A 57,671-nucleotide genomic window follows, 5' to 3' on the forward strand; every position below is an offset into this window, starting at 1 on the left:
AATCAATCAATGAAAATTATTTCGATTAATCAATCAGTAAAAATCCACACAAGTTGTTCTTCAATTCTCTTAATGATCTTCTTCCTGGTTCGTCACCAGCAAGCTAGGTCGGCTATATTACTCTTAATCTCTTAAAAGTCAACAGGTAATTTCGATATTTTTAAAACTTATTCTCAAAACCAACTTACCATCAAATTTATCACCTAAAGCAACCAACTTAATCACAAGTAACTGTTTTTCAACAAGTTTCTATCTGCATCACCGCCGATGGATGTGCATTATAGACCATTACATTCCCTTTGCAACCCCTTTTTTAATTTAATATTATCACTTGTCTACTTTTTAAGCTTTTTAGCATTTTATCTATATTATTTGATCAATTTTACATTGATAATAGGTTATCAGTTTTGTATTAAAGCATATCTCCACCCAACTGCACATTTAAGTATTAGCCTGGCTGGCGGTTAAGGAATTATATGAATTATTCTAATTTAATTTTACTCAGCGTATTATCTGTAGGTGTGTGTACCTCTATATATGCTCAAGAAAATACTATAAGTGAATCTTCTGATGCTAACTCACTAGAAGAAACAGCACCTGCTCATCCGCGCTCACAAATTATTAAAGATTTAAAAAATATTAAAGTTAAAGATTTAAAAATTAATGCGAATGCAGCACAACCAGATCCTGTAAAAGATCCCTTACAATCACTAAATCGTCCAATTTATTCATTTAACGATATGTTGGATCGAAATTTTTTACGTCCAGTTGCTGTTCAATATAGAGAAAAAACTCCAGAAGATGTTCGTGGTTCTTATCGCCAATTCCGTAAAAATCTTGGAGAACCTTGGAATGCAGTCAACCAGCTTATTCAAGGCCGTCCTGGTCGTGCAGCAAAAACTTTAGGAAGATTTACAATTAACACTTTAACGACTCTTGGTTTAGCTGACCCTGCCAGCCGTTTAGGTTTACCAACTGAAGAAGAGAATTTTGGAGTAACCCTCGGTTACTATGGCGTTCCTTCTGGCCCATTTCTTATGTTGCCTTTTTTCGGTCCAAGTACCTTACGTGATGGTTTCGGCTTAGCAGTAGATGCTCAAGCTCGTCCACAGAAATATATTATGGAAGATCAAGATGGCCTTTATTGGTCGAGCAATATGTTACAAGCCGTTGATACGCGTGCCCAATATCTAGATTTAGATCAAACCTTACAGGGCGATCAATATGCCATGATTCGAGATTTATATCTCCAACGTAAAGCATTCCAAATTGCAGAGAAGAAAGGCGACTCAGCTGATGTATCTTTCATTGACGATGATTCAGAAGATACACCAGATGAGAATCAAAACCCTTAAAAGATGAAATCAAGGTATTGCTTGGATTAAGAGTTCGGCAATACCTTGATTTTGATCATACATACTCTATGATGAATAAAGTGATCATATAAAAGGACTACCATCTCTTCTATGTATTTTATTAAACCGACACGCTCTATCCCTTATTTAGAGCAAGCTTTGGATAAACTGCCAGGCTTACAAGTCATTAACATAGATGATTTAGATTTATATGATCCAACCATCATTGCAATAGCAGATGTACAAGATTTTCTGACTTATAAATGGAATTTACCAACGATTGTCATTGCTTTTGAACATGAAGGGAGCGCTTTAGCTCAAGCATGGGAAGCAGGTGCTCTTGCAGGCTGGGTGTGGAATCAGTTACCTAACGATTTAAATAAAGCCCTATCAAGAATTGATGCTCAATATAAGCGTAACCAAGATAGTCGTGACTTACCTTCGGCTGCTGAACTGCAAAAACGATTACTGCCTAATCCAATTGATTTATTAAATTACCAAGTCGAAACTTTCTTCCAACCCTCAGCTTATCTCTCCGGTGATTGGTATGACTACTGGAAATTAAATGATAAGGAAGTTTTATTTTATCTTGCTGATGTTTCAGGACATGGTGTAACTAGTAGTTTATTAACATCATGGATGGCAGCTTTCCATGGCCGTTCTAAAACCCCAAGACAATTAATAAAAAAATTAAATGGCATGTTGGTTCAAGAGAATATTGAAAAGCACATTACGATTGTGGTCGGTATTTTAAATCTAGAAACACATACGCTTCGCTGGTCAAGTGCAGGTCACTACCCTCCTCCTATCATTTTTGAACCGAATCAAGCTCCAAAAATTCTAACAACAAGTAGCTTCCCATTAGGCTTGACTGATGAACTTGAAGTTGAAGAGCACGTTTGTACATTAAATCACCAATCCCGCTTCATTGTTTGCTCGGATGGAGCGCTTGAACCTTTTGACGGTGGTTTAAATGATCAGTTCCAACAATTGGTTCATCATTTGCAAAATCAATCATTTCAAGCACCCGATCATGTAGCTGATGACATTGCCATCTTTAGTCTTTGTCGAATGAATTAATTTACGAATCAATTAATTACATAATATACGACTTAAGGACTCTTGAGTCTGAGATGGCACTATGTGATAATTTTTCTATCCTTCTCTGAAAATGGCATTTATATGTCAACAGGTCATGTTGAATATGCAAGTTTAAATGGAACGCATATTTTCAAACTTATTGGTGAAGTGCGAGCCCATTCTTGTATAAGTCTAGACAAACTTTTAAACAGAATTGAACAGCAAGAGAATGTTGTTGGTGCAATCGTTGATTTAACCCAAACAATATTTATTGATAGTACAGTATTAGGCATCCTGGCTAAGCTAGGTTTAAAGCTTAAACAAACTCATCATATTCAAGCTGTGATGCTATCTACCAATCCAGATATCACAACCTTAGCCAACAGTATGGGGCTAGGGCAAGTTTTTGTCATTTTGAATTATTGTGGCGATCCTAACGTTTGCACATTAACGTTAACTGATGAACAGATCACTCATAATGCAATGCTAAGAACGGTTCTGGATGCACATAAGACATTGATGAAACTCAATGCAAACAATCAGAACATGTTTGAACCACTTGTGAAGCAGTTACAGAAAGAACAAGATACGCTTGAACAGGTATCTGACAAGCAAAATGCCTGATTTCCTCTATTAAGCCGGACTAGAATATGACCCTTGTTTCTGTTGCTCAAATGAACTCTCAAGATGATATTGAAAATAATTTTCAAGTCATTGTGTCTTTGATTCAACAAAGTAAGGCGCAAAATGCCAGCTTAATTGTTTTCCCTGAAAACTTTGTATGTTTTGCTGCTGGGAAACAGCGTGAAACAGCTGAGCAGTTTGAGTCTATTCAGCAAAGGCTTGAGAAACTAGCACATCAATATCAAATCTGGATTATAGCCGGTACTTTACCATGCCCTTTTCGTCCAGATGGATCCACCATTCAAGATGGTCGAGTCCGAACGGTTAGTCTTTGTATTAGCCCAGAGCGTACAGAAGCACGTTATGACAAGATCCATTTATTTGATGTACAAGTGGGTGATGCTGTCGGTGGTTATCAGGAGTCTCGTTTCTTTGAACCTGGGACAGACGTAGTAGTCACATCTACTCCTTTTGGCAATATCGGCTTAATGGTATGTTATGACTTACGTTTTCCAGAGCTTGCTCTCACCCTGAGACAACAAGGCGCTCATATTCTTACTGCTCCTGCTGCGTTTACCTATACAACTGGACAAATGCACTGGCAGCTTTTGCTACAGGCTCGGGCAATGGATAGCCAATGTTATGTTTTAGGCGCAGCACAACAGGGCTGGCATGGTGAAAAACGACAAACTTGGGGACACTCTGGGGCAACAGATAGTCGTGGCCAAATTTTAAGTATGGTTGGATATGAAGGGAATGGTTTAATCACTGTACCCTTTGATTTAACAGCACAAGAACTCGTCCGCTCTTCAATGCCTCTAATGACACACCGTAAATTGATTCACTATTAAAAGTTTAATTATTCATGTGGAAATACTTATTTAGCTTTTTTTGCTTGGGGGCAAATATTCATTGTTATGCAGAGTTTGGGACAACGAACCATTTCGTTTCACCCACTGCACAACTCAGTTCAGATATTCTTCCAGCAACACCTAAAAATATTCCTTTACCTGCATTCGGCCAAAGAATAATTGGCTGGGGTACAGGTGCAGAAGGTGCAAGACAACGTTTAGAAAATATTCAGCCTGCAGATGTGTCTGTGATTAAAAAACAAGGAACCACTCTTGAAATGATTACTGCATGGCAAGACTTTTATGAACAAGAGCAACAACGTAATGCAAATAATCCTACCGCTAAATATCGTGCTCGATTAATGAAAAAGATTGCAGATTTGTGGTAAATACAATGATCTAAAATATTTTTATCTTATGGAATAATTGATCTAATTATTCCATTTTTTATGTGCGCTCATTTGTTTTATTCATAAACTATTCTGATGAACATTTAAGAAACTGAATAGAAAGCGATATACTACAAAAGTATTATCATCTTCTTTGAGGAATATATGGACCAAGACTGCCAAAATTTAAAGCTTGAGAATCAATTATGTTTCCTCATTTATTCAACAAATTTAGCGCTTAATCAGCTCTATAGAAAACTTCTAGCACCTTTGGGTATTACCTATCCTCAATATTTAGTGATGTTAGTGTTGTGGGAGCAAGATGAAGTCACTGTTTCAGAAATTGGAGCAAAACTTTTTTTAGAATCATCTACCCTCACCCCTATCTTGAAAAAGTTAGAAGCCCAACATTTACTTCATCGTACCCGTTCAACTCAAGACGAGAGACAAGTGATTATTACGCTGAGTGATGAAGGAAAAAAATTAAAAGATCAAGCAATGGATATCCCGGCAGGTGTACTAGAAGCAAGTTCATGTGATATGACAACGCTATTGGGCCTCAAAGATCAACTTACTAAACTCCGTACAAATATAGCTAAATAATCACCAATTTTTTTACAAAATTGACTTGTTAAAATAATTAAGTCGTGTACGATATATTTTTATTCAATTTATTTTAGGAATAAAAACGATGTCATTAGAAAAAGTTGTTTATCGTGCAAAAGCTAAAGCAACTGGTGGTCGTGATGGCCGTGCGACTTCATCAGACGGTGTATTAGATGTACAACTTGGCGTACCTAAAGAAATGGGTGGCGCTGGTGGTGCTGTAACAAATCCAGAGCAATTATTTGCAGCTGGTTATTCAGCATGCTTTTTAGGTGCTTTAAAATTTGTTGCAAACCGCGATAAATTTAATATTAGTAAAGACGCTTATGTAGAGGGTGAAGTAGGTATTGGTCCAATTCCTACAGGTTTTAGTATTGAAGTGACTTTAAATGTTTATTTAGTCGGCATGGACCGTGAAGAAGCTGAAAAGTTAGTTGCAGCAGCCCATATTGTTTGCCCATATTCAAATGCGACTCGCAACAATATTGATGTGACGTTTAATATTGTGACTGAATAAGTTTTGATATTTAAAAATGCCCGAATCAAATCGGGCATTTTTTACAACTTAAATACTATGCTTCACTTGCCTCATTGGTTACACGAAGCACTTCTTCGAGTGTAGTTTTACCTGCAAGTACTTTGCACAAACCATCATCACGAATAGATCCTGAATACTCACGAGCATGATTTTCTAATTCATATTCAGCTGCATTACCATGAATCAGACGGCGCATGGGTTCATCAACTGGTACGATTTCATAAATCGCTGTACGTCCATTAAAACCTAAATGTGAGCAATGATCGCACCCTTTGGCTTCAGGTAACTGCAACAACGGTTCATTATGAATATGCTGAAAAACCTGTTTCTCAAAAGTATCGGCTTCACGCCATGTCATACAATGTGGACATAAAGTACGAACCAAACGTTGAGCAATCACCCCAATTAAAGAGCTTGATAACAAGAAGGGTTCAATCCCCATATCTTTAAGACGAGTAACTGCACCAATAGCTGTATTGGTATGTAGTGTTGATAAAACCAAATGGCCTGTTAAAGATGCTTGAACCGCAATTTCAGCAGTTTCCAGATCACGGATCTCCCCCACCATTACAACATCAGGATCTTGACGTAACATTGCTTTTAAAGCACGAGCAAATGTCATATCCACTTTGGTATTTACTTGAGTTTGACCAATGCCTTCGAGTTGATATTCGATTGGATCTTCAGCAGTTAAGATATTACGAGTATTGTCATTTAAATCAGACAAGGCTGCATATAGGGTGGTCGTTTTCCCCGAACCGGTAGGCCCTGTGACCAAAATAATACCATGGGGACGATGCACTAACTGAGTTAAACGCTCATAGTCATTAGCCATTAAACCCAAGTGAGTCATGTTGAGTCGGCCTGCTTGTTTATCAAGCAAACGCATAACGACCCTTTCCCCATGTGACGATGGCAAAGTTGAAACACGCACATCCACTTCACGGCCAGCAAGACGTAAAGAAATACGTCCATCTTGTGGTACACGTTTTTCAGCAATATCAAGCTTCGCCATAACTTTAATACGCGAAACAAGTAAAGGCGCCAACTCACGGCGTGGTTGTACAATCTCACGTAATTGTCCATCTACACGTAATCGTACAGATAGTTTCTTTTCAAAAGCTTCAATATGAATATCAGAAGCCCCTACTCGAATTGCTTCAGAGAGAAGTGCATTAATCAGACGAACAATAGGTGCGTCATCTTCTTGGTCCATCAAATCTTCTGTTTCGGGAACCTGGTCGGCCAAACTCAATAAGTCCGGATGATCTTCTAAACCAGCTGCAACTTGTTGTGACTCCCCTGTATCACCTGCATAACTCGTACTTAAGAGCGTATTAAATTCTTGTTCAGTACATAATTGATAATGAGCTGGCTTACCCAAGATGCGTCTTGCTTCCTGTAATGCAATTTTTTCAGTGTTTTGGCGTCTAATAATAAATACCTGATCACCGTCATAACGAAATAAAACACCATGACGCTTGGCAAAACTATATGGAACTTGTATTTGTTTCAATATTTGCATCACAATTTATAATGATGAGTAAGATGATTTTGAGTGTACTCTAAGCAGATTACAGCGTGAAGTCTGTTTAACAACTCGGTAGAGGAATTTTGCGTCTTGTTTGAAAATAATGAATATCAGCCTCACCCCCAGAATTCTTTAAAATGGTGGGGTGAACAGCACTTTGAAATTAACCAGTCCAAAGCATGGCAATTCGGTTCAATGCTCTTTCGTTTAACACGTGGCATAAAAGAATGGCGCATCGAATATTATCGTCCATCTCTCCAAGATGATAATGAACAAGATTGGCACCCAATTGCCGATCCACATTTTGCCTTTCCGCATACGGTTCAAGTAGAACGTTACATGTTTCGAAAGACCAATCCAGAATTTTTACTGATGCCACGTCTGGCAGATCGTTCTGTGGTCATTAAACCTGTTGATCCTATTTACATTCCAGCAGGTCAACGTGGGACTCTATATATAAGCACACCATTATGGATTGCAGGCTTAGTTGAAAGTCAGCATGAACCTTTGTTTGAGATTCCCGTGATTCAGCCTAAAGATACGTGGTTTGGTCCTAATGCACAGCAAGGTGAAATCTGTTATGCCACTTCCGTGGATGGCCGTACTGATTTGAATCTATTAACACCACGCGCTTTCCGTGCTGTTACTCCAATCGACTTTCACAACACAAGTAATCATCAATTACGCTTTGATCGTATGAATGTGCCAGTTACCGCCCTTCCTCTTTTTTATAGTGAAAGTACAGGTCGTTTATGGACTTCTCAAATCAAAGTTTACTATGAAGGCTCTGACCGCCCCGCACGCATTCGTATTGAAAATCGTACGCCACCTCTTGCTGGTGAAGTAACCTATGTTCACCCACCACGTTCACCTGGTGGAGCATTATTTAATATGTTTGATTCATTCTTTTAAGAGGTTTATATGGCTGATTCAAATATTCCAAAAGATATCGCTGATAGCCTCAAAAGTATATTTACCAATATCAATACCGAACGTATTAGTGAAATTTTAGTCGCTGTTGTACTGTGTTTCATTGGCTTCGTTCTTGCTCGTATTATTTCGAATACGTTTATTAGAACTATTGGCTCACGTTTCAATGCTCACCAACGCCTTGTATGGCGCCGTGGTATTTTCTATTTCATTTTCTTACTCTTCATTATGACGAGTTTAAAAGAAGCTGGGTTCAAACTTAGTGTATTCCTCGGTGCAGCAGGGATTCTAACCGTAGCACTCGGTTTCGCATCGCAAACCTCTGCCAGTAACTTAATTAGTGGTTTATTCTTGATTGGCGAAGGTTCATTTGAAGTCGGTGATACCATTCAGATCACCCTCATCCGTGGCAATACAATTGAAGGTGAAGTCATCTCAATTGATTTGCTTTCTGTAAAGTTACTTACACTCGACAATGTCTATATTCGTTTGCCAAATGAACAACTTATTCGTGCACCCGTACATAACTTATCTAAATACCCAATACGGCGCATTCCCATTACACTCGCGATTAATTTTCACGAAGATATTATTAAAGTCCGCGAGGTTCTGCTTGATGTGGCAGCCCATTATCCGCTTGTGTTGGATGACCCAAAACCTGCAGTTACGGTTACCGCATTCAGGGAATCATCGATTGAACTTTTATTTGCAATGTGGTGTAGACAAGAAAACTCTTTAAAAGTTCGGGATGAAATGCAAGAACGAATTCGAAATGGATTTTTAGATAACCAGATTGAAATTCCTGTTCCTAAAATGGGACTAATTGACCGACCATCTACTGTTTTCGCTGAAGATGATATCGATCAATACAGTAATCAAAAAGAGTTAAAACAAGAGCCTAAAGCTTAGGCTCTTGTTTTCTTTGTATAGAAGACGGTGGTAATGGCGCAAGATAAGCAATAATCAACATTACCCCACCTGCTCCAATAAATGAAATCACCCGAGTTAATGTCGCACTTTGCGATAAATCAAGCAAAATCAACTTTAATACGATTATTCCTAAAAGTGCAGCGCCGACAAACCACAATTGACGAATCATTTTGCGACTTGAGAAGGTAGTTAAAATGAATGCCAAGATTACCCAGAGCAATGTCAAACTTAACTGCACTACGCCATTTGTCCAAATTGCAGCACTCCAGAGTGGCGTTGCCCAGTAATGGTGCAAACCTCTGACCACCACACTACTGAATACCAATAACCCAGCTAAAATTGTTGTAATTTTAAAAGTCCACTCCAGTGATTTATCTTGATCAAAAGCATGTTGATAAATAATAAAAAGTAGACCTGCAAATACCACAATTGAAAGAAGGTCATTTAAGTTAAATAAAGGAATAAAATAAAGATACTGGGCAGAATGCATATCAACACTTACTACAAGCAACCAGACCAAGCTTAGGCACCACACCGGAATTTGATGTAATAATGCGGTTTTATGAGTTTTATACGCCCAAAGCGAATAAACCACAGGTACAAAAGCCAAAGCAACAATTGGCATTTGTGGAAAGATCGCCAGACCAGTCACGGCTAATGCTAACCAACTTAAACCAGCCCAGACATTTAAGTACCCAGAATCATCTGACTGCGGTTGAGCCATAATAAATAAAGCACTTAGAATAATGGTAGCGACTAGAAAAGCACCCTGCTGTAATATACTCGGCCATTTAAAGATGATGAATACTTGACTGGTAAAGGCTTCACCCAAAACTAACAACAGTAACAGGCTAATTAAAATTAACTGTAAACTTTGCCATTGCACACGAAGTTTATAGTGAACGATTGCGCTAAATATTGCTATTAGAACTACGGCGAACATCAAATATGGACTCAAAGCATGATGATGCCATGCTATTATTTCTACGCCAGCTACAGCACCCGCATACATCCCTAAACACAAGAAAATGCCACTAATCATGCTGGCACTAAAATAGCGTTGCTCTTTACTGTTGTATTGCAATAAATAAAAGGCAGAAATAAATTGAGCAATTGCATAAATACTAGTGCTTAGCGTTGGGAACTCTTCATTGGCCCAAACCTGATAAAACAGCGCAATAGAGCTGAGTAAAACTAAAACTACACCAATATATCGGCTTAAACGGTAGCGCTCAGTTACTCCCCACACAATTAAAGCTGTACCTTGAGCTACCCAACCAATCGCAGTCCAATGTGCCCCTTTCGCGAGTGGAAAGATTAAGGCAAAAAATGCAACGGCGAGGATGAAAAAGCTTTTGGCAAGAACTGAAAGCTGAGGATGAGTTTTTTTAATCCAAAAAGTTAATAGCGCATATGTACCAGCCAAAACAGCAGCCCCAATCGTCAATGCTTGTGTAGACTCATGTACTAAGTAAGCATGTAGCGTAAAGCCCAGTACAGGCACACTAAAAATAAGACCAACATCTAACAGCGGAGGTAAACGAATGCCTTCTTGTTTTTCATGTGCTGAAACCCGAGATATATTTTGGCTATAACGAACACTGAGCCAGATAAACAGTGCAATATGGAGCCATAAAATCCAGTCCAATGTGTCAAATTTTGCAGGTTCAGCATACAAACCTATCGCACTCCCGCCAATAAACATTGTGGCAAAGAAAGCAATCTGATTTAAGATTTTCCAAGGCTGAATAAAATTAACTGCAGCAACTGCTAAGTTAATAACAAGATAGTAACTAAATAGGAAAGTTACATCAGGGCGATATTGTGGAATAACTAAAGGGGCTGCGTAAGCCATCCCAAGTGCTAATATTGCCAAATAAATAGCTTGTTGTTTTAAACTCAGGAATACCGTAATAGCTAATAAAATAGCAAATAAAATACTCGCTGTAGTTAGGTTGGCAATTACACCAAAATGATGTGAGAACACAAGCGTTAGAAATACAACAGCCAGCCCGACACCTTGCAATGCCACAGCAAAAAGCTGATTTTTCTTTTGCAATGTATACCCAAATGCCGTTAACACACCTCCAGCAATCGCAATGAATCCAAGTTTCACACCTAAACTAAGTTGCCAATGCTCGCTTGCAAAACGTAATAGCAACACTACCCCAACCATAAGCACAGCAACAGCAACTCTTAAAATTGGATTGCCATGAATCATCCAATCCACGGCTGGTTGCCACCATGCGGTTTGTACATGAGCTGGTTGTTCTGTTTGATTGAAAGTTGCCGTTCCCGCTGGGACTAACGTATCGGTATTGTTGGAACTAACTTGGTCTATTACAGGATTTATAACTTCTGTTTGTATTGTCTCATTTGCATGAATAGTTTGTTTTGCAGACTCGAGGTACAACAGTCGAGTATGAAAAGCACTAATGGTTTGAATTAAACATAATAATAAAACCAGTAAAGCCCCACCAGCAATCCACATCCAATGATTGATATAAGCAACTAATGCAACCAAGGCGGCTGCATAAATCACTGTTCTTTGCATATGAATAGAATAAAGTGGGGTTTTCTGCTGAGAAAACTGCTGTTCTAAATGAGTTAAGCGCTCATGCAGATTTGACAGCAATTGAACCAGAATAACAATAAGTGCAATAGATAAAGCAACAACCGCACTCTGAAATTTAAAACCAATTGAAATGGCTAAAAACAAAGTCAAAGCGATCAAAACAATGATCATTCCCTGTTTGTCTTTTTTATACATGGGCTTAGCAATATGACACCTTCATTACAGGTCATCTTACTTCAAGCCAATACAAGCGTATATTTATACATACAAAATACTGCAAAAATCATAAACCTGCATTCATAGCCGTTTTCACGTAAAATACCCGTAATTCAAATTAAGGAATTGTTCAATGCCACCATTTGTCTTGGTTGATGGGTCCTATTTTTTATTTCGTGCATATCATGCATTACCACCATTGACGACCTCTACAGGGTTACATACCAATGCAATACGTGGGGCAATTTCTGCCATTCAAAAATTAATGCGCCGTATGCAGCCAACACATATGGCCGTCATTTTTGATACGCCTGAGCCAACTTTCCGCCACAAGCTGTCACCTATTTATAAAGGTGATCGCCCAACCATGCCGGAAGAGTTATCTCAACAGATTCCATATTTGCATGCATTGATTAAAGCTCAGGGGATTCCTTTATATAGTCTTCCGGGTGCAGAGGCAGATGACATTATCGGTACACTCGCTAAACGTGCCGTACTCGAAGGCCATCATGTACTTATCTCAACTGGAGATAAAGACATGGCTCAGCTCGTCAATGATCATGTAAAACTCGAAGACAGCTTTAAAGATCGTGTACTCGACACTGACGGTGTATTTGAAAAATTTGGGGTTTGGCCAAATCAAATTATCGATTACTTAACTCTTATGGGCGATGCATCTGACGGTATCATGGGTGTGCCTGGCGTAGGTGCAAAAACAGCAGCGAAGTTACTGACTGAATATGGCACTTTAGACAATATCATTGCCAATGCGGACCAACTTAAAGGCAAGATTAGCCAAAATATTAAAGATAATTTAGACAATATTAAGCTTGATCACCAGTTAGCTAGCATTGTTTGTGATCTTCCTTTAGAACTCGACTGGCATGAGTTGAAGCTTACTGATCCAAACGTAGAAGCTCTACGTAATTTGTATACTGAGCTTGAATTTAGAAATCAGTTACAGTCACTTGATCATCCAAACAATCCAAACAGTTCTACTTATAAACAACAAGCTTCGCAGGCTATTGTTCAAAATGAAGTTAAACCTGCTGAATCTATAGAAACTGAAGATCAAGCAAGCTTAACTAGTCAAGATGACCAGCTTGGAACAGCAAATTATCACACTGTTTTAACCCAAGAAGCATGGGATCAACTCTGGCAACGCATGCAAAATGCCGATCATTTTGCTATTGATACAGAAACCACTAGTCTGGACTACCGTATTGCCGAGATGGTCGGTTTTTCAATCGCCTTTGATGCGAAAGATGCTTACTATGTTCCATTAGCGCATAATTATGAAAATGCGCCACAACAACTGGATCGTGATCAAATTCTGGCTCAAATTAAGCCTGTGCTAGAAAATGAAGCAATTAAAAAAATCGGACATCATCTTAAATATGATGCTCATATCTTTGCCAATCATGGCATAGAACTTAAAGGCTGGTATTTCGATAGCATGCTGGCATCTTATGTTTTAAATGCAGCAGCGACTCGTCACGGCATGGATGATGTAGCGCGTGTCTACTTGAGTCACTTAACCACTACCTTTGAACAAATTGCTGGTAAGGGCGCCAAACAAAAGACTTTCAATCAAATTGAGATTGAAGTTGCTGCTCACTATGCAGCAGAAGATGCGCATGTGACTTATCGTTTGTATGAAGTGCTTTCAAACAAACTTAAGCCATTTCCTGAGCTAGAAAACATTTTATATAACATCGAAATGCCAGTTGCCCGTATTTTATCGGGTATGGAAGAAGATGGTATTCGTCTAGATCATGCCTTCTTAGATAAATTAAGCGTTGAATTTGCAAAAACAATGGAAGGGCTTGAAAATCAAGCAATGGAAATTGCAGATGAAACTTTTAATATTGCATCTCCTAAACAAGTAGGCGAAATACTATTTGATAAATTAGGAATCAAAGGCGGTAAAAAAACTGCAACTGGACAATACAGCACCAGTGAAAGTGTTTTAGAAAAAATTGAACATCCTTTAGCGGAAATTATTCTAGAGCATCGTGGTTTAGCAAAGCTAAAAAGTACCTATACAGATCGTTTAGTTGAGCAATCTCATAACGACACGCATCGCGTACATACGAGCTATCACCAAGCACTGACAGCGACAGGCCGTCTCTCCTCGTCTGATCCTAACTTACAAAATATTCCGATTCGTAGACAAATTGGCCGTCAAATTCGTAAAGCCTTTATTGCACCAGAAGGCCGAGTACTATTGGCTGCCGATTACTCGCAAATTGAATTACGTTTAATGGCTCATTTTTCTCAAGATGAGGCATTAGTGCATGCATTCCAGCATGGACAAGACGTTCACCGCCGTACTGCTGCCGAAGTATTGGGTATTGATATCGAAGATGTGACCAATGACCAACGCCGTCAAGCGAAAGCCGTTAACTTTGGCCTACTTTATGGTATGTCTGAGTTTGGTTTGATTCGTCAATTAGGCTTTACACGTCAAGAATCGCAAAACTATATTAAGCAATATTTCCAACGCTATCCTGGCATCTATGAATATATGCAACGCACACGTCAAGTTGCATCAGAGCAAGGTTTTGTTGAAACCATTTTAGGTCGTCGTCTTTATACGCCTGATATTGATGCGCGAAATGTAATGGTACGTAAGGCTGCTGAACGTGCTGCGATCAACGCCCCTTTACAAGGTAGTGCAGCTGATATTATTAAACTTGCAATGATTGAAGTTGATAAAATATTGCCAAAAGATCAGGCGAAGTTACTTCTTCAAGTACACGATGAATTAGTATTTGAAGCAGATCAAAATATTGCCGAAGAACTCTCCAAGCAAATCGCAAGTGTCATGGAATCTGTTGTAGAAATTTCTGTGCCTTTACTTGTTGAAGTTGGACAAGGGCTAAATTGGGATGATGCTCACTAATTAGCAAAAATAAAAAAGGGCTGTGAAATACAGCCCTTTTTTATGGCGTAAACTTAAAGTCCTGTTAAAAGAACTTTAGCCACTTCATTCATTAGGATCTCGGCAATATAAAGCGCCAAAAACGCTAAAATTGGAGATAAGTCAATCATTCCCATATTAGGTAATATACGGCGGAATGGAGCAAGTAATGGTTCAGCCAAATCTTGAATCACTTCAATATAAGGTGAACGCGATTGAGTGAACATAACCACCCAACTCAAAATGATTGTTGCAAAAATTAAATAACGGCAGAAACGAATTAAGTCCTGAATCATCGTCACAAAAGTCAGAATCACTAAATGAACCGGACTATTGGGCATAGAACCAGAAAGATACATCACACCGAAAATTTTCAGTAAATATAAAATAATTAAAAGAACCAACGCAGCCAAATTAAATCGGCCTTTTGCGACCGTCGGAAAAATTCGGCCAAAAATATCAACAATTTTAGTCGCCTTTACGGTCGATAAAACCACAGGATTATAAGGACTTACTGCCGCCAATTGCATTAAAAAACGGAAAAAGACCAATAAAATCGCGACATTAATTAAAATTCCAAAAATTAGCGCAGAATTTGCACCCATAGTTGTCTTATCCTATTTAAGCTATTTCGCACTGTCACTCAATTCTTGAGCCAATTCTTGACTACGCTTCTGTGCAGCAGCCAATGCAGATTGAATATTTTGGGAGATTTGTGCACGGTCAAAAACTTCAAGTGCAGCTTGAGTTGTACCATTTGGTGACGTCACGTTCTTACGTAGTTCAGAAGGAGTATTTGAACTGGTAATTGCCATTTGAGCTGCACCTAATGCCGTTTGTAGAGTCAACGCAGTTGCAACTTTTTCATCAAGTCCTAAGTTTTTACCTGCACGGATCATACTCTCCATGAGATAAAAGAAATATGCCGGACCTGAGCCAGAAACCGCTGTTACTGCATCAATTTGAGCTTCGGAGTTTACCCAAATTGTTAAACCTGTGGCTGCTAAAATCTGACTTGTTAATTCACGATCCGAAGTACCAACTACATCATTTGCATAGATACCATGCGCACCAGTTTGAACTAGAGCTGGCGTATTTGGCATAACCCGAACAATTCGATTGCTATCAATTAAGTTTGATATCGTTTGGATTTCAGCACCAGCAATAATTGAAATAACCAATTTATCTGATAACAGACCTTTTAAAGGACGTAAAACTGTCGCCAAAACTTGTGGTTTTACTGCCAGTACAACAACATCAGCATTTTGAATTGCCGCCACATTATCTTGTGTCACATGGACTTCTTTTTCTTGCAATAGTTGGCGGATTTGCTCAACAGGATCTGAAACGGTAATACGTGTTGGCGGTAAACCTCTTGAAATGAGCCCACCAATCAAAGCTTGGGCCATATTACCACCACCAATAAAACAGATATTACTATTTACTGCACTTGTCATAACCATCTTCGCCATTTACCAGATTACAAGAATAAGAAATTAAATCTGGTTGCCATCCTCCTTGCTCACAATACGGAGACTGAGCCAACCAAAATCCTTTCGGTGTAAAAACCCCAAGCATAACATTATCTATGACTAATATTTGAATTGTATGACGAAGCCAAGGCAAAATATGTGCTTCTTGAATTGCTTTTTTTAATGGCCATTGCCCAACACGACCATATAAATGGACCTTTTCACCACCTTGGCGTCGAATAATTTTTAATTTTTTCTTTAATAAAGATGAAGATAAACCGATATTTTTTTGTGTAATTTGAAAATATCCTGAAGCACATTGCACTATTTCCCCCATTTGGAAATAATGCTCTGTCTCGGTTTCAACTGGATTTAATTTTTCAGCAAGAAAAACTTGCTTACTCAACCTATAAAGATGATGTTGATAACGAACATAATAAAACTGGTTCCAGTGTAATGCCGCTTGTGCATCAGACTTTGAATCAATTACTTCATTTTTTAAACGTTCAACCATTTCAAATGCAGGTCGATATTGCTCATCTCCTTTCATCCAAACCGAAAGCAATTGACGCTGACGGGCAGAAGATAGTTTTAATAGCTGAGTTAAATCCAAATATTCATCTGTACCACAATTTTGCAAATCAACTTTTAAAACTTCTTCTAGAATTTCAGAAGCATCTTGCATCAAATAGCTGGTACGACTAAGTGCTTGCTGCATTTTTGGAAATCGTTTTTGTAAGAAGGGCCAAAGTTCTTCACGCGACCATGCTCGATCATAATGGATATCGTAATTTGTAGGATCATCTACATACTCAATTTCAAGTTGAGTAGTCCACTCGGCAATCTGCTCACGGGTTAAATCCAAAAAAGGACGCCAAATTGTCATATCAATACGATGATCAATAGACTGCATAGCAGCAAGCCCATCAACACCTGCACCCGACAATAAACGCAATATTACCGTTTCAGCCTGATCTTGCTGATGATGAGCGAGCACTAAAATTTCATTGGCTTGCAAATGTTGTAGATAAGCGTGATAACGTGCCTGACGTGCTTGAGCTTCCAAATTACCGTCAGTAACTTGAACTTTTTGAATGGCATAAGGAATATTTAAATGAGTCGCTTGTGTAGCGACGAGTTCGCCCCACTCTGCACTTTTTGATTGCAGTTGATGATCTATGTAAATTACTCGGATCTTTTGAGGGAAAATTTGAGACATCAAATGTAGTAGCAGCATTGAATCCATGCCACCACTACATCCAATAAGAAAAGTACTATTTTCTGAAAACTCTTGAGCCTGTTTTAAGACGCGATGCCTAAATTTTCGCTGCCAAACTTCATTAAACGTTGATAACGTGCTTCGCATCGTTCATTTGCATCCATTGGTAGCAACTCATCCAAAGCTTGCTTCAAAACTACTTTTAGGTTTTGCATGACTTGCTCAGGGTCTAAATGAGCCCCCTCGCCTTCATCTACTACATATTCAACAATACCTAGAGATTGTAATTTATCTGCAGTCAAACCTAAAGCTTCACTTGCTTGAGCCGCTTTTTCAGCAGTTTTCCACAAAATAGATGCACAGCCTTCTGGCGAAATCACAGAATAAATACTATGTGACAACATAATTACTCGGTCAGCAACACCAATACCTAGAGCACCACCAGAACCGCCTTCACCGAGTACTGTTGCAACAACAGGAACTTTCAAACTTGAAAGTTGAGCAAGGCTAGTTGCAATTGCTTCTGCCTGTCCACGCTCTTCAGCACCAACACCCGGGTAAGCACCCATAGTATCAATAAATGTGAAGACTGGAAGGTTAAAGCGCTCTGCCATATCTAATAGGCGTTGAGATTTACGGTAACCCTCTGGGTTAGCCATACCGAAGTTGTGCTTTAATTTTTCACGGGTACTACGACCACGGTGTTGGCCAATAACCATCACAGGCTGACCATCAAAACGAGCAAGACCACCTACCATCGCACCATCGTCACCAAACAAACGATCACCATGCAAGGCATCAAACTCTGTAAAGATTTCACCGACATAATCTAGAAACTGCGGACGATCAGGATGACGTGCAATTTGAACCGTTGTCCACGCTTTGGACTGAGTAGCTTTTTTCATAGGTCGAATATTATCCCTTTAATCGATAAATTTTTCCGACTGAATATTCAATTCAATGTCCCAATGCTTAAACTGCTCTTGCTCATCATGCAAGTCGGCAACTAACAATGGCCATTGTTTGGCATCACCAGAAACACTAAGTTGCCATTGTTGATCATTTATGATGGTCAGTTCAATGGCAGGAAGCATCTGATCACTTCGACTATGGTTGAGTAAAACTGCTAGGCGAAGTAATAAACATAAATAAAGTAATTTATGACCACCAGCCTTCAAAATTTCATTTTTTACATCATTTCGCAATTTACGACGGTGGTGAGCGACCAAATGTGAAAGGTGATTTTGATCAATTTGTGAGAAGCCCGGAATATCAGAATGCTGCAATAAATAAGCACCATGACGGTGATACCCACCATGACTAATCGCTAAACCAATTTCATGCAAATAGGCAGCTCGACGCAGTAAGTCACTGTCTTCACTCGTTAAATTGAGAGGTTCTGCAACACCATCAAATAATTGTTGTGCTGTATTTACAACTCTTTCTGCTTGTTTTGGATCAGCGTTATAACGCCCCATTAAGGCCTGTACACTACGATCACGAATATCTTCATGTTTAAAACGACCTAATAGGTCATACATGACTCCTTCACGTAATGCACCATCAGAATATGCCAAACGATCAATTTCTAAAACTTCAAAAACTGCGTACAAAATTGCCAATCCGGCTGGCAAAACTGCTCGTCGGTCTTCTCTTAACCCTTCAAAATCAATTTCAGAAATATTTTTAAACTTAAGTAATTTATCTTTGAGTTTATATAAGCCTTCTCGAGTAACGTTTTCTTGTTCATCACTTAAGCCCATATTTACCATAATTTGGCGGCAAGCTTTAATCGTTCCACTAGAACCAACGACAGTATCCCAACCTTCCATTTTATACGTTGTGGCAATAGCTGAAAGTTCTTTACGGGCAGCAACTACTGCTTTATCAAAGGCTTTTTGAGTGATTTCGCCATCGGCAAAGTAAGCTTTTGTATAAGCCACGCATCCCATTTGCAATGACTCTGTATAAATAGGTTCAAACTCTTCACCAATAATGAACTCGGTAGAACCACCACCAATATCTACAACTAAACGTCGACCACCATTTGCCATGGTATGTGATACACCAAGATAAATCAGGCGTGCTTCTTCTCGTCCAGCAATAATTTCGATAGGTTTAGGTAAAATTTCTGCCGCTTTTTGAATAAATTCATGACCATTTTTTGCCTGACGCAAGGCATTGGTCGCCACAATTCTTAAACGATTTGGTTGAACAGAACTTAATCTTCCAACAAAACGAGCCAAACACGCTAGGCCTCGTTGCTGAGCGGCTTCTGTTAAGTTTTTATTCTCGTCTAAACCAGCTGCAAGCTGTACTTTTTCTGACATCGAAGCAACTTTTTTAACTTCACCATGATCTACCCGTGCAATTGCAAGGTGAAAACTGTTCGACCCCATATCTATGGCGGCAAGTAATTCTTCATCAATCAGAAAGTCAGACATTATTGAACTAAACCCATAACAATTCACGCCTAGAGTAATTCACAAGAATGCAATTGAAAAGCCATTTTCATCAACAATTAGCTGTGATTTAAATTTCTCTATTTATAAGTTGATTGTACAAGTCGATGATGAATATCGTGAGCATCCATTAGACAAATTTAGATAAGCCTTGAATAATAGCATCAAACCCTTACATTGAACTAAGTAGCTATGTAATACTGATAGAGATAATTTTCTCCTGTAATAGCACTTTTTTCTAAAAATTGGAGCCGTACCATGTCTGCGACTATTGTAAATACAACTGATGATAACTTCCAAGCAGATGTTTTAGATTCTGAAACACCTGTACTTGTTGACTTCTGGGCAGGATGGTGTGCACCTTGTAAAGCGATCGCGCCTGTTCTTGAAGACCTATCAAGTGAATATGCTGGTAAAGTAAAAATTGTTAAAGTTGATGTGACTTCTTGCGAAGATACAGCAGTGAAATACAACATCCGTAACATTCCTGCTTTACTACTTTTCAAAAATGGTGAAGTTGTAGCTCAACAAATTGGTGCTGTACCTCGCTCTAAACTTGTTAGCTTTATTGATGAAAATGTTTAAGTCAAAATGCTAAAAAAGAAAATACGCTATACCTTTTTATAGCGTATTTTTTTCGCCTATAAATTGACAAATTTGCTAGGCTGGCTTATATTGCATGCTCAAGAGGCACTGAAGGGAATCATCTTCGTCCGGCTTCTTACAAGACACAAACATAAAGATCGCCACTCGGCAACAGAAATTGTTTTTTCACATTTCTCTTCGAAACAATTAATCAGACTTCTGAATTGTTATTGTGTAAATACAATTGCGATAATCTTTTTTGTATGCGAGCGATTTTTCTTCTTTTTAAACCACACTCTACTCTTTCCTAATTCTGACCCTTATGAATTTAACTGAACTCAAGAAAAAACCAATCGGCGAACTAATTAAAATTGCTGAATTTATGGGCCTGGAAGGTATGGCTCGTAACAGAAAGCAAGATATTATCTTTGCCATTTTGAAACGCCATGCGATGAATGGCGAAGAAATTTTTGGTGATGGCGTTCTCGAAATTCTCTCTGATGGTTTTGGTTTTTTGCGTTCTGCCGCAGGTTCGTATTTAGCAGGTCCGGATGATATTTATGTGAGTCCTTCACAAATCCGACGCTTTAACTTGCGTACAGGTGATACCATCACAGGTACTATTCGCCCTCCAAAAGAAGGTGAGCGTTATTTTGCGTTGCTCAAAGTTAACCAGATTAACTACGACACGCCAGAAAATTCTCGAAATAAAATTTTATTTGAAAACTTAACTCCTCTTTTCCCAACCGAACAATTGGTTATGGAATTAGGTAATGGTACGACAGAAGACTTAACTGCTCGTGTCGTTGATTTAGTTGCGCCAATTGGTAAAGGCCAACGCTCGATTATTGTTGCACCGCCAAAAGCGGGTAAAACAATGTTACTTCAAAATATTGCTCAATCGATTGTTAGAAACAATCCAGAAGTATTCTTGATCGTTCTATTAATTGACGAACGTCCAGAAGAAGTAACCGAAATGGAGCGTACTGTTCGCGGTGAAGTTATTGCCTCAACATTTGATGAAGCTCCAGCTCGCCATGTACAAGTTGCAGAAATGGTTATTGAAAAAGCTAAACGTCTTGTTGAACATAAAAAAGATGTTGTGATTCTTCTTGACTCTATTACCCGTCTTGCACGTGCTTACAACACTGTTATCCCGTCATCAGGTAAAGTGTTAACGGGTGGTGTGGATGCTCATGCATTAGAACGTCCTAAGCGCTTCTTCGGTGCTGCACGTAATATCGAAGAAGGAGGCTCACTTACGATCATCTCAACTGCTTTGATTGAAACAGGTAGTAAAATGGATGACGTAATTTATGAAGAATTCAAAGGTACAGGTAACCAAGAGATTACGCTTGATCGCCGTATTGCTGAAAAACGTGTCTTCCCTGCCATGAATATCAAAAAATCTGGTACCCGTCGTGAAGAGCGTTTAATGGATGAAGATAAATTACGTAAAGTATGGATCCTTCGTAAGCTACTTCACCCTATGGATGAATTGGCAGCAATGGAATTCTTACTTGACCGCATGAAAGAAACCAAAACAAATGATGATTTCTTTGATCAGATGAAACGTAAAGCTTCAACTTAATTGATCAAATCTTAATAAAAAGCCACTCTTTTGAGTGGTTTTTTATTTGGTTGACAAACTTTACACAAAAATACATTTCGTCGATTTTTATGTAAAATTATTTATAAGTTTTTGATAATAAATATTTTTATATAAAAAAGTTGATTCTTTTTAGTAACTTATCTCTACCTTTTCCAATATATACCAGTCAGTTAATTGTTTTTTTCTGTTAAAAAACAGTCTGTTTTTCTCTTTTTCATACGTTTTTTTGACAAGCGACAGTAGTATTTCCACATTTGCAGTGATAGCATAGCGGCAGACCAGTTAGACTGCTCCATGCGTTGTTACCTAGCTACGTTTTAGGAATAATAAAAGCAAAACAGTCCAACTTAGGTTTTTTTAATCTCAAATCTTTTTTGTGAGAGTGATGCCATGTTATTCAAAAAATTCGCTGTTGCTGCTGCTGTTGCTGCTACTTTAGCTTTCGTTGGTTGTTCTAAGAAAGAAGAAGCTCCTGCTGCTAACGCTGCATCTGAAGCTACTGCTGCTGCTTCTGAAGCTACTGTTGCTGCATCTGAAGCTGCTACTGCTGCTTCTCAAGCTGTTGATGCTGCTGCATCTGAAGCTGCTGCTGCTGCTGCCGCTTCTGCACCTGCTGCTTCTGCTGCACACTAATCTATATTCTAGATTAGATAAAAAAGAGGACATTTTGTCCTCTTTTTTTATGTCTAAATTTTGATTTTCTAATATTAAATTAGCCTATATTGCTGCCAAATAAAATTATATAAAGCTTCTTAAAATATAAATATAAAAAAAGCAGATCAATCGATCTGCTCATTTCCAACGCGTTGTCTAAACTTCTGACCCGCTCTGAAGGTAACTACACGGCGCGCAGAAATTGGAATTTCCTCGCCTGTTTTAGGATTACGTCCAGGACGTTCGCGTTTATCTCTTAATTCGAAATTACCAAAACCAGAAAGCTTAACTTGCTCTCCTGCAATAAGCGCTTGGCTAATTTCGTCGAAGAACAACTCGACCATTTGTTTTGCTTCACGGCGATTTAAGCTGGTTAACTCACTTAAATGATCAGCCATGTCTGCTTTAGTTAATGCTGTCATGAGGCCCTCAATGTCGCTTGATAAGTGTTTTCCAACACTTGGATTATATTGTCCATACCAGATTTAATTTCAGCATCTTCAAGCGTACGTGAAGGATGTTGCCATAATAACGCAAACGCTAATGAGCGTTTACCTTCTTCGACACCCTGCCCCGTATACACATCGAATAACCATGTAGAGTCTAAAAGCTCTCCACCAGTTTTTTCGATTAACTGCTGAATATCTCTAACATTTATATTATCAGAGATTAAAAGCGCAATATCACGTCTGATCGAAGGAAAACGTGATAATTCTGTAAAATTAGATACATAAGATTGCAAAACGGCAGTTTGATCAAGTTCAGCAACCCAAGTTGTGCTTAAATCTAACTCATTTTCTAAAGATGGATGCAGACGGCCTAAGTAACCAATTGATTGTCCATCAACTAAAATTTCAGCAGACTGTCCTGGATGCAACCATGCACGCTCTGAACGTACATATTCAACTTTGACACGTCCAGCAGTTAAAATCTCTTCAAGCTCTCCTTTGAAGTCGAAGAAATCCATTGGCTGAGGCTTAACATGCCAAGATTCAGGTTGTTGTGAACCTACTGCAACCAAAGCTAAAGTTGGAATCTGTTTTAGATCTTCAATACTTTTAGCATTTTGGTAATCAAAACGTAGCCCTAATTCAAAGAAGCGAACACGGCTTTGCTGACGGTTAAGATTATATTGTACACAAGGAATTAAACTTGAAAGCAAAGTACTACGCATCGCAGCCAAATCACTTGAAATTGGATTTGCTAGCATTAACGGGTTTACTTGCGGGTTCAATTGCTTTTCAAGTTTTGCATCAGCAAAGCTAAAACTAATTGCTTCTTGATAACCTAAAGTCACGATAGTTTGGCGTAACTCTGCAATTTCAAATCGGTCTTGATATTTAGCTAATTGAACATCCATGCTTGGTAAGCTAATTTGGATATTATCATAACCATCAATACGCGCTACTTCTTCAATTAGGTCTTGATAAATAGCCATATCATAGCGATGTGATGGAGGGATTACACTCCACTCACCTTCAGCTTTAACAGTTACTTCACACCCTAGTCGAGTTAAAGCATCTGCAATGAAATCAGCCGTCAATTGATATCCCAACAATTGGTCTACCTGAGCTTGTTTTAGTTCAATTGCTTCACGCTTTGGTAAAATTTCAGTTTTTTCAGCCACAGTAATTGGACCAAATTCACCACCTGCCAACTCTTGAATAAGCTGCGAAGCACGGTTCATGGCAATTAACGGCAACTCAAAATCTACACCACGTTCATAACGCTGTGAAGAATCTGTGTGTAAACCAAAACGGCGAGCACGTCCAGCAATCGCAAGTGGAGCAAAGAATGCACTTTCTAAGAAAATGTCAGTTGTATCATCGGTTACACTAGATGCTAGACCACCCATAATTCCGGCAATTGCCAAAGCTTTCTGGTCATCAGCAATCACCATAATATCTTCTTGCAATTCAACTTCTTGATCATTTAAAAGTTGTAATTTTTCTTGTGGCTGAGCTTGACGCACATGTACAGTCCCTTCAATTTTAGCTAAATCGAAAGCATGCATTGGCTGACCCAATTCCATAAGGACGTAATTCGTTACATCAACCAAAATACTATGAGTACGAATCCCTGAACGTGCTAAAGCCTGTTCCATCCACTCAGGAGTAGCAGCTTTTACATTAACGTTTTTAACTACACGTCCTAAGTAGCGTGGAGCACCTTCAGTGCTGATTACTACTTTTTTCTCATCAGTGATTGTCGCATCAACCGATTTAATTTCAGGCTCATTCATTTGCAGTTGATTAATTACTGCAATCTCACGAGCGATACCACGGATACTGAAACAGTCACCACGGTTTGGTGTAATACTGATATCAATGACGTTATCATCAAGTTTTAGATATTCACGGATGTTTACCCCTACTGGAGCATCGGCAGGTAACTCAAGCAAACCATCGATTTTATCTTCAAGATCAATTTCAGAAGCACCACAAAGCATGCCTTGTGACTCAACTCCACGAAGTTTACCTTTTTTGATTTTAAAATCGCCAGGTAATACAGCACCAATCGTTGCAACTGGAGCTTTCATGCCAGCACGAACATTTGGGGCACCACATACAATTTGTAAAGGCTCACCTGAACCAATATTAACTGTTGTTACACGCAAACGATCTGCATCTGGATGCTGCTCAACTGTTAAAACTTCACCAACCACGACACCAGTAAATGGCTTTGCAACAGGTGCAAGTTCATCAACTTCAAGACCAAGCATAGTCAACTGATCAGACAATGTCTCACTATCAATTGCTGGGTTAACCCATGTGCGTAGCCAATTTTCGCTAATCTTCATCTTTATAAACCTTTTTTAATCCTGAAAAATTGTTAGGCAAATTGGCGTAAGAAACGCACATCATTTTGATAGAACATACGCAAATCATTAATGCCATAACGCAACATTGCAAAACGCTCTACCCCTAAACCAAAAGCAAAGCCTTTGTATTTATCAGGATCAATACCCGCAGCACGCAATACATTTGGATGCACCATGCCACAGCCTAATACTTCTAACCAACGTCCACGCTCATCCATGATATCTACTTCTGCACTAGGCTCTGTAAATGGGAAATATGAAGGGCGGAAACGTACTTTTAAATCTTTCTCAAAAAATTCATTCAGTAGGTTAATCAATAAACCTTTTAATTCAGCAAAGCTTGTGTTCTCAGCAACGTATAAGCCTTCGATCTGATGGAACATTGGCGAATGTGTTTGATCCGAATCACAACGGTAAACACGGCCAGGGCATACGATACGAATTGGCGGCTCACTCGTCTCCATTGTACGAATCTGTACCCCAGAGGTATGCGTACGTAGCAAGTGAGTGGCATCAAAGTAGAAAGTATCGTGCATAGCACGTGCTGGATGGTGACCAGGAATATTTAATGCTTCGAAATTGTGATAGTCATCTTCAACTTCTGGACCGGTTGCAACTGTAAAACCAGCTTTAGTGAAGAACTGACAAATTCGCTCTTGTACCTGAGTAACAGGATGGACTGTACCAACGCGTTGACCGCGGCCCGGCAAAGTAATATCAATCGTTTCACTTGCTAGTTTTTGCTCAAGTGCTGCCTGTTGTAATGCCGCTTGACGTTCTGTTAAAGCAGTATTAATTGTTTCTCGAACAGCATGAATCGCAGCACCTTGTACTTTGCGTTCTTCAGGGTCCATTTTCCCTAATGCTTTCGATTGTTCTGCAAGCTGGCTTTTTTTCCCTGTAAATTGCACACGCACCTGATCAAGTGCAACAAGGTCTTGAGCTGCTGCAATGGCAGCAAGCGCTTCTGTGGTCAGGGCTTCCAGTGACATATTAACTCTCAAAGCAACAAATTAAAAAAATATAATAAAACACTGCATTCTAACAGTTTTTCATCGAATTGATGAAGTTTATCCATCATGAAAAATGTATTAGGCAACAAAAAGATAAAACGTATAAGATAATAGCATCGTCAATGAGATCAACTATTATGGCGCTTAATCAGATTTGGAAACAACAACTTACGCTTGTGACATATGGTAATGAATACCTCCGTCAGAATTTAAGCTTTAACCAATGGCGACAACATCATATTTTCGACCATCATAGTTTTCAGTTTCGTGACTTAACTTCACAGCATTTATTGGCTCAACACTTCCAAGTTTGGCTAGAAGCATTAAAAAAACAAGGCACCACTCAGCTCAGTTTACATTTATCAAGCCTTCTCAATGAAGAGCAAAATCCAAACAGTAACGTCGAGCTTTTGCCTTATACTCATTTTATTGTGAGTCATCAAAATGATAAGAAGTTTGCATGGATTTTTGGCCATGAGCTTGCCGAATGGTATAACAATGATAACGAGTTCGAAGCTCCTTCTTCACAAACCTGTGAATTACGTCTAGAGACATTCTGGCGTTTTGAATTAAATGAAAAATTATCAAAAAAAATTGAAGCTGATCTAAAAAATCCACCATGGCAAGAAATAGCCGACTTTATGGAGAGTGAATTATTCCGTAGTAAGTATGCGACAGGCTTTGAGGAACCAGAACTTCAAAATACTCTTTTTGATGGTACAAATATTAAAAGCTTAGAACCAAAACTTGCCCTAATTCCTGAGAGTTATCCCGCAGATTATGCCCATCAACTTTTATCTCGTACTCAAGCATTAGCCGATTATTTAGAACAAAAGAAACGTATTGCAAATGATCCTTTAGGAGAAGAACTAGATCAAGAGCAACTCATCAATTTAAGAAACTTTACACAAAAAACTGATGATTTGTTTGCCAAGCTTATTGTGAAAGTTGCCAACCATTATCAGACAGCTCAGATGATGCCTGTAGTTAAAGCTTCTCCATTTGAGCAATCAAATGAAAATCCACAACATTTGAAATCTCACCATCATAAAGGCACTGGTTCAGGTGTTATTAAACTCATTATTTTAACCATTATTATTTGTGCTCTGGCTTATTATTTTGGGCTTTAAATAAATAATAAAAAAGACCGCTAAAAAGCGGTCTTTCTTTGAATCTCTAAGCTTATGCAGCTAATGCGCCTTTAGCTTTTTCAGCTAAAGCAGCAAATGCTACTGCATCATGCATAGCGATGTCAGCTAATACGCGACGGTCGATGATCACTTGAGCTTTTTTCAAGCCATCGATCATACGGCTGTAAGACAAACCGTTTTGACGAGCACCAGCATTGATACGCGCAATCCATAGAGCACGGAATTGACGTTTCTTTTGACGGCGGTCACGGTAAGCGTATTGACCAGCTTTGATTACCGCTTGGAACGCTACGCGGTAAACGCGTGAACGAGCACCATAGTAACCTTTAGCGCGAGCAAGAATTTTTTTGTGACGACGATGAGCCACTACACCACGTTTTACACGAGCCATTTATAATCTCCTTAGATGTATGGGCACATACGACGAACTGAATTCATGTCAGAAACATGAACCATTACACAGCCGCGTAATTGACGGATACGTTTAGCAGATTTTTTGGTCAAGATGTGGCGCTTGAACGCTTGTTTACGCTTAAAACCGTTTGCAGTCGCTTTGAAGCGTTTAGCTGCACCACGGCGAGTTTTTAACTTAGCCATAGTAACCTCTTTTAGGCACCTGTTCGGCGCGATTGCACCATTGCAAAATCGACCTGCAGGTAAGGAAGCGCGTATTTTATAGCATGCTGACTAAAATTAAAACTATTAGTTACTGTTTTTATGAGTGCAAAGAAAGACTTTCTCGATTTCAACTTGTGGCAGCTATATCAATAATAAATAAAGCACCTATACTTTTTTCCATTTATAATACGATCAAATTATCAACATACGATATTCCCAATGCAGAAACATGATGCATTTGCCGCCTTACGCTATAGAGATTTCTCAATTGTTACCATTAATCAATTTTGCTTAACGTTAGCAATTCTAATTCAAGAAATTATTGTTGCCTATTCACTCTATCAAATCACTAAAGACCCTCTGACTCTAGGTTTAATTGGACTTGCAGAAGCTATTCCTTTTATTGCTCTTTCTCTTTGGGGTGGCTATTTTGCAGATAGATTTAATAAACAGATTATTATGAAAATCTGTTTGTTTTTCTCGGTTCCTCTTCCTTTAGTTCTTTGGTCGTTGTTCCATCTGCATGGTTTAGGTCATATCAGTGTAAATTTTCTTTCTTGGGGTATTTATGCTGTTATTTTTGGCTTAGGTACTATACGTGGGTTTTATAATCCCTCTGCAACGTCTTTAAAACCATTTTTGATTCCTCGTGAACTGTACGCAAATGGTGCAACATGGACGACAATCGGTTGGCAAAGTGGTGTAATTATCGGGCCAATGCTTGGTGGTTTCATGCTTGCCTATTTAGGCCGAGAAACAAGTCTATTTAGTGTTGCGGTTTTACTTGGTATTTGTTTTATCTTAATTAACCTATTGCATAAGCGTAGTTTTCCTAAAATTGAAACTGCTAATGTTTTAGAAAGTTTAGGAGATGGTTTCCGCTTTATCTGGAAAACTAAAATTGTTCTTTGGGCAATTTCTCTTGATTTAGCTTCTGTTTTATTTGGTGGAGTCATCGCATTATTACCAATTTTCGCAGAAGATATCTTGAAAGTCGGTCCAGAAGGACTGGGATATTTGCGTGCAGCACCATCTATTGGAGCGCTCGTCACTATGATTGCTTTGACTCGCTTCCCACCAACTCAGCACGCATGGCGTAACATGCTACTTGCTGTTGCAGGATTTGGTGTTTTCACGATTCTTTTCGCGTTCTCAAATAACATGTGGTTATCACTATTTGCATTGGCTATGACAGGCGCTTGTGACAGTATTTCAGTTGTGGTTAGACAAACCATTTTGCAAATTTTTCCACCAGAAAATATGCGTGGTCGCGTTGCTGCTGTAAACGGAATGTTCGTTTCATCAAGTAATGAGCTTGGTGCATTTGAGTCAGGTTTAGCAGCTAAATATTTAGGAACGATTGCAGCGACTATTTTTGGTGGTTGTATGACACTTGCAGTGGTCACCTTCTGTTGGCTAAAAACCAATGACCTATTTAAAGTCGATATTACCAAAAGCTCAGAAGACTAGTTAAACCATTTTAATAAAAGCATCTTCGGATGCTTTTATTTTAAATAAAACCTGTAATTACCCAATAAATAAAAATATAGCGTCCTGCTTTAGCAATCAAAACGATAATTAAAAAGCGCCAAAAATTTTCTTTAAATAAACCCGCAACTAAAGTAATTGGGTCACCAATCACAGGTGTCCAACTTAGCAGCAGCGAATAAAACCCATATTTATGATAAAAACGCTGAGCTTGTTCTAAACGTTTTTCAGAAACTGGGAACCACTTTTTGTGTTTAAACTGCTCTATTTTTAAACCAAGCCACCAGTTCACACACGAGCCCAGTACATTTCCGAAAGTAGCGATAGAAATTAGAAGGAAAGCAGAATATTCTTTTTTTAATAATAAGGTGGCGAGCACAGCCTCTGATTGTAATGGTAATAATGTAGCCGCCCCAAGCGCGCTCAAAAAAAGTAAAAAGTAACTTAGCATATTAAATTAGACCAAATCACCTTTCACTTTATTCATTAGGTTACCAATAAGAATTAGATGACTTTGATTGATAATGCTTTTTGTACCGCAGGACGTGCCGTTAAACGTACAACATATTCTTGTACATAAGGATAATCTTCTAATTGAATACCCTGCCATTCATAGCGCAAGATCCAGGGTAAAATTGCCATATCAGCAATCGAGTATTCACCTGCAACAAACTTCTGACCAATAAGCTGTTTGTTTAATACACCGTATAAACGTTTAGTCTCATTTACATACCGGTCGATCGCATATGGGATTTTTTCTGGTGCAAAGCGGTTAAAATGATGATTCTGCCCAAGCATAGGCCCTAGCCCACCCATTTGCCACATGAGCCATTGTTCAACTTCAACTCGCTCTTGCTCATCAGTTGGATAAAATAATCCAGTTTTTCGACCTAGATATTGCAAGATAGCGCCTGATTCAAATATTGAAATTGGCTCACCACGAGGTCCATCTTGGTCAACAATTGCCGGAATTTTATTATTTGGAGAAATTCTCAGAAAATCTGGTTGAAATTGATCATTTTCTAAAATATTGATTGGGTAAAGAGTGTAGTCCAGTCCCATTTCTTCTAAGGCAATTGTGATTTTATGTCCATTGGGAGTTCCCCAATAATATAGATCAATCATTCTATTTTCCTATTCATCGTTATCATGACTGCGTCTTGCGTTATAGCATGTTTTAAGAAGGACGATGAGATTTCCAACACTAAAAAATACATAAAATTCAAGAATTGAATTTCTCTTAAAAGATATAGCAATTGTCTTAAATAGAACTGAACAGAGAAAATTAAATCATCTTTTTTTATTATGATAAAGATATAAAAAAGCACTGCTTTTGCAGTGCTTTTTTTGAGTATTACTTTTTCTTTTTCGGTCCAAGTAACATACCCATTTGACGGCCTTCCATTTTAGGTGCTTGTTCCACAACCCCAAACTCAGCAACATCAGCTTCAATCTTTTGTAATTGAGCTAAGCCAAGTTGTTGGTGAGCCATTTCACGACCACGGAAACGTAAAGTGATTTTCACCTTGTTTCCTTCTTCAAGGAATTTCAAAATAGCACGAAGCTTAACTTGATAATCACCAACATCAGTTGCAGGGCGCAGTTTGATTTCCTTCACTTGCACTTGATGCTGTTTTTTCTTCGCATCTTTTTGCTTCTGCTTAAGGTCAAACAAGTGCTTGTTGTAATCCATAATTTTACAAACAGGCGGCTCGGCGTTTGCAACGATCTCAACTAGGTCAAGATCTGCCTCTTCAGCAGCGCGCAGTGCTTCATTTAATGAAACAATTCCTTTTTGCTCACCATCAGCACCAACGAGGCGTACTTCTTTTGCACGGATCTCGTCGTTAATTGCTGGACGGTTGCTTTTTGCACCTTGTTGTTGGTTACGGTCAGGCTGTTTAATCTTTCTTACTCCACAATATACCGGCCACGTTCGGCGACGGCAGACTTCACTAAGTCAATGAATGCATCTACTGACATAGTACCTAAATTTTTTCCTGAGCGGGTACGCACATTCACTGTACCTTCTTCAACTTCTCGATCACCAAGAACTAATAGGTAAGGAATACGCTCTAGAGTACGCTCACGAATCTTAAATCCGATTTTTTCATTTCTCAAGTCAGAAATAGCACGAAGGCCATTTTCTTTGAGTTTTGCTACGACTTTCTCACAAGCTTCAGCTTGAGAGTCCGTAATATTCATGACACATGCTTGTAACGGCGACAACCAAGGTGGCATGAAACCAGCGTAGTGTTCAATTAGTATACCAATAAAACGCTCAAAACTGCCAAGAATTGCACGATGCAACATTACAGGCTGATCACGATCATTGTCTTCAGTCACATAAGACGCATCTAAACGTTCTGGTAAGTTAAAGTCACACTGAATAGTACCACACTGCCATACACGTCCGAGACAGTCTTTCAATGAGAATTCAATTTTCGGACCGTAGAACGCGCCTTCACCAGGTTGTAATTCCCATTCGAGACCCGCTGCATCTAAAGCATCTGCTAAAGATTTTTCAGCCATATCCCAAAGCGCATCATCACCTACACGTTTTTCTGGACGTGTAGAAAGTTTCATTTGCACTTCTTCAAAGCCAAAATCTTTATAAACTTCTAAAGTCAGCTTAATAAAGTCTGCGACTTCCTGGCCGATCTGTTCTTTAGTACAGAAAATATGTGCGTCATCTTGTGTAAAGCCACGTACACGCATAATGCCGTGTAAAGAACCTGATGGTTCGTTACGATGACAAGAACCGAACTCTGCCAAACGAATTGGTAAATCACGGTAAGACTTCAAACCTTGGTTGAACACTTGCACATGACATGGGCAGTTCATTGGCTTAACCGCATAGTTACGATTTTCAGAATGCGTCGTAAACATATTGTCTGCGTAGTTGGCCGCATGACCTGACTTTTCCCACAATGTAAAATCTACGATTTGTGGTGTCTTAATCTCAAGGTAACCATTGTCTTGCTGAACTTTACGCATGTATTGTTCAAGTACTTGGTAAATAGTCCAGCCATTTGGATGCCAGAATACCATACCCGGTGCTTCTTCTTGCATATGGAACAAGTCTAAAGCTTTACCAATTTTACGATGGTCACGCTTTTCAGCTTCTTCGATACGTTTGATGTATGCAGCGAGCTGTTTTTTGTCTGCCCAAGCTGTACCATAAATACGTTGAAGCTGTTCGTTCTTCGCATCACCACGCCAGTATGCACCAGAGATTTTAGTGAGCTTGAACGATTTTAAGAATTTAGTATTCGGTACGTGTGGACCACGACACATATCCAAATAATCTTGATGGTAGTACAAGCCCATTTGTGTTTCTTCAGGCATGTCTGCAATCAAGCGTAATTTGTATTCTTCGCCACGCGCAGTGAATTCAGCAATAACTTCATCACGTGGTGTCATTTTTTTAACGACATCGTAATCTTGATCGATAAGCTTTTTCATACGCTCTTCGATAGCTGCCATATCATCTAATGTAAAAGGACGTGGCATCCAGATGTCGTAGTAAAAACCTTCTTCAATGACTGGACCAATCACCATCTTGGCTTCCGGGAAAAGCTGTTTAACAGCATGCCCTACAAGGTGTGCACAAGAATGGCGAATAATTTCAAGACCTTCCTCATCTTTTGGAGTGATAATTTGTAAGGTCGAATCTTCGGTAATTAAGTCACATGCATCAACTAAGCGATCATTTACACGGCCAGCAACAGTATTTTTTGCTAGACCAGGCCCGATACTTTGGGCAACTTCCATAACAGATACAGCGTGATCAAAACTCTTTTGATCGCCATTTGGCAATGTGATAATTGGCATAAAAAAATCCTTAAGGAGTGATGCCCTATACGAAGGAGCATTTCACCGCGAGATTATGATCGAGGCGAACCTCAAAATATAAAAACGGTGTAAATCAAAGTTAAAAAACCTGAAAGATTTTACACTTGTTCAAGCAATGTGAAAACCTTTGAGTCCATAAAATCATAAATACATTTTGCTTATCGCGTAAACAGCAATAAATGACTTAAAAAATATATTGAGATGATTTTTAAACATGTTTAACACAAGTGGTTTAAGATGAAGAAAATAGCATTTCTGCTCATTTTTTGACTGGAGGGTATCGTTCTTTAAGACTAAAGCATAGATGCTTTGATTAATATTAAATCATATGTTCAAAGAATGAATTAAAAATAGAACACGGAGTTGTTTCACATGGTTAGTGCTTATGATGAGTTACCACGTACACCCGCAAACTTTGTTGCGTTATCACCTCTACGCTACTTAGAGCGTGCGGCTTATATTTACCCAGATCAAGCTTCAATTATTCATGGTAAGCGCCAAATTTCATGGAAAGAGACTTACCAACGTTGTTGCCAATTTGCATCTCAGCTCAAGCAACTGGGAATTGAGAAAAATGATACGGTATCTGTCTTATTGCCAAATATTCCAGCCATGATTGAAGCACATTTTGCGGTTCCTATGGCTGGTGCGGTACTTAATACTCTCAATACACGTTTAGATGCAAAAACAATCGCTTTCATGTTGGAGCATGCAGAAAGTAAAGTGCTGTTGGTTGACCCTGAATTTGTGAATTTAGCAAGAGAAGCCCTCTCACTTATTCCGAATCAACACATTATTGTGATTGATGTAGCTGATACGGAATACGAAGGTGAAAATCAGTTTTTAGGTTCTTTTGAATATGAAGAATGGATCGCTCAAGGCGACACTAACTTCTCTTGGCATTTACCAGAAGATGAATGGGATGCGATTAGCTTAAATTACACATCTGGAACTACAGGTAATCCTAAAGGTGTGGTCTATCATCATCGCGGGGCTTATCTTAATGCTGCAAGCAATATCTTGGCTTGTGGAATGAAACCGCGTGCTGTGTATTTATGGACACTACCCCTCTTTCATTGTAATGGCTGGTGTTTTGCGTGGAGCATAGCAGCAAGTGGTGGAACCAATATTTGTTTACGCAAAGTCGATCCAGAATTAGTCATGCAATTGATTGCAGCCCATAAAGTTGATTATTTCTGTGGTGCGCCTATTGTTCTTTCAATGATTCTTAACTTACCTAAAGAAAAACAAACCAGCTTTGATCATCATGTTGAAGTCATGGTTGCTGGGGCAGCTCCACCTGTTGCCATTATTGAAGGGATGCGAAACATGGGGATTAACGTAAACCATGTATATGGCTTAACAGAAACTTATGGGCCTTCTGCCCTATGTGCTTCTCAATCTGGATGGAATGAACTATCAATTGCTGAACAAGCCCAACTCCATTCCCGTCAAGGCGTACCTTACCCGTTACAAGACAGTATGCGTGTGTTAGATCCCGAGACTATGGAACCTGTGCCTAATGATGGTCAAACCATGGGAGAAATCATGTTCCGTGGCAATATTGTCATGAAAGGCTATTTAAAGAACCCTAAAGCGACTCAAGAAGCATTTGCAGGTGGATGGTTTCATACAGGAGACCTAGCCGTTTGCCACCCAGATGGTTATGCAAAAATTACTGATCGTTCGAAAGACATCATTATTTCAGGTGGAGAAAACATTTCATCTTTAGAAGTAGAAGATGTTTTGTATAAACATCCTGCTGTATTAACCGCTGCGGTAGTCGCTAAACCCGATGCACGTTGGCAAGAAGTACCATGCGCGTTTATTGAGTTAAAAATGGGTGCTACGGCAACACCTGAAGAAATTATTGCACATTGCCAAAAAGAGTTAGCGCGCTTTAAAGTACCTAAAGATGTGGTTATTACTGAAATTCCAAAGACATCGACAGGTAAATTACAGAAATTCATTTTGCGCGAATGGGCAAAAGAACGAGCTGAAAATATATAAATAAAAAAAGCGACGCCTTGAGCGTCGCTTTTTACTATTGAAGAGCAATTAGCCTTGATCAGACAATAAGGCAATTTGCTGTACATAGTTTACAAATTTACCTTTTGATGCCTCAAGCTCTGATTCACTCACTTCTTGAGTCTTATCACGCTTGATTCTCAACACATGCTGACGCAATGTGTGACGTTCCGATGCATTATAAATTTTGCTAAATTCATTAATTGCAGGGTCGCCTTGTTCGATCATACGATCAACCCAACGCATCAATTGAGCCTGCTTTTTTGCGCCTTGCTGCGGAGTTAGATAAGACAAAATAACGGTCTCATCTTCATTGCGCAATAATTTACCAATACGTTGAAACTGACGACGACGAGCTTCAAAAGAACTAATGTTCTGTACTTCCATTAACGCATCAATTAAACGTTCATCTACTGGGAGTTTTTGAATCTGTTTAATAGAAAGTTGTGCTAACTGCTCGCCTAAAGCAGCCATACGTTGAACTGCTTTTTTCTGTTCTGTCTTACTTGCACGTCCTTCTAAAGAGCCAAAATCTTCTTCAGTATAACGTTGGGGACGACGTGCCACGATTAATCTGCCTCATAAAATTTTGCGGCGAATAACGCCTGTACTTCATTTAATGCCTGCTCTTCGTCGGTACCATCAATGACCAATCGTAAAGTGGTCCCTTTACCTGCACCTAACATCAGCAAAGACATAATATTTTTTGCATCTACTAAATGATCGCCTTTTCCAATTTGGATCGACGAACGAAATTTTGTAGTGACCTCTATCAGTTTTCCTGATGCACGAGCATGTAAACCGAGTTTATTAATTACATCAACAGTTGTGTCTATCATGACCAGTGCTTCATTTCTCTGTGTAAGACCTGAACAGACCATTCTGCCTCAAGTGCTTGTTTTAGTCTATCTACGATATAAACGGAACGATGTTGACCACCAGTACAACCAATAGAAATCGTCATATAGTGACGATGTCCTTCAGCAAATGCTGGAAGCCATTTTTTTAAGAAGTGAAGAATATCGTCAAACATTTCGTTTGCTTGCGGACTTGCTTCTAAAAATTGTCTTACTGGCTCATCCAAACCAGAAAAACGTCTCAATTCTAAATCCCAATGCGGATTTGGTAAATGCCGTACATCAAAAACATAATCAGCATCTAAAGGAATGCCATGCTTATATCCAAATGACTGCAATATCACGATGAGCTTATCTGACTGCCCCAATTTAGACAGTAAAATATGCTTTAGATCATGAACGCTTTTATCCGTTGTATCAATATGAACTGTAGCACGGAACTGAATTGGGAGCAGCAATTGCTTTTCTTCATGAATACATTGCAACAGACTTTTAAAACGATTGGCCAATGGATGCGGACGACGCGATGCACTAAAACGTGCAATCAAATCCTGATCTTGCGTAGTCAGATAAATCACATCAACTGTGCCATGTTTTTGTAGTTGTTCAAAAACATGGTCGAACTCTTGCATATCTGCACGAGTGCTTCGAACATCCACACCTAATGCCAATTGCTCTAGGTTATTTTCATGATCTAGCTTTGCCACAATTTCGGGCAGCAATGCCAAAGGCAAATTATCAATACAGTAATAGCCCAAATCTTCTAACACTTGGAGAGCCGAAGATTTTCCTGAACCAGACTGTCCTGTCACGATAAGTATACGCTTCATGGCATGGCTGTCCTTTGATCTGTTTATTAGGGTATAAAGGCAACTTCTAAATTATCAATCAAACGTGTTGCACCCAATTTTGCCGCGACAAACAACACAATATCACGATCAAACTGAGTAGCAGGTAACAGATTTGATTGACGAGCTTCGACATAATCCACAACAAAGCCATTATCTGTCAACTGAGTTTTAATATCTTCTAAAACTTGTTGTAGATCTTTACCTTGATGTAACTGCTGTTCAGCTTGCTTTAAACTTTGATAAATAACCGGAGCGACCTGACGTTGCTCTGGACTTAAATAACCATTTCTTGAACTAAGAGCCAAACCATCTGCCGCACGAACAATAGGCACGCCAATGACTTCTAAAGGGATATTTAAGTCTTGTACAAACTGACGAATCACTGCTAACTGTTGGTAATCTTTTTGACCAAAGAAAGCGTAATTAGGCTGCACAATATTAAAGAGTTTGGTGACCACCAACGCTACGCCATCAAAATGCCCAGGACGTGAACTACCACATAAAGCATCAGTAATTTGGCTGACACTTATGTTGGTTAAACGAGGCTGAGTACCGTACATTTGCTCAACCGATGGCGCAAAAATAATGTCACAGCCGACATCGGCTAATAGACGGCTATCTTGCTCTAAAGTACGAGGATAGTTATCAAAATCCTCACCCGGCCCAAATTGAGTTGGATTTACGAAGATGCTAACAACTACAACATCACATAACTTTTTCGCTTCACGAACAAGTGTGAGATGTCCTTCATGTAGATTTCCCATAGTTGGGACAAAACCAATAATTTTACGCGCAGCTCTAGCAGGATTTAAAGAAGCTGCAAGACCTTGTATGGTGGTTTCTGTTTTCATGAATTACAGCTCAACGTGGAAAGTATGTTCTTTAGCTGGAAATGACTGATCTTGCACAGCAGCATGGAAAGCTTTAAAAGCGTCTAAAATGGCAGTTTCACCAGATTGTTCTTTCATAAAGTTACGAACAAAACGCGCAACTCGACCAAAAGTTAAACCTAACATGTCCTGTACTACGAGTACCTGACCATCAGTCGCATTACCTGCACCAATACCAATCACAGGCGTATTTGGGAATAGTTCAGCAATTTCTTGTCCCAACTGAGCAGGTACACATTCAAGCAATAGAACTGCTGCGCCAGCCTCAACCACAGCTGTACAGTCGGCAATAAGCTGATCAGCTGCTTCACGTGTTTTAGCTTGTAATTTATATCCACCAAATACGTGTACAGATTGAGGGGTTAAGCCTAAATGTACACAAACAGGTACACCATTACGTGTTAACACTTGTACAGTTTCACTTAACCATGCACCGCCTTCAATTTTGATCATTTGAGCGCCAGCTTGCATGACTGTTCTTGCGTTTTGCAAAGCATCATTTAAAGTTGCATAACTCATAAATGGCAAGTCAGTCATAATCAAGGCATGTTGGTTACCACGACGAACTGCTGCCGTATGATAAGCCATGTCTTCAACAGTTACAGGTAAAGTTGAGTCACGACCTTGAATTGCCATTCCAAGAGAATCACCAATTAAGATAGTATCAATTTCAGCAAGTTCCATTGCTTTTGCCATACTCGCATCGTAACAAGTTAGGCAAGAGAACTTACGTCCTTCGGCTTTAAATTTTCTTAAGTCACTTAGACTAATCATGATGGTATCCTCTACAGGAGTTTGCAGAACGTAATAAGTCAGGTTTTAAGCCCAAGACTCATCAGCAAGTACAGTCAGCGTTGGCTGCTGTATGAGTTCTAAATTTTTAAGTGGCTGATCATCAATATGTAAATCAGCATCTAAATCTAATAAAGGAATTACAACGAAATCTCGTTCTAGAATTCCAATGTGCGGCACTGTTAAGCGCTCATTTTGAATTTTTTCATTGCCATATATCAGCAAATCCAGATCTAAAGTACGCTCGCCCCAACGACGAAGACGTACACGACCAGCTTCTTGCTCAAATCGCTGCAACTGATTTAATAAATCTAAAGGCGTGAGATCTGTATTTAACTCGGCTACAGCATTTAAATAATTTGGTTGATCTTGAGGCCCCATAGGTGGGCTTTGATAAAGTCTAGAAACTCTCACCGCACCTAAATTTTTAAGCTTAACAATAGCTTCAGATAAAATTTGGCGCGAATCGCCCAAATTACTACCTAAACCAATATACGTCTTTGTTGTCATTGCGTTGGCCCAAAAATCACTTGGCTTAAATCGCGTTGTACTCGCTTACGCTTCAAAATCGGATGATCATTCATCGTCCCGCCTGCGTCCAAAGCAGTGGCTTTTTCAATAAAACGTCCCATCGATTGGTCTTGTCGAGTACGTTCTTTTTTCCCGCGACGACTACGTGGTTCGGGAACATCAACCAAAGGCTCGATTTCCGTTTCAACTTTATTGTTTTCAACAGGTTCAGCAGCAGCTTTACGACGACTTTTGGCTTTCTGACGATTGTACTGGCTAATCGCAGCTTCTTTTTCGTCATTCGACATTTCTTGGTAGGCTTCCCACCAGCTTCCCATTCCTTGTGTTGTATCATCACCAGACTTTTCACGAAGTAACAAGAAGTCAAAACCAGCACGGAAACGTGCATGTCCTGCCAATGCTTCTATTTGCTGTGGTTTTGGATTAAGCAAACGAGTCTGCATTTCCCAAACTTCACGGATAAAAGTTTCTGCAAAGCGAGGAATCACTGTGCGTGTTGCCTGACGCTTTAAGACATCCAAACCTGCCTGTGCACGTGCTTCAGCGGGTACAACGCCTTTAGATAAATAAAATTCACAACGCTCTAAAAATGGTTGCCACAATAAAACCGCATAGAAAAATGCCGGATTAATTGTTTTTCCAACTTGAATACGTTGATCTGTATTCTTTGCTGCTCTTAAAATAAATGGTGTGAGGTTCGGCTGAATATCTGCAAAGAGTTGTTTCCAGACCCCAAACTCAATCAACATTGGCAAAACGCGTGCCAAATGCCCCATTGTAAAAAGCTTCTGCGATTCATCATATAAACGATGCGGAGAAACATCACGCAGCAACTGCGTCATCTCTGCATCAAATATATCGAGGATATTTGAATCAATTTTGAAATTTAACTTGGCTGCAAAACGTAAAGTTCGCAGCATACGCACTGGGTCTTCTTCAAAACGCTGTGCTGGATCACCTAATAAACGTAGAGTTTTATTCTTTACATCGTCAATAGCTTTGCAGAAATCGAGCACAATACTCTTACGCGGTTGGTAATATAGCGTATTGATAGAAAAGTCACGGCGAGCAAAGTCTTGTTCGATGGTTCCCCAATTATTATCACGTAAAATCATGCCCGAGGCACTGGTGACTGCTTTTTTAGGAGGAGCACGGAAAGTTGCAACTTCAATAAGCTCACGCCCTGAATAGACATGTGCTAATTCAAATCGACGGCCAATGATTCGACAACGTCGACCAAAAACTTCTTTAATTTGGGAAGGTGTTGCATTAGTGACTGCATCGAAATCTTTAGGATTAAGCCCTAGCATTAAATCACGGACACCACCCCCAACAATATAAGCTTCATAGCCAGCTTTAGTCAGGCTATCGATCACATCTAAAATCGAAGAAGGAAGTTGGGCTGTGGACAAACCACATTTTGACGCTCGCAAGGTTTGCAAAAGACGCTGTCTCCTACGTCAGGACGTAAATAACAAGTTGTCGCTAATCATAGCTCTAACGCACACAAAGGGCAATTTGATTCTCTGTAGTTTGCGCATGAAATGACAATTGACAGACAGATAATTTATAAAGTCAAACGTGCTTTATTCTTTTCAAAAATGGCTGGACCAATGCCTTTTACGTTTTTAAATTCATCAATATTTTTAAAGCCACCATTCTTTTGACGGTATTCTACAATCGCTTGTGCCTTTTTCTCACCAATACCTTTTAGTTTTTGAAGCTCATCAATATTGGCTTGATTCAAGCGAATTTGTCCTGACGAATCAGTCATAGCTGAGCTTTTTGAAACATTAGAATGAGAGGCATATTGCTTGCTCAACTTCTGATCATACATCTGTTGCATAGCCTTCCACTCCTTAAAATTTTGATCAAAAGATTGAGCCTGAACTAGCGTTGATGAGATCAGGCTCCAAAATAAAACAATGAAAATATTGTGCTTATTTTTCCAAAGACTCATGCTGAGCTGCATGTGTTTTTTCCCCTAACTTTAACTGCCGCTTTGCCTGATTCCACAATTCATCCATTTCAGACAAAGTCATGTCTTCTAATGTTCTTTGCTGTTTTTGCGCTTGATCTTCAATAAAAGCAAAACGACTTCTAAATTTATGTATTGTTGATAAAAGTGATGTTTCACTTGAAATCGCAAGTTTACGTCCAACATTGACTAATGAAAACAGGCAATCGCCAAATTCATCTTGAATTTCATCAATATTTTGATTTTTTAGGGCCTGCTTAAATTCATCTAACTCTTCTTCTAGTTTTTCATAAGCATCTTCTACTGTTTCAAAATCAAACCCAACCTTAGCGACATTTGCTTGAATTTCTTGTGCCTGTAATAGAGCTGGTCCATGTTTAATTTCGTCCAACCTTGATTGTGGTTTTCCTTGTTTTTCTTGCTGTTTAATTTGTTTCCAAAGCTCACTAACTTGTTCTGGTGTTAAATTATTAAATTGATCTGCCTGAAAAACATGGGGATGACGACGAATTAGCTTTTCGCTTATTGCCTCAACAACATCTTGAAAGTTAAAAGCACCTTGCTCACTAAACATCTGTGATTGAAATACAACTTGTAATAACAAATCGCCAAGCTCATTTCGGATTTCATTCATATCGCCTTGACGAATGGCCGCTTCGACTTCATATGCCTCTTCAATCGCATATTTAGTCAATGACATGGGGGTTTGCTGTTGATCCCACGGACATTTTTCACGTAACTCTTGCATAATTTTAAGCAATTTATCCATGGTAACCCTCAAGTTTAAAAAGTCGGTCAGTAAAACTAAGATTTTAATTTGCTATGATCAAAATCAAAGCGATTAAATCAGTCGCACTATTGTACTGAGAAAGAGAAAAAATATGGGATACAGTATTCTGATTAGTGGCGCCGCTCAAGGTATTGGGGCTGAAATTGCACGCGTATTCTACAAACAAGGATATAAAGTAGGCATTTATGATATTAATGAATCGCTTGCTCAGGAACTAGCAAATGACTTAGGGCCAAATGCTCGTGCCGGCTATCTAGATGTAAGTGATTACAGCCAGTGGCAACACATATTAAAAGAATTTACCGAATGGGCTGGTGAACTTAATATCTTGATCAATAATGCCGGTATTTTATATTCTGGCGCTTTTGAAACGACTGATATTAAAGTTCACCAAAGAACAATAAATATTAATGTAAACGGCGTAATCAATGGCTGTCACGCTGCTCTACCCTATTTAAAGCAAGCGTCTTTTGCACGCGTCATCAACCTCTCTTCAGCCTCTGCAATTTATGGGCAAGCTGATTTGATTTCTTACTCAGCCAGTAAATTTGCGGTTCGCGGAATTACCGAAGGTTTGGATGTGGAGTGGAAAAAATATGGTATTCGCGTTTTAGATGTAATGCCGCTATTTGTACAAACCGCAATGGTTAACAATATGGATGCAGGCACTATTCAAAATATGGGGATAGATTTAACACCAAATGATATTGCTCAGCAGGTGCTTACGCTTGTAGAGAAAAAAGCTCACTTTTGGACGCCTACTCACACTCCAGTGGGTATAAAAACCAAACTGCTTTATCAGCTCTCCACATTAAGCCCTCAGTTTTTAAACCGACTTACCAATATTTATTTATCGAGAAAGTAATTTGCAATAAAAAAAGGCTGTCATTTGACAGCCTTTTTACTTAATTTATTAAACACCTTGAATCATGCGTCGCGCACTAATGATTCCCGGTTGTTGCTCTAGGCGAGCCAATAAGCGAGAAAGCTGTGCTAAACCTTTAACCTCAATTAACAGCTTCATATTGGCAATACCATCTGCCTCAGAAATTGTATTGACCTGACGAATATTGATTTGGTCAGAGAAAATCACTTGAGTTAAGTCTTTAAGCAGACCACGACGATCATAAGCTTCCACCACAATCTGAACGCTTTGACCACGTGTTGGCTGCATTTCCCAATCAGCTTCAACAGCACGCTCTGGCTCTTGCTTAATCATACGCTGATAGTCTGAACAAATGACTTTGTGGATGCTAACACCACGGTTCAAAGTAATATATCCAGCGATTGATTCACCATGCACTGGTTGACAACATTGAGCAATGTGAAGCTCTACATTATCTAAACCATCAATTAAAATTCCATGTGCTGATAGCGTATGGCTGGCACGCGGATTTAATGTTGGTTTAAGTACTAGCTCAGGCTCATCCTGATCTAGATGCATTTGGCGATTCACCTGATTAATCAGGGCATGTAAGCTAATATCACCACTAACCAGACTCACCAAAATATCGTCACCCGTCTTCACATTAAAGTGTGACGAATAATCGTTCAAATCGATACTTTTTGGATGAATCGCTAGACGAGCTAACTCTTTATTAAGGAGTTCTCGGCCTACTTCAAGATTTTTACTACGGTCTTGCTGTCTAAACCAATGACGCAACTTGTCACGTGCACGTGAGGTTTTAATATAACCTAAAGAGTTCACCAACCAGTCACGGTTTGGTTCACGATCTTTTTTAGTTAAAATCTCAACCTGCTCACCCGTTTTTAAAGTATAGGTAAGTGGCACGTAACGCTGGTTGACACGCGCTGCATAACACTTGTTCCCTACTTCTGTATGCACGTGATAGGCAAAATCTAAAACTGTTGAACCGCGCGGCAATTCTTTAATATCGCCATCACGACTAAAAACATAAATCTTCTCAAAGCCTTCAAAGTCTTGTAACTGTTCAAAGCCTTCTGTTTCATCTTCGTTTTGATGTACTGTCGTATCATTACGTTCTTGATAGTGTTCTAAAACAGCACGCAACGAATGCAAACGATGGTTAAAAGAATGGTCAGTATTCTTTGAACCTTCTTTATAATTAAAGTGTGAACAAACACCTAACTCTGCTTCATCATGCATTTCATGAGTACGAATTTGCACTTCAAGAGATTTATTTTCAGCAATTACAGCCGTATGTAATGAGCGATAACCATTTGCTTTCGGGTTGGTAATATAGTCATCAAACTGATGCGGAATATGGCGCCAGATTTGATGTACGATACCTAAAGAGTGATAACACTCTGGCACACTATTTACCAATACACGCAAAGCACGAATGTCATAAAGTTGGTCGAAGCTCAGGTTTTTGCTCTTCATTTTTCGATAAATCGAATAAATGTGTTTTGCACGACCTGTAATTTCAGCTTCGATGCCGTAAGACGCTAACTCACTTTTCAAACGATCAATGACGAACTGAATATAATGCTCACGCTCTAAACGCTTTTCATTGAGTAATGAAGCAATCTCTTTATAGCGATCTGGAGCCAAATAGCGAAACGCTAGATCTTCAAGTTCCCATTTAAGCTGAGCAATACCAAGTCGATGTGCCAACGGCGAATAAATAGTAAGAATTTCACGCGCTACACGTTCTTGGCGTTCACGAGAGGAATTTGCAAGCTCTCGCAAAGAATAAGTACGTTCAGCAAGTTTAATTAAAACAACACGAACATCTTCGGTCACCGAAATCAGCATTTTATAAATGCCGCTTAAATGTTCTCGTTGATTATTATTAAAGTGATCTTCTAACCGTTTATTTTTTTCAATAAGTTCTGAAAGTTTACCCATTGCCAAAGTACCTTTGACAAGGTTGTAAACTTGCTCCCCGAATTTCTGTTTTACTTCTTCTATATCGGTAATGCCTTCACGCACACTACGATAAAGCATTGCTGCTGATAAAGTATCTTCATCTACATGCAGATGTGCCAGAATGTCGGCCATTCCAACGCCTGTAGCAAAAGTATTGGAACGATGATTAACCGTTGAGTCTAACTCTTTTTGCAGGGTTAAATGAGCGACTTTTTCAAGTTGTTCAAGCTCCGCCCCATCTAATATTTCACGCACCCGATCCAACCATGAGGCTAAACCGATTTGCGTTTCGGCGGCATGCTCTACAGTCGTTTCCTCTGACAACTCGGTTAGTTGTTCAGGTAACTGTTCACGTACTGTGACCATACCATTCTCCTCAATATGTAACTCATGTTTTTAATCGTTTATCTCTTGAATTTTTTCAAATAGTGCAATGGATTCAACATGTTCGGTATGTGTAAACATGTCCATCACCGCTGCTTTTTTTAACTGGTAACCATATTGGACCAAAACACCCGCATCCCTTGCCAGTGTAGCTGGATTACATGATACATAAACGATTCTTTTTGCTCCAAAATTTGATACATACTGCATAATTTCATATGCACCAGCACGAGGAGGATCAATCAATAATGCATCAAATCCTTGATTCGCCCAAGAATGATGCGAAAAATCTTTTGTTAAATCTTGTGAAAAGAAGGTCGCCTGCACCAAACTATTGCATTTTGCATTAGCTGTTGCCCGCTCCACCATTTCCTCACTCCCTTCAACACCGACAACCTGCCCACTCTCACCAACACATCGTGCTAACGGAAGCGAGAAATTGCCCAAACCACAAAATAGATCAAGTACCTTTTCACCTGGTTGCAATTGAAGCAATTCACATGCCAATTGAAGCATTTGTTCATTTACTGTGGCATTGACCTGAGTAAAATCCAATGGCGAAAAAGCAAAATTTACATTAAACCTTTCCAAGGCATAATGTAAACGTAAAGCACCTTGTTCATCATCAATACGACGAATGCTTTCTGGACCTTTAGGTTGCAAATACAACTGCCACCCTTTGTGTAACGCAAATTGCTTTAATTGGTTGACATCAGAATTGTTTAATTTTTCTACATGACGAACCAATAAAGAAATTTCATTATCACCTTTTGCTAATTCTACATGACCAATGTGCGCTTTGCCTTTTAGACTTTGGAGTAAAGTACGTAACTCAGACAGACTATTTGATAAGTTTTTATCCAAAACACTACAGCTATGGATCGAAGTTAGACGATTACTATGATGTTCGCGAAAACCCATGATTAAGCGATCTGGTTTTGGCAAATAGCGCACGCCTATTCGAGCACGACGACGATAATCGCTTTGTAAAGATCGAATAGGTTCTAGCCATTGTTCAGGTTGAATACCTGCAAAATGCTGTAAATGTGACTGCAGTACATTTTGCTTTAAACGGATTTGTTCGTCAGGATGGATATGCTGCATGCTACAGCCACCACAAACACCATAATGAGGGCAAATTGCCTCAATACGATGTACTGAAGGCTCTCCTAACAACTGCAACATCTCAGCCTCTTCGAGGCGCTTCGCTTGATGGGTAATCCGAGCCTTTACAGTTTCTCCAGGCAATGCATAACGAATAAAAACTTTTTTGCCATGCTTATCTGCCGGATGATCTGGATGAGAACCATAATGCGCAATTCCCCGCCCCTCATGAGAAAGTGTTTCAATCTGAAAAATATATTCAGGTTGTTGGAGGTTGCGAGATTTGGCTTGTTGTTTCAAAGGATGAACCTAAAAATCTGAAGAATTAAAATAGTGAGAAGTAAATTCAGTATGTTTCGAAGTACGTTCCCATACTTCAAGAAAATCGGCCTGCTGAGGGATAGTCTGTAAATATTCAATACTCGAACTGATCCAGTGATTATGCTCATCTGCATTTAATTGGCCTTTTAGCACTAACCAACGCAAATAAATAAACCACGTATTAAGTACATCCCCTTCACAATAGCTAGTCAATTTTAACCACTGTTGATTACGGACATATTCAGGCACATGATAACCCGACTCACCACGCTTACCTGGTAAGCCTAAAATACAGGCAATATCATCAAGCTTTTGGAAATTACGACCATTAAACATTGCCATCACATCCATTAAATCGATGTGGCGATGGTGATAACGGTTTTGGTAATTATTAAAACGTTTTTGGCTGTCAATTTCACCTTGATCAAATAGACCCGGTGCAGAAAGCCCATGATACATTGCGCGAAATAGAATGACAGGTAAATCAAATTGTGAGCCATTCCAACTCACTAAAGTCGGATGGCGTTTGTCAAAAATTGATAAAAACTTCTGTAAAATTTCGGCTTCAGAATATTGTTCTCGACTAAAAGAAAATAATCTAAAACCAGACTCATCCACCCATAAGCCAGAGATACAAACGATTTCATGTAAAGGCAAACGCTGAAAATCCATACCTGATTCTTGGCGACGGATTTTTGTGAGCGCTTGCTCTACATCGGTCTCAGGTAAATCAAGATGATATAAATGCGCTCCCGCTTTTAAATCAGTTAAAGTTTCAATATCAAAAACTAAGGTAGGGAAACGCATGATTTCTCTCAATTATGAGTTATCGTCCTGTACTGAAAACAGTCCTGTAGATAAGTAGCGGTCACCACGATCACAGATAATGCAAACAATAACAGCATCCGGATTTTCTTCTGCAATTTTTACTGAAGCCCACACTGCTCCACCAGAAGACGTACCTGCACTAATTCCTTCCTGACGTGCTAAACGGCGAGCCGTCTTTTCCGCTTCAATTTGCGGAATATCCATAATTTGATCAACACGCTTTGGTTCGAAAATCGTAGGTAAATATTCTTGTGGCCAACGGCGAATGCCAGCAATATTTGAACCTTCAGAAGGCTGTAAACCAATAATTTGAATATCTGGGTTTTGTTCTTTTAAATACTTAGAAACACCCATAATGGTACCGGTTGTACCCATTGAACTCACAAAATGAGTAATCTTCCCACCTGTTTGCTTCCAAATTTCAGGGCCAGTGGTGAGGTAATGAGCTTCGACATTATCTGGATTACCAAATTGATTAAGGACCAGACCTAGACCTTCAGCTTGCATTTGCAAAGCCATATCTCGTGCAGCTTCCATATTCGGTGCTTCAATCAATTCTGCGCCATAAGCACGCATTGCATCCTTACGCTCCTGACTTGAATTCCCCGGCATGATTAATTTCATTTTATAGCCACGCATTGCAGCAACCATTGCTAAAGCAATACCCGTGTTTCCACTGGTTGCCTCAATTAAGGTATCTCCTGGCTTAATTTGACCACGTTTTTCTGCCTGCATAATCATGTTATATGCTGGACGGTCTTTTACAGAACCTGCCGGATTATTACCTTCCAATTTTGCTAAAACCGTTGCCTGCGTGTGACACGCCAAGCGCTGCAAACGGACTAGAGGTGTGTTACCTACATAGTGATCTAACAAAAATTCGTCGGCTAAAAAATCAGGTTGTGTATTACTCATGATCAACACCTATATCGAGGTGGGCCTATTGTATGAAAAAATGCTCGGTACTGCACCCATTTCAATATGCTTTTTCATGAAAGCGATTAAAGCTCGGTCATTTATAAAATGCCGTCTGTTTTAAAATAAAGCGTGATAAGATGCCGTACAGAGAGATAAATCTGATGTAGCCATGTCTAATTTCAATAAAACCTTATCGAAACGCTTACGTCTGAATCATGCATATGGGCAATTAATTGCTCTGATTTTTGTGCCTATTATGATTTTAACGTGCGTTGGTGCTTTTCTGGTTTTAACTGAAACCTCACATTCAGTAAAACAACAACAGCTACATCATGCCTCTGCAATTTTAGCTCGCTACAATCAAATCGCGATCGATTTATATAAGCTGGTTGAACTAGAACCCGATGAATATGATCACGCTCAGCACATCATGCAAAGCATGTTTAGTGAAAAAAATCTAAAACGTGCTGCTTTAATTGACAGTAATGGTCAAACCTATTTAAGTATCGGTTATCGCGACAATCGCTACTGGCCAAACTTCAAACAAAACAATAATTTTTTTGGGCCCATCTCTTATAACCACAACAATATTTATGGACAACGGATTAGCGACACACCTGGAAAAGCACCTGTTTGGCTTGTTATTGAAATGGATAATCAGCCATTAGAACTGGCTCGTTACCGTATTCTAATCGCCCTCGTCATTACTGGATTAATGACCTTACTGTTACTTTTACTTTGCTTGAATTTTTATTCACGTCGCTGGATTGCGCCGATGTATGAAATTCGCATGCAGTTGCAACGTTTAAATGCTGACACACTAGACCAGCACATGGTAATTAACAGTACTGGTGAATTACGCTTGTTGCAGCGAGATATTGCAAATGTCGTTAAACGATTACACTTTAGCTTTTTAGAGTTAAAAGAACATACTGAACAAACCGAAGAAGACTTACGTAGAACTTTAGATACTTTAGAAGTTCAAAATATTACCTATCGTCAAGCACGTGACCAAGCAATTTCATCGAACCAAGCCAAATCAGTTTTTCTTGCCAATATTAGTCATGAGCTTCGGACCCCTCTAAATAGTATTGATGGCTTTATTCATTTATTACTTCGTCAACAAAACCTAAATAACGAACAAAATCTTTACCTGCAAACTATTCGCAAGTCATCAGCCCATTTATTGGCATTAATTAATGATGTATTAGATTTCTCAAAAATTGATGCTGGTAAATTAGAGCTCGAAACAGCGCCGTTTGATTTAGAAGAAGCCGTCTTTGATGTCATGGATATGTTGTCTCCACTGGCTGCCCAAAAGCACATCGCCATGGCTTTTTACTATGCCGACAACATTCCACAACAAGTGATTGGTGATGCTTTACGCTTTAAACAAATTCTGACTAACTTGATTTCGAATGCGATTAAGTTCACTCCAGATGGCGAAATTATTGTTCGTGTACGTATGGAACATGATGATATTGGACAATGCCTACTTCATTTTAGTGTGCAAGACAGTGGTATTGGTTTAAGCGGTACAGACCGTAAAAAATTATTTGAATCATTCTCGCAAGGTGATGCATCCGTTACACGTCAATTTGGCGGTACAGGTTTAGGTCTAGCTATTTCGAAACAGCTTGTTCATCTCATGCATGGTCAAATTGGCTTTGAGGATAACCAAGAACGCGCTCCGACAGAAAAAGGCTCTACGTTCTGGTTTACCGCACAATTTGTGGTAGATGAAGATTACGAGATCGAACATCCACACTTTGAGCATTTACAAGTGGTGTCTTATCTTGCACACCCTGCTACCGCAAGTGTTTTACGTTACTATCTTGAAAACTATCATGTTCCTCACATCGAGACACAATCGATTCTGGACTTATTTAGTCGTTTAAAACATCTTGATCAAAAAGATAATACATGGCTCATTGTTGACCACAGCGGCGATACTGAAGCGTTATTAAAAGAAATCCGTAGTCGTTATCAAGGTAATTTGGCAGTTTATGGCTATCAAATGACGCTTGAGCCAAATATGCTCAATGAATATCGTGCTCGCCCTCTCTATCAACCATTAAGCCGAAGCGGACTCATTCAATTATTAAATGATCAACCTATTTTTGAAGAGGAACAACAAGACTTTAATGGGCAGGGTTTACACATTCTGGCAGTCGACGATCACTTACCTAACCTAATTGTGCTAGAAGCCCTGCTAGGTGAGCTCAACGTTAGAACAACTAAAGCTCTCAGCGGTCAAGAAGCCCTGAACCTTATCCAAGAGCGAATTGATCAAAAACTCAAACCATTTGATTTAGTGTTCATGGATATTCAAATGCCTGTTATGTCAGGCATTGATACCACTCGCGCGATTCGTTCACTAGAGTCAACTTTAGATGGTGAAATGCAGCTTCCAATTATTGCATTAACAGCCCATGCCCTTGCTGATGAAAAGCAAAAACTACTCAAAGTCGGCATGAATGACTATGTCACCAAGCCAATTCAAATGGAACAAATTATCCAGATTTTAACGCAGTGGACTAAAAACAACTTTGCAGCAAAAGCGCTAGAGAAAGACCATCATGTCGTTGCAGAAGCTCTAGATCCGCAAATTTTAAACTGGCAACAAAGCTTGCAACTTGCAGCAAATAAAGAAGACTTAGCTCAAGACTTACTTAAAATGCTAGTTGATAGTTTCCCAACTGAGCTAGATGAAATGCAGCAGCTCATTGAACTTGAAGACTTCCCTCAACTTGAGCATGTTTTACATCGTCTTTATGGCGCTACTCGCTATGTAGGTACTCCAAAGCTCCAACAAGTAACAGGTGACTTTGAGCAATTTATTTCAACACTACGTAAAGAACGCCGTATAGCAGATGAAGGCTTCATTGAAGAAGTTATGAGACGCTTCGACGAGTTAGGACTTGTTGTAAAAGAAGTGGAAAGTGCAGCCCATCAAATCTTGGTAATTCCTGACTAATATATCTATAAAATAGGCATGACTGGGCTGTCATGTTTCCAAATTACAGCCATGCTATGCTCCGCTTATCGATAAAAAAAGAAGCGGAAATCTCATGGCACTCTTACGTATTGAAAAAAATAATGGCATTGCAACGGTATATTTAAACCGTCCTGATAAACGCAATGCTATGAGTTTTGCCTTATTAAAAGAACTTGTTTCAACAGCAAAAACCATTAAAAAGGATAGAGAGATTCGCTGTGTGATTTTAACAGGTGAAGCACAAGTGTTTAGTGCCGGAATTGATTTGTCTGACCTTAATAATCCAAAAAACTCTGCTTTTGCTATTTGGGAGCTTGTTAAACCAGGCCAAAGCCTATTCCAAAAAGCATTCCTGATTTGGCAAAATTTACCTGTACCTGTGATTGCGGCACTTGAAGGATATTGTTTTGGCGCTGGGATGCAACTTGCCTTAGCAGCCGACATTCGAATTTCCCATCCAGACACTAAAATGTCGATTATGGAAAGTCGTTGGGGCTTAGTTCCTGATATGGGACTTACTCGTTCATTGAAAGGCTTAATTGGCGTTGACCTTGCAAAAGAACTCACCTTAACCGCTCGCGTTTTCGATGGAAATTATGCAAAAGAAATTGGTCTTGTAACTCATTTAAGTGACTCTCCACTAGAGAAAGCCAATGAAATTGCAGCTGAAATGCTGCAACGTTCACCAGATGCGCTCACTGCGGCAAAACGTGTACTTGATGCGATGGAGCACCAACCAGAAAAATCATTACGTTTAGAAAAAATCTGGCAACTTAAATTATTACTTGGTAAAAATAGCAAACTTGCTCGTAAAAAAGACAAACATCCGGAAGTTAATTTTTTACCACGCCAATATAAATAAAGAGCTTAGATTATGAATTTTGATCGCAACACCCCTATTGCTTTTTTAGGTATAGGGTTGATGGGAAGCCGCATGGCAACCCGTCTTATTCAGGCAGGTTTTCAAGTTGCTGTTTGGAACCGAACCTCTTCTGCATGTGAAGAACTGATTGATATAGGCGCACAGCCTTTAGATCTTATAAATATTGGCGAATATCCTGTTATTTTAACTTGTCTCGCAGATGACAAAGCCGTACAAAGTGTATTTGAGCAAATTCAGCCCCACTTAAAAGCTAAACAGGTGATTGTTGATTTCTCAAGTTTATCTGTTGCTGCAACAAAAAAACTTGCTCAAGATGCTGCCACTCATGAGGTTACTTGGATTGATTCTCCTGTATCGGGGGGAACAGCTGGAGCAGAACAAGGCACACTTGTCATTTTTGCAGGCGGTGATGCTCAAACAATTACAGAATTAACGCCTATTTATAATGTTCTATCTCAACGTGTAAAGCGAATGGGAGATACAGGAACTGGTCAAGCCACCAAAATTTGTAACCAACTTATCGTCGCAGCCAACAGTGCGCTTATTGCAGAAGCTGTCGCGCTTGCAGACCGAGCGGGTGTAGATACAACTTTACTCGCTCCAGCCTTAGCAGGCGGATTTGCAGACTCTAAACCCTTTCAAATTCTAACACCACGCATGGCAACTCATACATTTGAGCCTATTCAGTGGAAAGTTCAAACATTATCTAAAGATCTTAACAACGCAGTAACATTGGCTAACAATGTTAATTTAGACATCCCCGTTGCACAAAAAGCTCTATTACAGCTACAAACTCACCAAAAAAATGGCTTTGCCGAGAAAGATTTAGCTACTATGATTCAATTAATAGAGCAAAAATAAACGGAGTTTGAGTATGGGTCGTCTTGCAGTCAATTTATCCATGATTTTTACCGAAGTTCCTTTAATTGAACGCTTCGCTCTGGCTCATGCACAGGGCTTTGAATATGTAGAAATTCAATTCCCCTATGAATTGACGATTGAAGATATTCAAACTCAACTCGAACGCTATAATCTCAGTCTTTGCTTAATTAATGTACCTGCTGGTGATCTTATGCAAGGCGGGAATGGTTTAGCAGGCATACCCGGTCAAGAAGCCGCTTTTCATGAAGCTTTAGAATTGGCTATACGCTATGCCACTGCTTTAAACGTTCCTCGCGTTAATATTTTAGCGGGTAAACAACCGCTAGATGCAGACTTGCTCCCTTGTTTAAAAACATTAGCAGCCAATCTAAAACTTGCATGCAATTTACTCGGTGAACATGATATAGAGCCTGTTTTTGAAATGATTAACGGCACTGATATGCCGCGCTTTTTAGTTCAAAATATTGCACAAGCACAAGAGATGCTTGAAGCGGTCAACCACCCTGCTCTCAAAATGCAGTATGACTGCTATCACATGGCGATGATGGGTGAAGATGTACTTGAAGGTTTACAAGAGAATCTTAACTCAATTGGACATATTCAATTTGCCGACTGCCCAGGCCGCCATGAGCCCGATACCGCTCAAATTCCTTATGAACAAATTTTTTCTTGGTTAAAGCAAAGCTCATATCAAAATTATATTGCAGCAGAATATAAACCTGAAAATGGTTCAAATCAGTCGTTTACATGGAAGAAAAAATACTTTTCTGATGATGTAAATATATAAACTGTTACGACTTCTGTTTGAAATTTAGCGCGAAAACCACTATATTAGATAGTGAGTAATTGTCAGGAAAATATACCCTATATGAATTTAGAACCATCGCCCAGCGTGTCTAATTCTCACGATTTCGCAATGAATACCTCAAATAAAGACGTACAAGCTTGTCTCAAAGTCGTCCACGACGCTTTAGTTGATGTAAAAGCAAAAGATATTCTCCAGTTAGATGTTAGCTCAATTAGCAATGTCGCTGATGCTATTGTAATTGCAAGTGGTACTTCTACTCGCCATGTCAAAGCACTTGCTGACAATGTTGCAGAAGAAGCTCGAAAAGCCGGTTTCCGCCCGATTGGCGTTGAAGGTGAACGAGATGCAGAATGGATCTTAATTGATCTCGGCTTTGTTGTAGTACATGTGATGCTACCAACAGCTCGTAAATTCTATGATTTAGAAAGCTTATGGCGTACCGCTCCAGAGTCGGTTGCTTAAAATTTTGCTTTTAAAAAAAGCGGCTCTTTTGAGCCGCTTTTTTGTTTCTCTAATAACAATTTAGTCCCTTTTAAATATCATCTACTATCTCTAAGAAACCAATTATCACTTACAACCAAAATTGACATGACAAATTGTCAGAACTCCAGCACTATACCAATTCTTATAGTCTCATCAATAAATAGCATAACCGGAGCACTAAAAAGTGAAGATACTCATTACAGGCGCCAACACAGGGATTGGTTTTGCCACAGCAGAACAACTTGTTAAACAAGGACAACATGTGATTTTGGCTTGTCGAAATCCACAAAAAGCGCAAGAGGCGCAATACAAGCTACGTTCACTCAATCAAGGCCAGGTCGATTTAGTTTCCCTCGATCTAAATAGCCTTGAGTTAACCCAAAAAGCAGCAGATGAAATTGCAGATAAATATGGCAACCTTGACGTACTCATTAATAATGCAGGTTTATTTTCCAAAACTAAACAACTGACCAATGAAGGCTTTGAGCAACAATTTGGAGTTAATTATTTAGGTCATTTTTTATTAACTCAAAAATTAATTCCAGTTTTACAACAATCTCCTAAAGCACGAATCATTCATCTAGCTTCGATTGCTCACTGGGTTGGCTCAATTAAACCTAATAAATTTCGTGCAGAAGGTTTTTACAATCCCCTGTTCTATTACGGACAATCAAAACTTGCAAATTTACTATTTAGCAATGCATTAGCAGAGCAATTAACTGGAAGCTCAATTACCAATAATGCATTGCACCCTGGCGGTGTTGCTTCTGATATTTATCGTGAATTACCAAAACCTGTCTATGCGGCAATGAAATTAGGCTTAGTCCCAACCTCAGTTCCAGCAAAGCTCATTACAGAAATGGCAACTTCTGAAGCATGGCAAAACCGCAACGGCGAATATGTCAGTGCACATATGCCAGACTGGAAATCATCACATGCTAAAAACCAGCAACTAGCACGCGACCTCTATCAACAGTCGATGGATCTTGTAGAAAAATTTCTTTAAAAATAGAGGTAAATAAAAAACCACCCGAAGGTGGTTTTTTATTTCAAAGCAAATTAGTGGCCTGTACCATTAATTGCTTTCGTCATATCTTCCACAACTTTCTTGGCATCACCAAAGATCATCATTGTTTTTTCGTTATAGAACAAATCATTGTCTAAACCAGCATAACCAGTTGCCATAGAACGTTTAATCACCATGATTGTACGCGCTTTATGAGCCTCAAGAATCGGCATACCATAAATTGGTGAGCTTGGGTCATCTTTTGCAGCAGGGTTAACAACGTCGTTTGCACCAATTACAAGTACTACGTCAGTTGCAGGAAAGTCTGAGTTAATCTCATCCATTTCCAAGATGTCTTCATATGCTACGTCTGCTTCAGCAAGTAGTACGTTCATATGTCCAGGCATACGACCTGCAACCGGATGGATTGCAAAGCGAACGCGAACCCCCTGTTCTTTCAAAAGTTCACACAACTCTTTTACCGCATTTTGAGCACGACCTTGCGCCATTCCATAACCAGGTACAATCACAACACTGTCAGCATTTGACATTAAGAAGCCAGCATCATCAGCAGAACCTGAACGGTAGTTACGTTGAACTTGCTCACCTTTATCTGCAGATGCAACTGCTGCACCACCCATTGCTCCACCAAACAATACATTGATGATCGAACGGTTCATTGCTTTACACATGATGTACGACAGAATCGCACCAGATGAACCTACAAGCGAACCCGCAACGATCAACATGTTGTTTTCAAGAGTAAAACCAATACCCGCCGCAGCCCAACCTGAGAATGAGTTAAGAAGCGATACTACTACAGGCATATCACCGCCACCGACCGGTGCAATCCATACCCAGCCAAATGCAAGCGCAAGAGCTGTCATTGCCCAGAAAGCAGTCATGTTGCCAGTCGTGAAGAAGTAAAATCCACAAGCCAACATCGCAATAAAGATAAGCGCTTGAACAGGTTTAACCCATGCACCAGAAATTGTTTTAGCCCATTTTTTCGCAGCCAATTTACCGTACGCAAACACAGATGCAGTAAAGGTAATCGCACCAACGAAACAACCAACAAACAATTCAAATAAGTGAACCTTACTCATGTGTGCATGCTGCACGCCAGCTGCTGTTAAAGCCGCCTCATTTTGAGCAAATAGTTCAGTAAGTTGGTTATTATGTAAAATTGCAGCAATCGCAATTAAAACAGCAGCCAAACCCACTAATGAGTGCATAAGCGCAACAGTTTCCGGCATTTGAGTCATTGGCACTGTACGTGCACGCGCGATACCCACGATTGCACCTAACACCATTGCCCCAACGATCATCCAAATAACTGGGTTATTCGCAACAAAGAAGGTGGTTACAACTGCAATCGCCATCGCGATCATACCGTAACGGTTACCTTGAATTGCTGTTTTAGGGCCAGATAAGCCACGAAGCGTCAAGATAAAGAGGATTGCGCCAACAAGGTACAACCAGTTTGCATTTGCTTGAATAAATTCCATGTCAAAGCCCTCTTATTTCTTTTGCTTAGGCTTGAACATTTCCAGCATGCGTGCAGTTACTGCAAAGCCACCGAAAATATTAATGCTTGCCAAAAATACTGCAATCGCACCGAGTACGCTCACCACATTCACACTTTGAAATGCAACGTTAGCATCTACACCTAAAACTGGCAGACCTACAGTTTGCAACATCGCACCTACCACAATAATAGATGACAAAGCATTGGTTACCGCCATAAGTGGTGTATGCAAAGCTGGCGTAACACCCCAAACCACGTAATAACCTACGAAGATGGCAAGGACGAAAATTGTAATAGTTTCAACCATGAGAAATCTCCTTAACCACGCTTAAGCAGTACTTGACCGCCATGAGTGACCAATAGGGCTTTTTGGATTTCGTCTTCTTGATTAATCGCAAAGTTTTTCTCTTTGTCGAATAAAGTCTCTACGAAATTAAAAACGTTACGCGCATACAATGC

At 39.4% G+C, this 57,671-nt stretch carries 56 protein-coding genes and 1 pseudogene (1 of these 57 running past the window's edge); 23 read left to right on the forward strand and 34 right to left on the reverse strand.

Translation table 11 applies throughout. The features are described from left to right. The first annotated feature begins 476 nt into the window (after window positions 1–476). The 7 genes from KTI79_RS16615 to KTI79_RS16645 all read left to right on the forward strand — a co-directional run bounded on the left by KTI79_RS16615 (window position 477) and on the right by KTI79_RS16645 (window position 5,422). On the forward strand, window positions 477–1,355 hold the full coding sequence (locus KTI79_RS16615) for a VacJ family lipoprotein (protein ID WP_032056090.1): 879 nt from the start codon (window positions 477–479) through the stop codon (window positions 1,353–1,355). Between the two features lie 111 nt (window positions 1,356–1,466). Further along, entirely contained in the window at window positions 1,467–2,435 is a 969-nt protein-coding gene (gene gigA / locus KTI79_RS16620) for an RsbU family protein phosphatase GigA (RefSeq protein WP_005066321.1), read from the forward strand. Window positions 2,436–2,537: 102 nt separating this feature from the next. Continuing rightward, window positions 2,538–3,059 carry an anti-anti-sigma factor GigB gene (gene gigB, locus KTI79_RS16625; RefSeq protein WP_032056089.1) on the forward strand — a complete coding sequence of 174 codons (522 nt, stop codon included), beginning with the start codon at window positions 2,538–2,540 and terminating at the stop codon, window positions 3,057–3,059. Window positions 3,060–3,085: 26 nt separating this feature from the next. Further along, window positions 3,086–3,910 carry a carbon-nitrogen hydrolase family protein gene (locus KTI79_RS16630; protein ID WP_032056088.1) on the forward strand — a complete coding sequence of 275 codons (825 nt, stop codon included), beginning with the start codon at window positions 3,086–3,088 and terminating at the stop codon, window positions 3,908–3,910. 14 nt (window positions 3,911–3,924) lie between these two features. Next, the gene (locus tag KTI79_RS16635) at window positions 3,925–4,299 is read left to right on the forward strand and encodes a DUF4951 domain-containing protein (protein ID WP_032056087.1); all 375 of its coding nucleotides are present in this window, start codon (window positions 3,925–3,927) and stop codon (window positions 4,297–4,299) included. Between the two features lie 165 nt (window positions 4,300–4,464). Next, a complete protein-coding gene (locus tag KTI79_RS16640) occupies window positions 4,465–4,902 on the forward strand; it encodes a MarR family winged helix-turn-helix transcriptional regulator (protein ID WP_032056086.1) in 438 nt (145 codons plus the stop codon). A gap of 88 nt (window positions 4,903–4,990) precedes the next feature. Next, entirely contained in the window at window positions 4,991–5,422 is a 432-nt protein-coding gene (locus KTI79_RS16645) for an organic hydroperoxide resistance protein (RefSeq protein ID WP_002117290.1), read from the forward strand. A 55-nt stretch (window positions 5,423–5,477) separates the two neighbouring features. Here the strand turns inward: KTI79_RS16645 and gspE are convergent, their stop codons facing one another. Continuing rightward, a complete protein-coding gene (gene gspE, locus KTI79_RS16650; RefSeq protein ID WP_032056085.1) occupies window positions 5,478–6,968 on the reverse strand; it encodes a type II secretion system ATPase GspE in 1,491 nt (496 codons plus the stop codon). 96 nt (window positions 6,969–7,064) lie between these two features. Between gspE and KTI79_RS16655 the strand changes: the two genes are divergently transcribed. Further along, entirely contained in the window at window positions 7,065–7,886 is an 822-nt protein-coding gene (locus KTI79_RS16655) for a hypothetical protein (protein WP_005804297.1), read from the forward strand. A gap of 9 nt (window positions 7,887–7,895) precedes the next feature. Beyond that, window positions 7,896–8,813, forward strand: a complete 918-nt coding sequence (locus tag KTI79_RS16660; protein WP_032056084.1) for a mechanosensitive ion channel family protein — start codon at window positions 7,896–7,898, stop codon at window positions 8,811–8,813. On the opposite strand, the gene KTI79_RS16665 is transcribed toward KTI79_RS16660, so the two are convergent. Further along, window positions 8,803–11,604: a DUF2339 domain-containing protein gene (locus tag KTI79_RS16665; RefSeq protein WP_032056083.1), complete on the reverse strand. Its 2,802-nt coding sequence runs from the start codon at window positions 11,602–11,604 to the stop codon at window positions 8,803–8,805. The two genes, KTI79_RS16660 and KTI79_RS16665, sit on opposite strands and share 11 nt — an antisense overlap. A gap of 154 nt (window positions 11,605–11,758) precedes the next feature. On the opposite strand from KTI79_RS16665, the gene polA reads away from it, so the two are divergent. Continuing rightward, window positions 11,759–14,530 (forward strand): DNA polymerase I, encoded by a 2,772-nt coding sequence (gene polA, locus KTI79_RS16670; RefSeq protein ID WP_032056082.1) that lies wholly within the window; start codon window positions 11,759–11,761, stop codon window positions 14,528–14,530. A gap of 53 nt (window positions 14,531–14,583) precedes the next feature. Here polA and KTI79_RS16675 read toward each other — a convergent pair whose 3' ends face one another. Genes KTI79_RS16675 through ppx form a run of 5 tightly spaced genes read right to left on the reverse strand, consistent with a single transcriptional unit; the run spans window position 14,584 to window position 19,683 of the window. After that, window positions 14,584–15,153 carry a YggT family protein gene (locus KTI79_RS16675; protein WP_016142164.1) on the reverse strand — a complete coding sequence of 190 codons (570 nt, stop codon included), beginning with the start codon at window positions 15,151–15,153 and terminating at the stop codon, window positions 14,584–14,586. Between the two features lie 21 nt (window positions 15,154–15,174). Further along, the gene (gene proC, locus KTI79_RS16680; RefSeq protein ID WP_079284416.1) at window positions 15,175–16,011 is read right to left on the reverse strand and encodes a pyrroline-5-carboxylate reductase; all 837 of its coding nucleotides are present in this window, start codon (window positions 16,009–16,011) and stop codon (window positions 15,175–15,177) included. Continuing rightward, complete coding sequence (gene tilS / locus KTI79_RS16685; protein ID WP_079284415.1) at window positions 15,986–17,386, reverse strand: tRNA lysidine(34) synthetase TilS; 1,401 nt, start codon at window positions 17,384–17,386, stop codon at window positions 15,986–15,988. Before tilS ends, proC begins: the two co-directional genes overlap by 26 nt. Then, complete coding sequence (locus KTI79_RS16690; RefSeq protein WP_005066304.1) at window positions 17,323–18,144, reverse strand: acetyl-CoA carboxylase carboxyltransferase subunit alpha; 822 nt, start codon at window positions 18,142–18,144, stop codon at window positions 17,323–17,325. Before KTI79_RS16690 ends, tilS begins: the two co-directional genes overlap by 64 nt. Window positions 18,145–18,162: 18 nt before the next feature. Beyond that, a complete protein-coding gene (ppx, locus tag KTI79_RS16695) occupies window positions 18,163–19,683 on the reverse strand; it encodes an exopolyphosphatase (protein ID WP_002117171.1) in 1,521 nt (506 codons plus the stop codon). A gap of 276 nt (window positions 19,684–19,959) precedes the next feature. On the opposite strand from ppx, the gene trxA reads away from it, so the two are divergent. Continuing rightward, on the forward strand, window positions 19,960–20,286 hold the full coding sequence (gene trxA / locus KTI79_RS16700) for a thioredoxin (RefSeq protein ID WP_016142169.1): 327 nt from the start codon (window positions 19,960–19,962) through the stop codon (window positions 20,284–20,286). Window positions 20,287–20,608: 322 nt separating this feature from the next. Then, window positions 20,609–21,877 (forward strand): transcription termination factor Rho, encoded by a 1,269-nt coding sequence (rho, locus tag KTI79_RS16705; protein WP_002117304.1) that lies wholly within the window; start codon window positions 20,609–20,611, stop codon window positions 21,875–21,877. A gap of 191 nt (window positions 21,878–22,068) precedes the next feature. On the opposite strand, the gene KTI79_RS16710 is transcribed toward rho, so the two are convergent. Further along, window positions 22,069–22,194: a hypothetical protein gene (locus KTI79_RS16710; RefSeq protein ID WP_079284414.1), complete on the reverse strand. Its 126-nt coding sequence runs from the start codon at window positions 22,192–22,194 to the stop codon at window positions 22,069–22,071. Between the two features lie 94 nt (window positions 22,195–22,288). Here KTI79_RS16710 and KTI79_RS16715 point away from each other — a divergent pair, with 94 nt between their 5' ends. Further along, window positions 22,289–22,531 carry a hypothetical protein gene (locus KTI79_RS16715; protein WP_032056079.1) on the forward strand — a complete coding sequence of 81 codons (243 nt, stop codon included), beginning with the start codon at window positions 22,289–22,291 and terminating at the stop codon, window positions 22,529–22,531. Window positions 22,532–22,677: 146 nt separating this feature from the next. Here the strand turns inward: KTI79_RS16715 and KTI79_RS16720 are convergent, their stop codons facing one another. From KTI79_RS16720 to pheS, 3 genes are read right to left on the reverse strand one after another with little or no spacing between them, the layout of a single operon-like run. Continuing rightward, window positions 22,678–22,974: an integration host factor subunit alpha gene (locus KTI79_RS16720; protein WP_000126166.1), complete on the reverse strand. Its 297-nt coding sequence runs from the start codon at window positions 22,972–22,974 to the stop codon at window positions 22,678–22,680. Continuing rightward, entirely contained in the window at window positions 22,971–25,352 is a 2,382-nt protein-coding gene (gene pheT, locus KTI79_RS16725; RefSeq protein ID WP_032056078.1) for a phenylalanine--tRNA ligase subunit beta, read from the reverse strand. Before pheT ends, KTI79_RS16720 begins: the two co-directional genes overlap by 4 nt. A 32-nt stretch (window positions 25,353–25,384) precedes the next feature. After that, on the reverse strand, window positions 25,385–26,365 hold the full coding sequence (gene pheS, locus KTI79_RS16730) for a phenylalanine--tRNA ligase subunit alpha (RefSeq protein WP_003655056.1): 981 nt from the start codon (window positions 26,363–26,365) through the stop codon (window positions 25,385–25,387). Between the two features lie 158 nt (window positions 26,366–26,523). On the opposite strand from pheS, the gene KTI79_RS16735 reads away from it, so the two are divergent. After that, the gene (locus KTI79_RS16735) at window positions 26,524–27,516 is read left to right on the forward strand and encodes a hypothetical protein (protein ID WP_032056077.1); all 993 of its coding nucleotides are present in this window, start codon (window positions 26,524–26,526) and stop codon (window positions 27,514–27,516) included. Window positions 27,517–27,568: 52 nt separating this feature from the next. Here the strand turns inward: KTI79_RS16735 and rplT are convergent, their stop codons facing one another. The 3 genes and pseudogenes from rplT to KTI79_RS16750 form a co-directional block, all read right to left on the reverse strand. Continuing rightward, window positions 27,569–27,928: a 50S ribosomal protein L20 gene (gene rplT, locus KTI79_RS16740; protein WP_000124858.1), complete on the reverse strand. Its 360-nt coding sequence runs from the start codon at window positions 27,926–27,928 to the stop codon at window positions 27,569–27,571. Between the two features lie 11 nt (window positions 27,929–27,939). Then, window positions 27,940–28,134, reverse strand: a complete 195-nt coding sequence (rpmI, locus tag KTI79_RS16745) for a 50S ribosomal protein L35 (RefSeq protein WP_002054552.1) — start codon at window positions 28,132–28,134, stop codon at window positions 27,940–27,942. 11 nt (window positions 28,135–28,145) lie between these two features. Further along, window positions 28,146–28,336: pseudogene (locus KTI79_RS16750) on the reverse strand (hypothetical protein). Between the two features lie 38 nt (window positions 28,337–28,374). Here KTI79_RS16750 and nreB point away from each other — a divergent pair. Beyond that, window positions 28,375–29,625 (forward strand): nickel resistance MFS transporter NreB, encoded by a 1,251-nt coding sequence (gene nreB, locus KTI79_RS16755; protein WP_032056076.1) that lies wholly within the window; start codon window positions 28,375–28,377, stop codon window positions 29,623–29,625. Window positions 29,626–29,665: 40 nt separating this feature from the next. Here the strand turns inward: nreB and KTI79_RS16760 are convergent, their stop codons facing one another. From KTI79_RS16760 to thrS, 4 genes are all read right to left on the reverse strand, one after another. Then, window positions 29,666–30,094 (reverse strand): YqaA family protein, encoded by a 429-nt coding sequence (locus KTI79_RS16760; protein WP_032056075.1) that lies wholly within the window; start codon window positions 30,092–30,094, stop codon window positions 29,666–29,668. A gap of 53 nt (window positions 30,095–30,147) precedes the next feature. Continuing rightward, window positions 30,148–30,768 carry a glutathione S-transferase N-terminal domain-containing protein gene (locus KTI79_RS16765; RefSeq protein ID WP_032056074.1) on the reverse strand — a complete coding sequence of 207 codons (621 nt, stop codon included), beginning with the start codon at window positions 30,766–30,768 and terminating at the stop codon, window positions 30,148–30,150. Window positions 30,769–30,997: 229 nt separating this feature from the next. Then, complete coding sequence (gene infC, locus KTI79_RS16770; protein WP_075383312.1) at window positions 30,998–31,549, reverse strand: translation initiation factor IF-3; 552 nt, start codon at window positions 31,547–31,549, stop codon at window positions 30,998–31,000. A gap of 5 nt (window positions 31,550–31,554) precedes the next feature. Further along, window positions 31,555–33,477 (reverse strand): threonine--tRNA ligase, encoded by a 1,923-nt coding sequence (gene thrS / locus KTI79_RS16775; protein ID WP_002117224.1) that lies wholly within the window; start codon window positions 33,475–33,477, stop codon window positions 31,555–31,557. A gap of 393 nt (window positions 33,478–33,870) precedes the next feature. Between thrS and KTI79_RS16780 the strand changes: the two genes are divergently transcribed. Next, window positions 33,871–35,508, forward strand: coding sequence for an acyl-CoA synthetase (locus KTI79_RS16780; RefSeq protein ID WP_086376334.1), 1,638 nt, complete (start codon window positions 33,871–33,873; stop codon window positions 35,506–35,508). 48 nt (window positions 35,509–35,556) lie between these two features. Here KTI79_RS16780 and yjgA read toward each other — a convergent pair whose 3' ends face one another. From yjgA to mazG, 9 genes are all read right to left on the reverse strand, one after another. Beyond that, the gene (yjgA, locus tag KTI79_RS16785) at window positions 35,557–36,093 is read right to left on the reverse strand and encodes a ribosome biogenesis factor YjgA (RefSeq protein ID WP_032056072.1); all 537 of its coding nucleotides are present in this window, start codon (window positions 36,091–36,093) and stop codon (window positions 35,557–35,559) included. A 2-nt stretch (window positions 36,094–36,095) separates the two neighbouring features. Next, on the reverse strand, window positions 36,096–36,365 hold the full coding sequence (locus KTI79_RS16790; RefSeq protein ID WP_000567533.1) for an HPr family phosphocarrier protein: 270 nt from the start codon (window positions 36,363–36,365) through the stop codon (window positions 36,096–36,098). Further along, window positions 36,362–37,213 (reverse strand): RNase adapter RapZ, encoded by an 852-nt coding sequence (gene rapZ / locus KTI79_RS16795; protein ID WP_005066272.1) that lies wholly within the window; start codon window positions 37,211–37,213, stop codon window positions 36,362–36,364. Before rapZ ends, KTI79_RS16790 begins: the two co-directional genes overlap by 4 nt. 26 nt (window positions 37,214–37,239) lie before the next feature. Next, window positions 37,240–38,085: a pantoate--beta-alanine ligase gene (gene panC / locus KTI79_RS16800; protein WP_032056071.1), complete on the reverse strand. Its 846-nt coding sequence runs from the start codon at window positions 38,083–38,085 to the stop codon at window positions 37,240–37,242. 3 nt (window positions 38,086–38,088) lie between these two features. Continuing rightward, window positions 38,089–38,898 carry a 3-methyl-2-oxobutanoate hydroxymethyltransferase gene (gene panB / locus KTI79_RS16805; protein ID WP_002117298.1) on the reverse strand — a complete coding sequence of 270 codons (810 nt, stop codon included), beginning with the start codon at window positions 38,896–38,898 and terminating at the stop codon, window positions 38,089–38,091. Between the two features lie 45 nt (window positions 38,899–38,943). Then, window positions 38,944–39,426: a 2-amino-4-hydroxy-6-hydroxymethyldihydropteridine diphosphokinase gene (folK, locus tag KTI79_RS16810; RefSeq protein ID WP_032056070.1), complete on the reverse strand. Its 483-nt coding sequence runs from the start codon at window positions 39,424–39,426 to the stop codon at window positions 38,944–38,946. After that, a complete protein-coding gene (gene pcnB, locus KTI79_RS16815; protein WP_032056069.1) occupies window positions 39,423–40,889 on the reverse strand; it encodes a polynucleotide adenylyltransferase PcnB in 1,467 nt (488 codons plus the stop codon). Before pcnB ends, folK begins: the two co-directional genes overlap by 4 nt. 125 nt (window positions 40,890–41,014) lie before the next feature. Further along, window positions 41,015–41,419, reverse strand: a complete 405-nt coding sequence (locus tag KTI79_RS16820) for a ComEA family DNA-binding protein (protein ID WP_032056068.1) — start codon at window positions 41,417–41,419, stop codon at window positions 41,015–41,017. Beyond that, window positions 41,388–42,194 (reverse strand): nucleoside triphosphate pyrophosphohydrolase, encoded by an 807-nt coding sequence (gene mazG / locus KTI79_RS16825; RefSeq protein WP_032056067.1) that lies wholly within the window; start codon window positions 42,192–42,194, stop codon window positions 41,388–41,390. Before mazG ends, KTI79_RS16820 begins: the two co-directional genes overlap by 32 nt. Before the next feature lie 112 nt (window positions 42,195–42,306). Here mazG and KTI79_RS16830 point away from each other — a divergent pair, with 112 nt between their 5' ends. Continuing rightward, on the forward strand, window positions 42,307–43,080 hold the full coding sequence (locus tag KTI79_RS16830) for an SDR family oxidoreductase (RefSeq protein ID WP_086376333.1): 774 nt from the start codon (window positions 42,307–42,309) through the stop codon (window positions 43,078–43,080). A gap of 48 nt (window positions 43,081–43,128) precedes the next feature. On the opposite strand, the gene KTI79_RS16835 is transcribed toward KTI79_RS16830, so the two are convergent. From KTI79_RS16835 to cysM, 4 genes are read right to left on the reverse strand one after another with little or no spacing between them, the layout of a single operon-like run. After that, entirely contained in the window at window positions 43,129–45,435 is a 2,307-nt protein-coding gene (locus tag KTI79_RS16835; protein WP_032056065.1) for a RelA/SpoT family protein, read from the reverse strand. A 30-nt stretch (window positions 45,436–45,465) separates the two neighbouring features. Continuing rightward, window positions 45,466–46,857, reverse strand: a complete 1,392-nt coding sequence (gene rlmD / locus KTI79_RS16840) for a 23S rRNA (uracil(1939)-C(5))-methyltransferase RlmD (RefSeq protein ID WP_032056064.1) — start codon at window positions 46,855–46,857, stop codon at window positions 45,466–45,468. Between the two features lie 9 nt (window positions 46,858–46,866). Beyond that, a complete protein-coding gene (locus tag KTI79_RS16845) occupies window positions 46,867–47,685 on the reverse strand; it encodes a 3'-5' exonuclease (RefSeq protein WP_032056063.1) in 819 nt (272 codons plus the stop codon). 12 nt (window positions 47,686–47,697) lie between these two features. Beyond that, window positions 47,698–48,621, reverse strand: a complete 924-nt coding sequence (gene cysM / locus KTI79_RS16850) for a cysteine synthase CysM (RefSeq protein WP_032056062.1) — start codon at window positions 48,619–48,621, stop codon at window positions 47,698–47,700. Between the two features lie 172 nt (window positions 48,622–48,793). On the opposite strand from cysM, the gene KTI79_RS16855 reads away from it, so the two are divergent. From KTI79_RS16855 to KTI79_RS16880, 6 genes are all read left to right on the forward strand, one after another. Next, window positions 48,794–51,601, forward strand: a complete 2,808-nt coding sequence (locus tag KTI79_RS16855; protein WP_032056061.1) for an ATP-binding protein — start codon at window positions 48,794–48,796, stop codon at window positions 51,599–51,601. A gap of 94 nt (window positions 51,602–51,695) precedes the next feature. Continuing rightward, window positions 51,696–52,484, forward strand: coding sequence for a crotonase/enoyl-CoA hydratase family protein (locus tag KTI79_RS16860; protein ID WP_032056060.1), 789 nt, complete (start codon window positions 51,696–51,698; stop codon window positions 52,482–52,484). Between the two features lie 12 nt (window positions 52,485–52,496). After that, window positions 52,497–53,366: an NAD(P)-dependent oxidoreductase gene (locus KTI79_RS16865; RefSeq protein WP_032056058.1), complete on the forward strand. Its 870-nt coding sequence runs from the start codon at window positions 52,497–52,499 to the stop codon at window positions 53,364–53,366. Between the two features lie 13 nt (window positions 53,367–53,379). Beyond that, window positions 53,380–54,174, forward strand: coding sequence for a hydroxypyruvate isomerase family protein (locus KTI79_RS16870; RefSeq protein WP_032056056.1), 795 nt, complete (start codon window positions 53,380–53,382; stop codon window positions 54,172–54,174). An 81-nt stretch (window positions 54,175–54,255) separates the two neighbouring features. Next, the gene (gene rsfS / locus KTI79_RS16875) at window positions 54,256–54,657 is read left to right on the forward strand and encodes a ribosome silencing factor (protein WP_001047580.1); all 402 of its coding nucleotides are present in this window, start codon (window positions 54,256–54,258) and stop codon (window positions 54,655–54,657) included. 205 nt (window positions 54,658–54,862) lie between these two features. Beyond that, on the forward strand, window positions 54,863–55,684 hold the full coding sequence (locus tag KTI79_RS16880; RefSeq protein ID WP_032056054.1) for an SDR family NAD(P)-dependent oxidoreductase: 822 nt from the start codon (window positions 54,863–54,865) through the stop codon (window positions 55,682–55,684). A 53-nt stretch (window positions 55,685–55,737) separates the two neighbouring features. Here KTI79_RS16880 and KTI79_RS16885 read toward each other — a convergent pair whose 3' ends face one another. The 3 genes in view from KTI79_RS16885 to KTI79_RS16895 are tightly spaced (at most 12 nt apart) and all read right to left on the reverse strand, a layout consistent with a single transcriptional unit that may run on beyond the window. Continuing rightward, the gene (locus KTI79_RS16885; protein ID WP_032056052.1) at window positions 55,738–57,192 is read right to left on the reverse strand and encodes an NAD(P)(+) transhydrogenase (Re/Si-specific) subunit beta; all 1,455 of its coding nucleotides are present in this window, start codon (window positions 57,190–57,192) and stop codon (window positions 55,738–55,740) included. Between the two features lie 12 nt (window positions 57,193–57,204). Continuing rightward, complete coding sequence (locus KTI79_RS16890; protein WP_000230434.1) at window positions 57,205–57,519, reverse strand: proton-translocating transhydrogenase family protein; 315 nt, start codon at window positions 57,517–57,519, stop codon at window positions 57,205–57,207. Window positions 57,520–57,530: 11 nt separating this feature from the next. Continuing rightward, window positions 57,531–57,671, reverse strand: partial view of a Re/Si-specific NAD(P)(+) transhydrogenase subunit alpha gene (locus KTI79_RS16895; RefSeq protein ID WP_002117245.1) — the 3' end only. It continues 987 nt past the right edge of the window; the window shows 141 of its 1,128 coding nt (coding positions 988–1,128); its start codon lies off the right edge, out of view — the gene reads right to left on this strand; the stop codon is at window positions 57,531–57,533.

The sequence above is a fragment of the Acinetobacter sp. WU_MDCI_Abxd143 genome (genome assembly GCF_025514195.1).
GTDB classification, from domain to species: domain Bacteria; phylum Pseudomonadota; class Gammaproteobacteria; order Pseudomonadales; family Moraxellaceae; genus Acinetobacter; species Acinetobacter pittii_H.

What these genes read in the sequence shown, in the direction of transcription:
- tilS (WP_079284415.1), bottom strand. Translation starts at nt 17,386, where the DNA reads ATGCGAAGCACGTTATCAACGTTTAATGAAGTTTGGCAGCGAAAATTT.
- KTI79_RS16855 (WP_032056061.1), top strand. Translation starts at nt 48,794, where the DNA reads ATGTCTAATTTCAATAAAACCTTATCGAAACGCTTACGTCTGAATCAT.
- rho (WP_002117304.1), top strand. Translation starts at nt 20,609, where the DNA reads ATGAATTTAACTGAACTCAAGAAAAAACCAATCGGCGAACTAATTAAA.
- KTI79_RS16640 (WP_032056086.1), top strand. Translation starts at nt 4,465, where the DNA reads ATGGACCAAGACTGCCAAAATTTAAAGCTTGAGAATCAATTATGTTTC.
- rsfS (WP_001047580.1), top strand. Translation starts at nt 54,256, where the DNA reads ATGAATTTAGAACCATCGCCCAGCGTGTCTAATTCTCACGATTTCGCA.
- KTI79_RS16860 (WP_032056060.1), top strand. Translation starts at nt 51,696, where the DNA reads ATGGCACTCTTACGTATTGAAAAAAATAATGGCATTGCAACGGTATAT.
- KTI79_RS16845 (WP_032056063.1), bottom strand. Translation starts at nt 47,685, where the DNA reads ATGCGTTTCCCTACCTTAGTTTTTGATATTGAAACTTTAACTGATTTA.
- rapZ (WP_005066272.1), bottom strand. Translation starts at nt 37,213, where the DNA reads ATGAAGCGTATACTTATCGTGACAGGACAGTCTGGTTCAGGAAAATCT.
- KTI79_RS16830 (WP_086376333.1), top strand. Translation starts at nt 42,307, where the DNA reads ATGGGATACAGTATTCTGATTAGTGGCGCCGCTCAAGGTATTGGGGCT.
- KTI79_RS16780 (WP_086376334.1), top strand. Translation starts at nt 33,871, where the DNA reads ATGGTTAGTGCTTATGATGAGTTACCACGTACACCCGCAAACTTTGTT.
- trxA (WP_016142169.1), top strand. Translation starts at nt 19,960, where the DNA reads ATGTCTGCGACTATTGTAAATACAACTGATGATAACTTCCAAGCAGAT.
- KTI79_RS16735 (WP_032056077.1), top strand. Translation starts at nt 26,524, where the DNA reads ATGGCGCTTAATCAGATTTGGAAACAACAACTTACGCTTGTGACATAT.
- KTI79_RS16635 (WP_032056087.1), top strand. Translation starts at nt 3,925, where the DNA reads ATGTGGAAATACTTATTTAGCTTTTTTTGCTTGGGGGCAAATATTCAT.
- mazG (WP_032056067.1), bottom strand. Translation starts at nt 42,194, where the DNA reads ATGGATAAATTGCTTAAAATTATGCAAGAGTTACGTGAAAAATGTCCG.
- cysM (WP_032056062.1), bottom strand. Translation starts at nt 48,621, where the DNA reads ATGAGTAATACACAACCTGATTTTTTAGCCGACGAATTTTTGTTAGAT.
- KTI79_RS16715 (WP_032056079.1), top strand. Translation starts at nt 22,289, where the DNA reads ATGTTATTCAAAAAATTCGCTGTTGCTGCTGCTGTTGCTGCTACTTTA.
- KTI79_RS16630 (WP_032056088.1), top strand. Translation starts at nt 3,086, where the DNA reads ATGACCCTTGTTTCTGTTGCTCAAATGAACTCTCAAGATGATATTGAA.
- KTI79_RS16820 (WP_032056068.1), bottom strand. Translation starts at nt 41,419, where the DNA reads ATGCAGCTCAGCATGAGTCTTTGGAAAAATAAGCACAATATTTTCATT.
- rpmI (WP_002054552.1), bottom strand. Translation starts at nt 28,134, where the DNA reads ATGGCTAAGTTAAAAACTCGCCGTGGTGCAGCTAAACGCTTCAAAGCG.
- KTI79_RS16675 (WP_016142164.1), bottom strand. Translation starts at nt 15,153, where the DNA reads ATGGGTGCAAATTCTGCGCTAATTTTTGGAATTTTAATTAATGTCGCG.
- gspE (WP_032056085.1), bottom strand. Translation starts at nt 6,968, where the DNA reads ATGCAAATATTGAAACAAATACAAGTTCCATATAGTTTTGCCAAGCGT.
- ppx (WP_002117171.1), bottom strand. Translation starts at nt 19,683, where the DNA reads ATGTCTGACTTTCTGATTGATGAAGAATTACTTGCCGCCATAGATATG.
- KTI79_RS16720 (WP_000126166.1), bottom strand. Translation starts at nt 22,974, where the DNA reads ATGACAGCATTAACTAAAGCAGACATGGCTGATCATTTAAGTGAGTTA.
- KTI79_RS16690 (WP_005066304.1), bottom strand. Translation starts at nt 18,144, where the DNA reads ATGAAAAAAGCTACTCAGTCCAAAGCGTGGACAACGGTTCAAATTGCA.
- gigB (WP_032056089.1), top strand. Translation starts at nt 2,538, where the DNA reads ATGTCAACAGGTCATGTTGAATATGCAAGTTTAAATGGAACGCATATT.
- KTI79_RS16760 (WP_032056075.1), bottom strand. Translation starts at nt 30,094, where the DNA reads ATGCTAAGTTACTTTTTACTTTTTTTGAGCGCGCTTGGGGCGGCTACA.
- KTI79_RS16890 (WP_000230434.1), bottom strand. Translation starts at nt 57,519, where the DNA reads ATGGTTGAAACTATTACAATTTTCGTCCTTGCCATCTTCGTAGGTTAT.
- KTI79_RS16885 (WP_032056052.1), bottom strand. Translation starts at nt 57,192, where the DNA reads ATGGAATTTATTCAAGCAAATGCAAACTGGTTGTACCTTGTTGGCGCA.
- KTI79_RS16645 (WP_002117290.1), top strand. Translation starts at nt 4,991, where the DNA reads ATGTCATTAGAAAAAGTTGTTTATCGTGCAAAAGCTAAAGCAACTGGT.
- polA (WP_032056082.1), top strand. Translation starts at nt 11,759, where the DNA reads ATGCCACCATTTGTCTTGGTTGATGGGTCCTATTTTTTATTTCGTGCA.
- KTI79_RS16710 (WP_079284414.1), bottom strand. Translation starts at nt 22,194, where the DNA reads ATGGAGCAGTCTAACTGGTCTGCCGCTATGCTATCACTGCAAATGTGG.
- thrS (WP_002117224.1), bottom strand. Translation starts at nt 33,477, where the DNA reads ATGCCAATTATCACATTGCCAAATGGCGATCAAAAGAGTTTTGATCAC.
- KTI79_RS16865 (WP_032056058.1), top strand. Translation starts at nt 52,497, where the DNA reads ATGAATTTTGATCGCAACACCCCTATTGCTTTTTTAGGTATAGGGTTG.
- proC (WP_079284416.1), bottom strand. Translation starts at nt 16,011, where the DNA reads ATGGTTATGACAAGTGCAGTAAATAGTAATATCTGTTTTATTGGTGGT.
- nreB (WP_032056076.1), top strand. Translation starts at nt 28,375, where the DNA reads ATGCAGAAACATGATGCATTTGCCGCCTTACGCTATAGAGATTTCTCA.
- gigA (WP_005066321.1), top strand. Translation starts at nt 1,467, where the DNA reads ATGTATTTTATTAAACCGACACGCTCTATCCCTTATTTAGAGCAAGCT.
- KTI79_RS16835 (WP_032056065.1), bottom strand. Translation starts at nt 45,435, where the DNA reads ATGGTCACAGTACGTGAACAGTTACCTGAACAACTAACCGAGTTGTCA.
- panC (WP_032056071.1), bottom strand. Translation starts at nt 38,085, where the DNA reads ATGAAAACAGAAACCACCATACAAGGTCTTGCAGCTTCTTTAAATCCT.
- KTI79_RS16660 (WP_032056084.1), top strand. Translation starts at nt 7,896, where the DNA reads ATGGCTGATTCAAATATTCCAAAAGATATCGCTGATAGCCTCAAAAGT.
- KTI79_RS16870 (WP_032056056.1), top strand. Translation starts at nt 53,380, where the DNA reads ATGGGTCGTCTTGCAGTCAATTTATCCATGATTTTTACCGAAGTTCCT.
- KTI79_RS16615 (WP_032056090.1), top strand. Translation starts at nt 477, where the DNA reads ATGAATTATTCTAATTTAATTTTACTCAGCGTATTATCTGTAGGTGTG.
- rplT (WP_000124858.1), bottom strand. Translation starts at nt 27,928, where the DNA reads ATGGCTCGTGTAAAACGTGGTGTAGTGGCTCATCGTCGTCACAAAAAA.
- pheS (WP_003655056.1), bottom strand. Translation starts at nt 26,365, where the DNA reads ATGTCACTGGAAGCCCTGACCACAGAAGCGCTTGCTGCCATTGCAGCA.
- panB (WP_002117298.1), bottom strand. Translation starts at nt 38,898, where the DNA reads ATGATTAGTCTAAGTGACTTAAGAAAATTTAAAGCCGAAGGACGTAAG.
- pheT (WP_032056078.1), bottom strand. Translation starts at nt 25,352, where the DNA reads ATGAAGATTAGCGAAAATTGGCTACGCACATGGGTTAACCCAGCAATT.
- folK (WP_032056070.1), bottom strand. Translation starts at nt 39,426, where the DNA reads ATGACAACAAAGACGTATATTGGTTTAGGTAGTAATTTGGGCGATTCG.
- KTI79_RS16765 (WP_032056074.1), bottom strand. Translation starts at nt 30,768, where the DNA reads ATGATTGATCTATATTATTGGGGAACTCCCAATGGACATAAAATCACA.
- KTI79_RS16790 (WP_000567533.1), bottom strand. Translation starts at nt 36,365, where the DNA reads ATGATAGACACAACTGTTGATGTAATTAATAAACTCGGTTTACATGCT.
- KTI79_RS16665 (WP_032056083.1), bottom strand. Translation starts at nt 11,604, where the DNA reads ATGTATAAAAAAGACAAACAGGGAATGATCATTGTTTTGATCGCTTTG.